The organism is Scopulibacillus cellulosilyticus (assembly GCF_042665295.1).
GTDB classification, from domain to species: domain Bacteria; phylum Bacillota; class Bacilli; order Bacillales; family Sporolactobacillaceae; genus Scopulibacillus_A; species Scopulibacillus_A cellulosilyticus.
Genome location: NZ_JBHTCO010000004.1, coordinates 115,343 through 173,013, shown reverse-complemented (window position 1 = coordinate 173,013; position 57,671 = coordinate 115,343). Strand labels below are relative to the sequence as shown.

Sequence of the window (57,671 nt, the reverse complement as noted above, 5' to 3'; positions counted from 1 at the left end):
CGAATCAGCTAAATTTTGGATGCCAAAAATCATAAAGTTATTTAGAGAAACATATTCAAATGTATCAATCAAAATAAAGGAATTAATAGAGTTTAAGCAAATTGAAGAAGCGCTTATTAGTTATGATATTCATTTTGGGATAACACCCAGAAGCGCTGAATCAAGTAAATTAAAATCAATACCGATTTACCAAGAAAACTTTGTGCTGATTGTTCCGCCTGATCATCCTTTAAAAAATTCCAATACCGTCTCTTTAATTAAAGTGAAAAGCGAAAACCTTATTCTTAGTCAGCAAGGCTATCAAACACGCCAAAATATTTTGGAAGCTTGCCGCAAAGCCGGTTTTGAACCAAAAGGGCTATATGAAATTGAACGTTTTGAGACAGCCCGAAGCTTGGTCGAGTCAGGTTTAGGTATTTCAATTCTTCCGGAAAACTATCTAAAATACGCCCCTTTAAGCGGGATCCATTTACTAAAAATTGTTAACCCGACACCAAAAAGAAATGTTTATCTTACCTATCATACTGAACGCTATTTACCGCCTGCCGTTTATCACTTTATGTCTCTTATCAAGTCATTTTTCGACTCAAAAAGTTAATGGTATATAAAAAACTCGCCGAAAACCCGCGAGTTTTTATTTACCTATTTTATTTAGTAATAAGTTCAATATTTCAAGTTCAGAATCCGAAATAGATTCTAATTGCTCGGACATATAATCAGTCTTCTTTTCATCCATCTTTTTAATAAGCTCTATCCCTTGCTCAGTAATCGTCAGTTCAACAATGCGGCGATCCTTAGATGAACGCTCCCGATTAATATAACCTTTTTGCAAAAGCTTATCCACTACCGCAGTCGCATAGCTTGCGGTGACTTTCATTTTTTTCGAAAGTGATGAAACCATTTGCGGCTTCCCATCACCTAAATGTTTTAGAAACAGAAACTCATGGAAAGTAATTTCATTTTTAAATATTTCACCAAGATCTCTTTGAAAGTTTTTAATTAAAAAACGGATATTATCTTCAAATTGGTGGATCATTTCTCTTCTTTCATCCAATTTTCCCAACCACCTTTTAAGGTAACTACACCATTGTCCTCCCCTTTCCAATAAAGACGCGGTGAGTTTTCAAAAATATCATCAATAAGTAAGTATAATTGCTTGCTGCAAAAATCTTTCTTAAAAGAAAGCGCAATCAACAAAGCTAAAAAATCAAGTATTAAGTTTCACTTTATTATATCAAATATTGCTCTCCCAAAATATTTCAAAAATGATTTTATAAAAAGCAAGGGAAGAAGCACTAAATTCCTTCTTCCCTATGATTCAGAAGTTTGATGATGTACCTTCTCTTCGGCCGCTTTCCGCTGTTCTTTCACATCTGGCGGAACCGCACGTTTTAGAAAGAGTGACAGGATCAACGCTAATACTGCAAAACCGGTAGCAACCATAAAGGCATCATTAATACCTTGGATTGTTGCGAGTTGAGCTACATTTCCTGACAGCAAGCTTTGAACCACGCTTTGTCCGGTACCTGGAGCCGCGGTTCCGCTTGCCTCGAGACCTTGGCCTAATGCAGTCACTTGATTGTCAAAGTTCGTATTGCTTGTCGTCATGTTATTAGCATAGTTTGCGGTATGGAATGTTGTTCTTGTCGACATCACAGTAACCAATAGGGCCGTACCCAATGATCCGGCCACTTGCCGTATTGTGTTAGCCATCGCTGTACCATGTGCATTTAGCCTGCGCGGCAGTGAATTTAAGCTTTCTGTCATAATAGGCATCATTAACATGGACATGCCGAACATACGCGCCATGTATATGAAGAGCATATCATGATAAGGCGTCCGGTCTGTTAATTGGGTAAATTGATAAGTTGTGATCGCTGTAATGAGCAAACCGATAATCGCAAGCGGCCGTGCTCCTATCTTATCGAATAACTTACCAGTAATCGGCGACATAATACCCATCAAAATCGCACCCGGAAGCATCATCAATCCGGATTGCAAAGGTGTAAAGCCGCGAATGTTTTGCATATAAACAGGTATAAGAACCATGGCAGCAAACATCGCCATTGTTACAACCGCATTTACAGTCTGCGCTAAGGAAAAGGTTCCGTACTTAAATACTCTAAAGTCAAGCATTGGTCTCTCAATGACTAACTCACGCCATACAAAGGCTATTAAACCAATAATGCCAATAATGAGAGTTACTACAACTATAGAATCTGACCAACTCTTGTTCCCGGCTTCACTAAATGCATACAGAATACCCGCAAAACCAATAGTGGAGAAAATAATCCCCCAAAGATCCAGCTTAGGATTTTTCAGCTTGAATACATTTTTCAAAAAGATAATCGCAAGGATGATATCTAAGACCGCAAAAGGTAAAACAATCCAGTATAATAAGCGCCATGTCCAATTTTCAACAATCCAGCCGGATAACGTCGGCCCTACAGCCGGGGCAAAAATCAAGGCAATACCCATCATACCCATGGCTGCACCGCGTTTTTCAGGCGGGAAGATCGTTAAGAACACGTTCGTCATCAGCGGCATAATAACTCCCGCACCCATGGCTTGGATAACCCTGCCGATTAACATGATACTGAAAGCCGGCGTAATCGCACAAATAAATGTACCGACAGCGAAAAACAGCATCGCACCAACAAATAATTGCCTTGTCGAAAACTTCTCCATCAGAAAGGCTGTAATTGGAATTAACACACCGTTAACGAGCATATAAATGGTTGTTAACCATTGAGCTGTACTGGTTGTTACATTAAAGTCATTCATAATCTTAGGTAAGGCAACATTCATTAATGTTTGGTTAAGAATAGCAACAAACGCCCCCATGATAAGAACAAAGATAATCGGCGCAGGCTTAATATCTATATCCTCATCAGCGTCTTTTTGCTTTGTTACCATTGGTAAATTTTTCGAACTGCCTTTTTGCAGAATATCGTTTATTTCCTCAGACTGGCCGCCTGTTACGAATTCTTCAGCATTTTTAGTGACAGCTTTTTGGTGCTGCATTTGTATTTGAGCCCTGGAAATGTCGGCATCATCTGCCATCTGTGGCTGGTTTTTTCGTCTTCGTATCAGGAGGTTCAACCCAATGATAACTAAAATGACGAAGATCACATATCCCACAATGAACACTGTCATCACTGATCCCTCCTTTCCGTTAAATTAGTACTAAATGTGTACTTTCACTGTTACGTTCATGCCTGGTTTTAAAGAAACGCCTTTGTAATTATCAATAGATATTTTGACTGGAACAACTTGAGTGACTTTTTGGAAATTGCCATTCGCATTAGACTGCGGCATCATAGAAAATGTGCTGGCAGTTGCTTTACCGATTTGCTGTACTCTCCCTGTGAATTTAGTATCAGGATAAGCATCAACATAGATATCTACTTTTTGATCTTTTTTCACATCATCGATATCAGTTTCATCAATATTTGCAGTAACATAAAGATCACTTAAATCGTAAGCAGTCGCAATTGGTGTTCCGGCACCAACAAATGAATTTTTAACGACTTTATTTTGAACAATTGTTGCATGTTCAGGCATTGTGATAGGCATTTTTTGCGTTCTGCCGTCGCTGCCTTGTGCTTCTACCTCACCGACTTTATCGTTTGCATCGAAAGTATTGCCAACTTGACCGTCCCACTTGGTAAGTTTACCAGCCGCTGGTGCAGCGATTGGAATGGACTGACCATCGATCATCGCGTTGTCAGTTTTAACATAGTTTGCTGATTGATCATAGTAGTAGTATCCGATGGCTCCGCCACCAATAAGTACGATAATAACAATAATATTAATTATAATCCCACGTGCTAAACTACTCATTAAAAGTTCCTCCTTTGACTTCTTAGAAAAACTTGACTAATCGCAAAATGCCTCATAGCGAAAGTCTCAGTTTTTCTTATTGTTTAATCTTTTAAAGATGATTTGTTTTCGACTTACAAGCCTAACTCCCGGGCTTTCACCTCCTAAAAGGACTATCGGACTATTAACCCCGCAAATAGTTAACCTTGTGAAGTAAAAAACAAACAAAAAAATAGCCTTGGCTTATTCACACAAATATTACACTTGAAAATGAATGTACAAGTGAATATTTATGTAAAAGAGCTTAGAAAGTAAATAAAATCCAAGGTTTTTTTGATTATCTATAAAAATAGTTAACAAGGTTAATAAATTGCTAACGAAATGTATATTACATCATACCAAAATAAAAAGCAAGAGGTTTAAATCATTTTTTAATAAAAACTTATGGCAGTTATTATCCCGCTAATTAAACTTGGTACAAAAGAAGCAACAATCCAGTTAATAGGTATTAAGGCCAAGGCAGTGCACGCGACGTTAAAGAAAACTTGACGATTGGCAAGCCTGAAAGGCGCAGACAAAGACATTTGCGCTTTAAGACCTAAAATTGTCCTCTACGTCGAATTGGCAACATTGCTGCCAATTTATACGCTTAATGTATAAAAAAACACCACTCAAGTGGTGTTTTACCGGTAATCTTCATTCAGTTCATTTAAAGAAACCTCTTGTTCATTCTCAGGTGCATCCAGAGGATAAATTCTTGCTGTTTCATTCTTTTCATCCACTTCCTGAATATAAATGGCCTTACCGTTATAAGATACATTAGCCATTACAGGTGAAGCAGCAATTTCTTTAGCACGTTGTTTATTCATTATTATGATCTCCTTTCTATACCAGAGGTCAGCATTTAGAAGAAAAAGTTTAAGAATGCTTAAACACAAATCTTCTGGAAACTAGTCTACTGGCAATCACAGTTATCATGTTAACCATAAAAGACTTTAAATATTCTTATATCTAATATTTAATTCTTAATGATAAAGCTCTTTTGAATGAAAAGCATATAATTTTCCATTTACCGCGAAAGACGCTTTGCCTGTTTCTTCAGAGACAACTAATATGATGGCATCACAAACCTCGGATAAGCCAACCGCCGCCCTATGCCTTGTCCCGAGCTTCCTCTCCCCGGTTTGTATTCGGGAAAGAGGCAATACATTTGCCGCTGAAATAATTGAATCCTCTTGAATTAACACTGCACCATCATGAAGCGGGCTGCCAGGGTAGAAAATTGACTCCAATAATGAATAAGTTAACGTTGCACCGACAGGAATCCCCGGGTGGATTAATCCATCGAGAGAATCTTCTCTTTGGATAACAATCAGCGCACCGTGATGCCTGTCCGATAAATGCTCTACAGCAGTTGTAATCGATGGATATCCATCCGTATACGGGGATAAGTAGGATTTTAAATAATATGAGGCTGCTTTTTTTTGCAAATCGCCAATCACTTCTTGTATATGTTCACACTGCTGTAAGATACAGTCTTCATTACAGTCAACCGATTCAAGCACTGATTGCATATCGTCCATAATTCTATGTATATTTTCTTTAAGGCAATGTCTCATCGTTGAATTTAGGCCGACCTGTTCTTGAGCCATAAAAATTACCCTCGATTCATAAAGAAAGTTTCTATCCGTTACTTTCTCCATTTTTGAGACTGGGTATTCAAACACGGGGGTACTAAGCCCCCCAGAATTTTCTTATAACCAATTCCTGTTGATCCTGTTTTATACGTGAAGTTAACAGACTAACTGCAATATAAGCAACTAAAGCGAGGACAACCGGCAAAACAACAGGGTTCATATCAAACGGGTTGGGCCAAAACTTTTGAATGATTGTATACGAAACAACACCTAAGATGATTGAAGCTAAAGCACCGTAGGTATTGCCTTTCTTCCAGTAAAGCCCGAGAACAATCGGCCAAATAAAAGCCGCTTCCAATCCGCCGAAAGCAAATAAATTTAACCAGATTAACAGATTTGGCGGATGAATTGACATGACCAAAACAATAATGCCAACAATAGCCGTTACCCACATGCTTAAACGTCTTACTTTTTGTTCTGATGCCTTTGGCTGTATATAGTTTAAATAAATGTCCTTTACAAGCGATGAACTGACTAGTAAAAGCAAAGCATTAACCGTTGACATAATTGCTGCCATTGGTGCGGCCAATACAACACCGGCAAGCCACGGAGGCAATACCTTCATAGCAAGCATCGGCATAACTTCATCACCGACTTTTATTCCAGGCATCACAGCCCGGGCGAAAACACCGGATAAATGCATCCCCAGCATAATGATACCGACAACAATTGTTCCGATTATTACAGCCCTGTGCATGGATTTAGAATTTTTATATGACATTGCACGAACTGTTACTTGCGGAAGACCAACGACTCCTACACCTACCAATAGCCAGAAAGATGTGATATAGGAGGCTGAATATTGATGATGCGGGCCATATGGTGTAATAAGTCCGGGATTAATCGACTTCAGCTCTGATATAATATGACCAACACCGCCTCCGGCAATAATTGTTCCAATAAGTATTGTCAAAGTCCCGACAAACATCACAATACCTTGGATGCTGTCGGTTATCGCAACGGCGCGAAAACCGCCGATTGTTACGTAGACAAGCACCGAAACGGCAAATATAAATAAAGAGGCAGTGTAGCTCAACCCTGTTAATGATTGAATGAGTCTGCCGCCGCCAACCCATTGAGAAGCCATTGACGAAAATAAAAATATAATGATAGTTAATGCAGATAAAATAACAACCCATTTGCTGTTGTAGCGTTCTTTTAGAAAGTCAATCAATGTGACGGACTTTGTTTTTCTGGCAATGATCGCGAATTTTTTTCCAAGAACCATCAAGACAAAATATCCCGTGACAACCTGGATCATGGCTAATAATACCCAACCGAGTCCAACACTATAAGCAACCCCCGGCCCGCCAATAAAACTGGATGCACTGCCGTAAGTGGTTACCATTGTCATCGCTAAAATAAAGCCGCCAAGCTGCCGGCTGCCTAGAAAATATTCTTGCAAAAAATTATCCGTGCTCTTGATATGTCTTGCCGCATAAGCACCTACAATAAAAATAACGACTAAAAATATAATCATCGGCAAGGTCACTGACCAATTCACTTGCCATCTCCCACCTTTTCATGATCATCGTCTATCGGTATATCTTTAAAAACAAATTTTACAACAATAATGACTAAGACCGTCATAACAATAAAACCTAAAATGCAGCTGTAAAAAAACCACGAAGGGAGCCCCCAGATATAATGATAATCAGCTACAGGTTTTGAACCGAGTCCATATGCAAAACCATACCACCAAATAAAATTTATAATTGCTAGAATAACCCCAATCAAGGCTTCACGGTGAGCTGTTTTGTATCTTGGATCCTCTTTATACGGTTTCCGATTAGATGGCTGCAAATAAATCACCCCCCCTTAGCCTTTTAATATTGACATATTTCGCCAACATTAACAACAGATCCTTTTATTTTTTATTCTTCTAACACAATATATACTGATCATAAAATTAAAGAAAAATAGGAAATTTTTTTATTGTTAGATGATTATTAATGGTTGTAAAATAAAATTGCGAAATATTTTGTTTGGCTTTGGGGAGGATGCCTTATGGATAACATAGGAGATACAATCGAAATAAGCGCTGAAAAATTCAAAAAAATATTAGACCATTCATCCGATGAAATTTTTGTAATCGATGACCAAAAGAAAATCATATATGTTAACAAACTTTGTGAAAAGCACTATGGGTTGAAACCCTCAGAAGTTATTGGCGAATATAACATGTCGCTTTTTGAGAAAGAGTACTGGAGACCTTCAATTGTTCCGCTTGTGTTTGAAAAAATGGAACCGATTACAATTAAACAAACGACCTATATTGGAACCGAATTAATAACAACAGCCATCCCAATAATAAATGAACAAAATAAAATTGAACTCGTTGTTATTACCGCACAAGAATTACAAAATCTAACATCGTTAAAAGAATACAATGAAAATAATGATTCAGATACAAACGCTTTTCCCCAACAAGCTCTTTTTACAAACAGCGAAAAGATGAAACATATTATCAAGTTTTGCAAAAAGATAGCAAAGGTTGATTCAACTGTTCTTATTCAAGGGGATTCCGGTACAGGAAAAGGTGTGCTGGCCAGTTACATCCATCAAATCAGTGATAGAAAAGACGGCCCGTTCTTAACGATTAACTGCGCAGCAATTCCCGAAAATTTATTGGAGTCTGAACTGTTCGGTTATGCAAAAGGATCTTTCACAGGGGCAAATGCAAACGGTAAACACGGATTAGTCGAGGAAGCAGAAGGCGGCACCCTATTCCTGGATGAAATCGGCGAGCTTTCTCTAAAAATTCAAGCAAAAATATTGCATCTTATTCAAGAACATGAATTTATTCCAATTGGAGGAAGAAAACCTAAAAAAGTAGATATAAGAATCATAGCCGCTACCAATCGTCACTTAATAGATATGGTAAAAAATAAAGAGTTTAGGGAAGATCTTTTTTACCGTCTTAATGTCATTGATATTAAGCTGCCGCCGTTAAAGGAAAGAACAGAAGATATTATTCCATTGACCTATTATTTTCTTAATAAGTTCAACAATAAATTTTCAGTTAATCGAACGATATCTCAAGAATGCTTAGATATTATCGCAAACTATTCGTGGCCCGGAAATATTCGTCAGCTTGAAAATGTTATTGAAAGATTAGTTATAACGAGTGATTCAGTTATTTACGCCGACGACCTGCCGGAAGTCATTTTTCAAAATACTAAAAATAAATCATTATATTTAACCCATTCTTCTCTGGATTCAGCCATCAAAGAAATCGAAAAAGAATTCATACGAAAATCATTCAAGAAATTAAAAAGCTCCAGAAAAGTTGCCAAGGAATTAAACATCAGCCAAACACGGGCCAACAATTTAATAAGGGAATATTGCGAAGACTTGAAAGAGAATTAAGAGAAGGCTTGGCATATGCCAGGCCTTTTAAATTTGCGCCGCAGCTTATTCGGAGATGTATGGCCGCTTCTCGTCGCAACTCGAAGCAGTTCGGGAAGTAACGCTCGTCAATACTTTCTTGGCTTCATTTCCTCTTGAAGCACATACCAGTTTTGTGTGAATGGGGACCCGAGAACCCAATAGCTGACGCCGCGCAGATTATATTGTAAGGCCAAATCATATTTTGCCTTAATACTTCGTGCATCCTCAAACCAAACTTCATGTTGTGTACCCTGTTCATCCGTATAACGATAAAACGGGGACGCGGCAGTCGTATCATATTGAATGGCCGCCCGGTACTTTGCTGCACGGCTGATCGCACCGTTAGGACTGATCGTTGAAGCAAAAGTCCCCTGAACAAACGGGAGCTTCCAATCTCTGCCGTAAAGAGAAATCCCCATCATTATTTTGTGACGCGGAATGACTGTGATCGCATAATCTATCACTTTTTTAATCTGATTAATTGGCGAAATAGCTTGGGGGCTGGCGCCTGCCCACCCCCACTCATAAGTCATTAATACAATAAAATCAACAATTTGTCCTTGAGAGGCATAGTCATGCGCCTCATATAACAATCCTTTTTGTTCGCTTGATGTCTTAGGTGCTAAAGCCGTTGACACATAATAACCATACGGGTGAAACTTAGCAACAGCCCGACGGAGAAATTGATTATATTTTTCACGGTCGCTTGGATAAACGTATTCAAAGTCAAAGTTAACGCCTCTGTAATTTTTGTTTCTCATCATGTTTAAAATATTATTTAGCAGCTTCTCCTGTAAATCAGCACTTGAAAAAATAGTAGTCATCAATTCTGAACTGAATTTACCATCCTCTGAATTTGTCAATACCATGATAGGGACTATTTTTTGCGAACGCGCAATTGACAACACAGCATTTTCCTGCAAATTTTCCAAAGTGGCATCACGTTTTACATTATAGCTAAAAGGCATAACATATGTTAAATATTCTCCAATTGTTCTAAGTTCCTTTTGACCTGATTCGCGAAAATTCGTCATATAGGCATTTACTTCTTTAACCGGCCTTATAAATGGGATTGATAAGCGGGTACCCGGGTCAATCCGGTTTGGATTAGAAATTGAATTTGCCCGGACAATGGCCTCAACAGTTGAATGAAATGTCACTGCAATCTGAGATAATGTTTCACCTGGCTGGACAATATGTACCGGAATAAATAATGTTTGGCCGGCATAAATTTGTGAGGAGTCAACGATGTTATTTCTATCGGCTATCATATTGGAGGTTGTGCCCCAACTCAAAGCAATGCGGGACAGAGTATCTCCAGGCTTCACCGTATAACTGGGAAATGGATCCGGAATAATAAGTGCTTGACCGACCACAAGAACATTTGGATTAGAAATACCATTAATTCTAACAAGCATAGGGATATCCATATGATAAATTCTTGCAATCTGCCAAAGCGTTTCACCCTGATGAACGACATGGATGTTCATAAAGTCACCTCCCTTAAGTAACCCTTGTGTAAATGTATTAGTTAAAGATACAATTTATGAACAGGGGAAAATAGTTAACTTACCATTGCAGTTGATGAAGTCATACGTAAAAAACCCGCCAATGGCGGGTTTCTATTCGAAAAAAGCTTTGTTCAATTGAATAAACCTCTGTTCCTCTTCCGGCACTTCATAATCAGCATATATCGCCTCAACAGGACAAACGGCTTCACAAGCGCCGCAATCAATACAAGAATCAGGATCAATATAGTACATATTATCTCCCTCATGGATGCAATCAACTGGGCATGTTTCAACACACTCTGCTGCTTTCTCATCTTTACATGGTGACGTTACGACAAAAGCCATAATGGTTCCTCCTCTTCTCTATCTATCATTTTTCACGCAAACAAACTCGTGCTGTGCTTTGGCTGCAGCTTTGCTTTAGGATCTATATATGATTTGGCATTGCTTATTGCAATTGGCGCTTCACCGAAACCGGTCGCAATTAATTTGACTTTTCCATCATAAGATACAATATCACCGCAAGCGTAAATACCCGGAATATTAGTCTCCATCCTTGAGTTCACTACAATTGAATTTTTCTCGATATTTAAGCCCCAGTCCTTAATCGGTCCAAGCGATGAAATAAATCCATAGTTAACAATTAAAGCATCGATATCAATCGATAATATTTCATCAGTATCTGTATGCTGAATCATAAATTGACTGATTTTATTCCCATCTCCGACTAGCCCCGCCGCTATATAAGACGTCAAAATATTAACACTTGAATCCTTTAATTGATTAACACTTTGCTCATGAGCACGAAATTTGTCCCGGCGGTGGACAAGACTGACACTTTTTGCAATTGGTTCAAGCATCAAAGCCCAATCAACGGCAGAATCTCCGCCTCCGCAAATCACAACGTTTTGACCGGTAAACTGATTCATGTCATTGACAAAGTAATGAAGGTTTTTCCCTTCATATATGGCAGCTTCGTCTATTTTTAACTGCCGCGGCTGGAAAGCCCCAACGCCCGCCGTAATCAAAACGGTTTTAGAAAAATGAACCTCTTCTTCGGTATAAATTTCAAACAAGCCGTTAGCTTTTTTTGTGACATTCTGAACAGTTTGATTCACAACAAAAACAGGATCAAACTGGCTCGCCTGCTCTGTTAACTGATCAACAAGCGTCTGGGCCCGCACCTTTGGAAACCCGGCAACATCATAAATGTACTTTTCCGGATATAAAGCTGCCAGCTGTCCGCCGAGCTGCGGCATACTTTCAATCACTTTAACCTTCATTTCGCGGATTCCGCCGTAAAAGGCGGAAAACAGTCCTGCCGGTCCCCCGCCAATAATGGTGACGTCAAAAACATTTTGTTCATTCATTTTCATCCACTCCACACAACGATATTTTCTTTCATATTCTTATTGACGAGCCAATTCACTTTCTAATATATTTACAAAAAAATCCCCTACGTCCCCAGTTAATGCATTGCCGCCCATGTCTGGCGTCAAGCATTCAGTTTCTTTTAACAATTTTTCTATTATTTTTATGAGACGCTTGCTATGTTCCTCAAATCCAAAGAAATCAAGCATTTGACTTGCTGACCATATGGAGGCCAGCGGGTTCGCTTTACCTTGTCCCGAAATATCAGGTGCTGATCCATGCACCGGTTCAAACATAGAAGGGTACTTTCTTTCCGGATTAATATTGGCGCCTGCCGCAAGCCCTAATCCGCCGGTAAGCGCGGCTCCTAAATCTGTTAAAATATCACCGAATAAATTTGATGTCACGACGATCTCGAACCTCTTCGGCTGCTGAACCATAAACATGCTTGCTGCATCAACTAAATAGGAATATGTCTCCACGTCGGGGTATTCCCGTCCAACTTCGGCAAAAATTTGATCCCAAAAAACCATTGAATAATTCAGTGCGTTTCCTTTACTGACACTTGTCAATGCTTTACCGGCCTTTCTTGCTGTTTCAAAGGCATATCTAATAATGCGTTCTGTTCCTTTGCGGGAAAATACACCTGTTTGTAAAACAACTTCCTCTTTTTTATCTTTAAAAAGCCAATCTCCGGCTCCGGCATATTCACCTTCGCTGTTTTCACGAATAATGAGCATATCTATATCTTCTTTTTTCACATGTTTTAATGGACATACATCTTCGGAAAGACATGTTATCGGACGTAAATTGACATATTGATCAAATGACTTTCTAATTTTCAAAAGCAAATCCCATAATGAAATATGGTCGGGTACACCCGGATAACCTACCGCACCTAAATATATGGCATCAAAATTTTTAAGCTGTTCAATCCCGTCATCATCCATCATTTTGCCGTGTTTCGAATAATACTCGCATCCCCACGGAAAATAAGCAAACTTAAACTCAAAACGGCCATCAAGCTCAGCGACCTTTTTTAAAACTTTTACACCTTCATTAATGACTTCGGGTCCTATCCCGTCTCCAGGTATGACAGCAATATGATAAGTTTTTTTCATTGGCAAAGTTATTCTCCTTATAAAGTGTGAGTGTTCAAAGGATTGATGGAAGTTTTTATCCCTTGCCAAAGCAAGGGATAAATCTCTATTCTACGTTAAGCTCACGGCGCACCAATTCATGAAAGTAATGAACACCATGTTCAGTCGGTGAAATAATTCCTCTTTCAAAAGCTTTTGATCTAAATCCAATTTGTTCAGCCTCAACCAAGGCTACATCTTCGACACGTACTTGTTCAGCGAAATCTATTAGAATTTGTTGTTCTTTAGTAGGTTTATCACCAATTAAATAAACAGTATAAATACCTAAAGTTGTTTCATGATCAATAGGAATCATTTGAATCATCGACAGATTTCCCGGCCCAGGATAAATGGCTGCCATAATGTTTGGCCATAACCAGTAAAAACGTCCTTCTTGAACATCCGCATTTTGCAGATCTAATTCAAGGGCACCCCGCTGTTGTTTATCTTTAATGGCTGTTCCTTGAATATTGCAATTATTCCCATTTATGATGTGGTATTTATTTAAATCCAATGTTGCCGCAAAGCCTGGATGGGCAATCGGACAATGATCGCACTCAAGATAATTGTCAATAAATGCTTTCCAGTTACATTTAATCGTACGTGTTTTAACGTAACTCTTCTTTAATTGCGGCAGGAAACTAAATTGCTCAATGTCATTAAAAAAGTCTTTGTAAATATTAGCTAATCCCGCGGCATTTTCATCTAAATTAACAAATATAAGTGAAGCTTCCGATTCTACTCTGACCGGACGCAGCCCCATTTCATCAGGATTAAATCCTGGAGCATTTTTGAAATTTGGTGCCTTATTAAGACTGCCGTCTAATTTAAAAGTCCATCCATGGTATGGGCATTGCAATATTTTTTTACAGCCGGCCTCTTCTTGTTCGATTTGCGTCCCCCGGTGCGGGCAAACATTATAAAAGCCCCGTAACTCGCCATCATTTCCTCTGACTAAGATGATTGGTTCTCCGGCAATATCACAAGTAAAAAAATCTCCAGGATTTGCAATTTGACTTTCGTGACAAACATATTGCCATGTTTTTGAGAATATTTTCTCCTTTTCAGCTTCTAAAACGGTGGGATCTGTGTACAAACGGTAAGGTATTGTTTTAGCACCAATCATATTTGGTTCAGGATATTGAATAGCCATTATAAAAACCCCTTTCACGTCATCTGAATTTTTTCTTTTGCCCTTAATTATGCAAGCATTGTGCCAACTGCAAATAAGTAAAACATCGCGGTTTATCAATATAATAACTAAAATAAATAGAGTAAGGATTAACTCAATTTGAGTTGATCCTTACTCAGTTAACAATCATCCATATTTTGACCCTGATTTACATCAATTCCTGCTATTCGTGAAATTTTTCATTTATTATGATAAAATTGACATGAGCGATAATTTTTATATCCCCCTCTTAAAATTATCTTTATTGTTAAAGGTGTCCGATCCCACTTTTCCTTTTTATCCATTTATTGTAAACATGCAATTTAATAATTGAGTTTCATTCAACTCACTGAGTTAAATGGAACTCAATTATTTTTTTTAAGCATGCTGAAAGTTAAGAAAATCAACTGTAAAGCACGTTTAAAAGTTGGTACAAGACTTGCATCTTAAAAAGTAAGAAGCGAACTTATTAATAGAAAGGAGTCGGCGCTTACTTTAATTCAAGATTCGTTTCGTATTCCTTTTAACGCATTGGAGGTGATCATTCTTAAAGCGGTATTTATATATAGGGGGCATCTATGATTGAAAGGGGAATTTGAATGAAGATAGAGAAACACAGCCTTGATTTTATTCCAGAGGAAGAAAGACACGGCAGTGTACGAAATCTTTTTTCGATTTGGTTCAGTGCCAACATGCAAATAACCGTCGTAATTACAGGTGCTTTAGCTATTACTTACGGGTTAAATATTTTTTGGAGCTTGGTTGCCGTCGTTTTAGGTAATCTTATTGGCGGTCTGTTTATGGCCACCCACTCCGCACAAGGTCCGAAACTCGGGATTCCGCAAATGATTCAAAGCCGCGCCCAATTTGGGGTCATCGGTGCTGTTCTCCCTCTCATTCTTGTCGTTATTATGTACGTCGGCAGTTTCTTTGCTACCGGTATTTTGGGTGCACAAGCCGTCCACAGCGTTTTTCCGGGCATATCGATCACTTGGGCTCTTATTATTCTTGGAGCGATAACTCTTATTATCACTGTTTTCGGATATGATCTGATTCATGCCATGGAAAAATATTTAGCAATTGTATTTGCCATTGTGTTCATTATCGTCACTATTTATGTTGTGCGCATGCCATTGCCGGCGCATAGCTGGTCCATTAAAGATTTCCATCTAAGTAAGTTCATTCTAGTACTGAGTGTAACGGCTACTTGGTTATTGACGTACGCACCATATGTCGCAGATTACTCCCGGTACTTGCCTAAAAACACATCATCGAAGGCAACTTTTGGTTACACCTACGCTGGCGGTGTTATCGGTACAATGTGGATGATGATACTTGGCGTTTTCTTAACAGCAGCCATTCCTCATTTCACCGATAACCCTAGTCAACATCTGGCAGGCTTGTTCGGGCCAACCTTTGCAACTATTCTTTATTTAGTCATTATCATCGGTGTCATAAGTATTAACGTTCTGAATCTTTATTGTGCTTTCATGGCGACGATTACGACAACCGAAGCCTTCAAAAAGTCTCAGGTAACACCGAAGAAACGATTCAATCTTATACTGATTATTGCCGCAATTGGTACTGTGCTTGCCATATTCGGACAATCCAACCTCATGTCGATATTCTCGGATTTTATGTTGTTCCTGCAATATTTTATGATCCCTTGGAGCGCCATTAACCTGGTCGATTTTTATTTCTTGCGCCACGGTGAGTACGATATTAAAGATATTTTTGATATTAATGGAAAGTACGGAAAGTTCAACTGGATCTCTATTATTGCCTATCTTGTGACGATTGTTCTTGAAATTCCATTTATGAACACGTCAGTTTATGAAGGTCCAATCTCTAAAGCATTGAATGGAGCAGATATTGCCTGGGCAGTTGGTCTTGTTATTCCTGCTATACTCTATTACTTCCCTATGCGTAAGAAATTTTTTAAGGAAAATTTGCAACCCCTTACACGAAAAGTGAAGAGTGAAGTAAAATCTTCTCCTGTACATCCTCACACGTTAAAAACAGGGAATGAAGAAAAACGAATATGATAGAAAAATCAACTATTAATGACTGTCTATAATGATGTTTATAGACAGTCTTTTATAATTTATGACAATTATGATCTTTTTTGTTAACTAATTGTTATGTGGCTGTTACCAAGGTAATTATAGTCTTCTATATGATTAGAATATAGATTGTTAAACAAGCCAAAACCTTTAAAGGACGTGATGACAATCCAGGCTAAAGGGTACAATGTTGTATCCATCATTTTGTTTATTGTTCCCCTGCTTCTTTTCTATTTTAGTAATTTTAATCCATCCGTCTCTTGGATCTTATTAACAACACCGGTTATAGGGATTATTTTATCTTACTTTGGAAAAAAAGGTCCGTCCCGTATTATAGCAATTTCCGGCAATGTGATAGCGATTATTATTTGTTCCAGCTCTGCTGCCGGTTCTATTTTTTTTTAAATGAAAATATCGATCTGTCTCGATCATTTTCATTCCTTTACTAATTAAAAATCCAATAAATGCAAACAATAGGCTAAGCCAAGGCGGAAGAGGTACCAACCAATATTTCGTTATGCTTATACTTTATCAAAAAACAATACCAATTAAGTACCTGAGCCGATTCAAATCATAATTATTATTGGTACATCCCGATTTTATTTATTTTGTTCGGCAATTCTTCGATTATCGTCACAATATGTTTTTGGACTGTTCTCAAACACCTCTTCCGCTGTTTTTACACCAGCCCGGACAATCAAAAGGTGATCAAGCAGTTCAAGTAATATCCCTTCATCTTACTTTTCAAATACATTCTTGTTTGAATACACACAGGCATGTTTTCCTCTAATATTTAATTTATCCATTAAAACAATCACTTGCTTAGCAATAGGTCAATTTGTATTCCCTTCCAGGGTTTGGACCATAATATTAAAATATGACAGCATTCAATAATTGAAGAAACAAGGAAGTGGCATATTTGATCGAAAAGGGGAAAATTTCTACATTCCAGATGGGGGTGATCATGTATTTTATGGTTGGTGGAACATCCACTCTATTAGTTCCATCAATTGCCGCTAAATATGCTGGACAAGATATGTGGCTCTCACCCGTCTGGAGCTCATTGATTGGGTGTCTTAATGTATTTATCGCTTGGCAATTATATAAAATTTATCCAAAAACAACAATGATTGAATCCAGTAAAATAATTCTTGGCCGGATTTTAGGATTTGTTTTTAATTTTTTCTTTTTGTTCCGTCTTATATATGACATGAGCATTATCGTCAGGGAATACGGAGAATTTATCCATGTTTTTTTATCTAAAACGCCGCTTTATATCTTGATGGGAAGTCTCATTTTAGTTTGTTCCTTTGCAGTTTTAGGAGGCATCGAAGTTATTGCCAGATGTACTCAATTTTTTCTTCCTATTGTCATTCTATTTTTCTTTTTAATGATTATCTTTATTATTCCAGATTTAAAACCGGAAAATATGCTGCCAGTCATGGAGAATGGTCTTAAGCCGTCTTTAAAAAGTGCACTATTTATAAATGAATGGTTTGTTGAGTTTATTTATATTGCTTTCCTGTTTCCGTTATTAAAAAATAAAAAAAGGGCGCTTAGCTGGGGCAGTATTTCTGTATTAACAGTCATGGTCACAATGGTTATGGCGAACTTTGTTTGTCTTTTTTTGTTAGGAGATATCACAGAAAAGTATAATTTTCCTGTGTACACAGTTGCCTCATACATAAGTGTTGCTGATTTTGTTGAGCATTTGGATGGTATTGTTATGGCTATCTGGATATTGGTAGGGTTTTGTCAATTAGCCATGTGGTTTTATGCACTTTCACTTGGCGTCAGTCAATGGCTGAATCTTTCTGAATATCGTCCCGTTGTATTGCCTCTTGGACTCTTGATTATTTTATTCAGTATTTGGATAGCACCTAATTTTGAATCACTGGTAGCTTCTCTTAACACAGCATTTGTCCCATATACTTATGTAATTATGTCTTTTTATCCAATCTTGTTATTATGTATCGCTTATGTGAGAAAATGGGCGACTCAAAATAAAATTATCTAAATACAAGATGTTATGTTTTTAGCTATTGAAAAGCAGAGACGCAAAACTTTAGCTCCCATTCTTAGAGAACGGGAGCTATTTTTACTCATTTATTTAAGACGTTAAAACCATACTTTTTAAATATTTTCTGTGCCTGTTCTGTTTGCAGATAATGATATAGTTTTTTTGCTGCTTGGGGATGCTTTGTATCTTTTATAATGCCTGCCGGATAAACAATTGGTGAATGGTCTGAATGGCTCGCGGTTGCAACAATTTTAACTTTTTTAGTTGTTAAGGCGTCAGTTTTATATACAATACCGGCATCGACATTCCCTGTCTCTGCATAAGACAACACTTGCCGAACATCCTTAGCCATCACTGTTTTCGGTTGAATGGTTTTCCACACATTTAAGTGCTGTAATGTTTCTTTAGCATACTCCCCTGCCGGAACTGTTTGCGGAATGCCAATGGCAACCTTATGTACATTGTTATTTTTTAAATCCCTGAAATTTTTTACCGTTGATTGACTGTTAGTGGGAGTCACAAGCACAAGGGTATTGCCTAATATATTTTTACCTTCTTTAATTAGCCCTTCCTTAGCTAATTGATCGTAATTTCCCCGTGATGCTGATATGAAAAGATCAGCGGGAGCCCCCTGTTCAATTTGCTTTTGCAAATCGCCTGACCCGCCAAAATTAAATTTTAATTTAATATTTGGATTAGCTTTTTCAAATGGTTTTTGAATATCATCTAAGGCATCTTTTAAACTTGCAGCTGCAGAGACAGTAAGAGTAACTTGTTGTTGATTATTTGTCTTAGCGTCAGCCTTTTTCTCTTGAGACTGGCCATTTGCTGAACATCCTGCTGCTGCAAATAAAAGTAATAATGCGAAAAGACATATCGCCGAAATTTTCTTCAAATTTTCCTACTCCCCTTTGCTAATTATAATAAGTTATAATTAAATATAACTAATTATAACTTATTATAATTAAAACCCAATACAAAAATATTAATTTTTTAAAAATTTGTCGAGTAAAGGCTCTAAATACATTTAAAAGGTATAAACTCCATACCACAATCCCGTTTTTATGACCAACAAAAAATAAAGTCTATAAATAAAACTTTTAAGACGATAAAATAAAGTGAAACTTCCATCAGTGGGTGTTTTGTTCATCCCCCACTGATGGTTAGTGAAGCTACTACTTGAATAAGCTTCTTGTGCTTTGCGACGAGAAGTTGGTAAAGCTTTTCTTTGAATACGCGACGGCGCAGGAGCACAACAAATCGGGGTGTTAGCGAAGCAACTACATGAATTGCCTCTGTGCAATTTGCGACGAGCTTTGTTTAGCTTCTTTGGAATTTCGTCGCGCAGGAGCACCTCCGTTAACTCCCGCCTAAACTGTAATGACTCACTTAAGTTTTGAGGCGGGAGTCTTACGGACGGTTGCACCGGGATAAAGTGAAGGAGGTAAGAAAATTGACCGATGACCGTTCATATACCACTGAAGAGGTTTCGAAAATCTTAAAAGTATCAAAACTTACCGTTTATGACCTTATAAAAAAAGGAAAATTACCCGCTTATCAGGTTGGGAGACAAAAACGTATTGAGGCAAAAGATCTGGAAGCATACATTAATCAAACAAAAAGCGGACTGCCGCAAATGAATGGTAAAGTAACACATCATAATATAGAGGATTCTTCTGCATCACTGAGATCAATTATTATAAGCGGCCAAGATATGGTTTTAGATATGCTTGGAAGTCTTATTGAAAAAAGTCATCCGGGGTATCGTTCTCTTCGTTCGTATGAAGGCAGCCTTAACAGTTTGATCTCAATGTACAAAGGTGAATGTGACATCGTCAGTATGCATTTATTCGATGGAGACACCGGTGAATATAACATACCCTACGTTAAAAAAATTCTTGTCAATGACCGCTATATTGTCCTTAACCTTCTTTCACGCCGGGCTGGTTTTTATGTCCAACAAGGGAACCCTAAACAGATAAAATCGTGGGAGGATTTGACCGATTCCAACGTTAAAATAGTAAACAGAGAAAAAGGGTCAGGGGCAAGAACACTTCTTGATGAACAATTGCGGATCCATCATATATCAACGTCCACTATCAACGGTTATGATCAAGAGGAAACAAATCATTTGGCAGTTGCAGCAGCCATTGCTCAGGGAAAAGCGGATGCAGGCGTCGGTATTGAAAAAGCCGCTAAAATTGTCGGAGTCGAATTTATCCCTCTTATTAAGGAACGTTACGACATTGTATTAATAAAGTCTGAGCAAAATTTGGAACTTATTGATATTATAAAAAGCCATTTACTCTCGGACAGCTTCAAGAAAGAAATTGAATCCATTGGCGGATACGATGTGTCAATGACCGGATCAATTATTTATGAAACTTGCTGAAACACGTCTTCATCCTTTGAATCGGATGAAGATGTCATTCAAGCAGGTCTTTTTATACTGTCATTTACTCAATGATTTTTCCCTCTTCTTAGCTGCAACACCTTTTTCAATAAGGAAATATCCATTTCATTATTTTTTATTTATGAAATTTTTATTGCATTTATATAAAAAACGAGTATACTTTAAGACGTAGTCAAGGCTTTCTCAATATCATTACGGTTACTTAACGTATTTTCCAGTTCATACTATCCGTAAGCGCATTCAAAAATTTAATAGGAGTGAAAGTTATGTATAAAGTCGCTGCTCTTCAAATCCATTCTCTTCCTAAAGAAACGGAAAAGAATACTGAACAAGCTGTAAAAATGACTCGTCAAGCGGCTGAGAAAGGTGCGGATCTCATTGTTTTGCCGGAGCTTTGGTCAAGCGGCTATTATTTAAGTTTCGAGGAATTCAAAGACCTCGGTGAAACGATAGAAGGAAAAATTGTCACGACCTTTCAGAAATTAGCACGTGAATTAAAGACTGTGTTGATCGTGCCTTTTCCAGAAAAAGAAGGCAACCATTTATATATTTCATCAGCCATCATTGAAAAAACAGGCGAGTTAATCGGAACATTTCGAAAGTCATTCCTTTGGGGGCGTGAACAGGAAATCTTCACTCCAGGGGACAGAGTGTATAACGTCTTCGATACATCACTTGGGAAAATCGGCGTCTTAATTTGTTACGATATCGAATTCCCTGAGCCAAGCCGTTTGCTTGCTTTACAAGGTGCGGAATTGATTATTGTTCCCTCCGTCTGGAGTATCCCTGCGGAAACAAGATGGGATATCCAGTTGCCCGCCCGTGCTCTTGATAATACGGTTTATGTATTGGGAGTTAATACGGTTGGAGAAGGAAGCTGCGGTAAAACTAAGCTTGCCGCTCCTGATGGTAAGATACTTTGCGAAGCCCCAAGGGACGAGCAGTTCATCTTGCTTCATGATATTGATCCTGAGGTGCTTTCTGAAGTTCGTTCTGCTATCCCCTATCTTTCAGAGTATGACAAAGTCTTATGGCCCGGCGGCAATCAATAAGTCATTTTATCAGGCTTAAACGCCCGAAAATCAGGTGGAGAATTTGCTCCACCTATCTATAGTCTTTTTTTATCGATCATGAAATATTTTTTTCAAATTCTATATAAAAATAAAATAAATATTTTAAAATGGAGGTCCTTTACCATGACTGCTTGTCATACATCTTTGATATCTGAGAAAACCGAAACATCTGCCAAATTATACGAAAAAGCCTGTGAAGTCATCCCCGGCGGTGTAACAGCCAACATTAAATATTTCGATCCTCATCCTCTGATTATGGAAAAAGGTAAAGGAAGCAAACTTTATGATGCGGATGGCAATGAATATATCGATTATTTGCTCTGTTACGGCGCGCTTATTCTCGGGCATGGGCATCCCGAAGTATTTCATGCTGTAGAAAAACAGCTGCGTGATGCCGGAACAACGATTTTCGGCACACCGCACCAGCTGGAAATGACAATGGCTCATAAACTTATTGACTTATACCCTGGAATTGACATGGTACGCTATACTAATTCCGGACTGGAGGCAACACTTCTCGCTGTTCGTACAGCCATGGCTTATACCGGGAAACCGAAATTAGCGAAATTTGAAGGCCACTATCACGGCGGCTATGATCAAGTCCTTCTCAGCGTTAATCCTGATATGGATCAAGCTGGAGATGCCAATCTGCCGAATACTGTACCTGAATCAAAAGGCATTCCGGATTATTACGTTGAAAATACTATCATTCTTCCTTTTAATGATTTAGATGCAACAGAACAAATTCTACGCGCTCATGCCCATGAATTGGCAGGCGTCATTCTTGAACCGATTCAAGGCGGATTTATTCCTGCAGACCGGGAGTTTATGAAAGGTCTCCGGAAAATAACGGAAGAATTAGGTATTATTCTTATTTTTGATGAAGTAAAAACCGGTTTTAGATTGTCTCTTGGCGGCGCTCAAAAAGTATATGATATTAAACCTGACTTAACAGCTTTGGGAAAAGTGCTTGGCGGAGGATTTCCGGTTGGAGCAATCGGCGGTAAAAAGGAGATCATGATGATCAGCGCCCCAAATGGCGGAAAAGATATTTTAACCGCGGGGGCGGATAACACCGATCAAGAACTTGGACTTTATCACAGCGGAACATATAACGGCCACCCCACCATTTTAGCAGCCGGGTTGGCAACCATCGAAAGGCTTGAACAACCGGGAACAATGGAACAATTATTTTCAAGTACCAAAACCTTAAGAAATCAGCTGGAAGAAGTCTATCATACTCATGGCATAGATATGCAAACAGTTGGCATGGGCAGTATTTTTAATATTATCATGACAAAAGAACCTATTAAAAATTATCGTGACATGGGCCATGCTGATATGAAACTGAGAAAAGCGATTGATTATGAATTGCTGAAACTCGGTATTTACACAAAACCTCTAAACCGTTATTCTATGTCTATCGTCCACAGCGAAGAAGATATTTCCCGGACTGTGGAAGCGCACGATCAAGCACTTAAGCTGGTAAGGAGGTAACATTCAAACGAATGCCGAATAACGTCTATCATTATATTGCTGAAAAAATGTCGCAAATGAGCAAATCTCAAATCAAAATTGCGAAATATATCTTAGAAAACCCTAATACGGTTCCGTTTTTCACTGTTGAAAAGCTGGCTAAAATGGCAGGTGTCAGCGATGCTACCGTTGTGCGTTTTGCTACGTTCCTTGGATATTCCGGTTATCCTGAACTTCAGCAATATATGCAAGATTCTGTTCAAAAGCAGCTGACAACAACAGAAAGATTACAAATGTCGAGGCAAGTCTATGATGAAAAAGGCATTAACGAAGTATTTGAAGATGACATCGCAAATATAAAGTCAACAATGGAAAAATTGGATTTTGATGTTTTTCAAAAGGCAGCAGACACTTTACTGCAAGCAAAGAGAATCTATATTGTTGCCAATCGAAGCGCTGTATCATTAGGTGTCTTTTTACAGTATTATCTCAACATCATGATGAACAATGCTGTATTGCTCCATTCCATGGATACAATGCCTGAACAACTGTCCGATTTGGATAAAAACGATGTTGTCATTGGTATCAGTTTCGCCCGCTATACGAGAAGTACGATTCAAATTCTTTCTTATGCAAAACAAAAAGGTACAACAACCATTGCAATTACCGATAATCTGTTGTCACCTTTAATGCCGCATGCGGATATGGCTTTGACTGCATCTAGCCAGATGCCCAGTTTCATTGATTCCTTTGTTGGCCCATTAAGCTTGATTAACGCCCTTATTACGTTTATCGGTAAAGAGAAAAAGAATGAATTTGATCAAAGGCTTGAATCATTAGAAGATATTTGGGACACTTTCGATACTTTTTATGAGAAATAAGAAATTAATCGCCTCCAAATATTAACAGCCCCCTGTTTAACTTTTACAGTAAAACAGGGGGTGATAAATAAAGATTATTTTCCTATATGTTTTTATTATACTGATAAGTAAAATGTTACAAATTTCAATATTCGTTTTATGAATGATTATTCAGCTTTTGCAGTGCTTTCTTAGGAATTTTACTTTCTTTTACCTTATACCAGCCTTTTCCTTCATTTCCTTTAGTATATATTTTCAAATAAATACCTTTTCTAAGTTTTTTATTAGTAACGACTGTAATCTTTTGACGTTTTCCATTTTTGTCATAACCGTCAAAACGATAACGATATTGATCGCCTCTCATTTTTTCACCCTGTCTGGTGACCGCGGCAAAGACATCTTTTGCTTTAACCTTAGCATTGATGTTATCTACTGTAGCTTCAAGCCCTTCGGATTTAGAATGAACATAGTAGCCGCCGCCTGCAAAAATAACAGTAAGAATGATTAAAACTTCAAATACACTTATCAAAAAATGCCGCATATTAACCTCCCCTTTGTAGGCATGCGTTTATTTCTTATATTGTCATTTCAAAGTTGATTGACTTATTAGCATTTTTCTACATTCAGTTTAGTTCAGAATATGCACCCGTTCCATTTATTTTCATTACAATTCCTGCGGTTCATCTTACAATTTTGTAAGAAAAAGAAAAGCACTTCATCGATAAATTGATAAAGTGCCTTGAGACATCATTACGGATTTTTATATAGTGATTTGATTCTTTTAATCCTTTACTAGTTCAAATAATTCGGCAACAAGCAGGGTTTTATCATTTAAATCGAAACCATTTTCTATGTAATCTGCCCATGCTTTTCTGTGCTCTTCTTGAAATTGCTGGATGTCAGTACCGTTTCCTTCTCCTATGACTAGCCGAAGATCGGGGTTTCCGAAGGTTGTTTCAAAAACATCGGTTATTTTAATATTACATCTCGCACGTTTGTCTTTGTCATAGACTGTAACTGTTTTACCGGCAGATTTATAAGTTTCTTTTAATTCAACTTTAGAATAGGATTCCTTTGGCGCGCATGTCGCTGTCTTTTTGCCGTTAAGAATACGTCTGATAAGATTTTCACCCGATCCATTGTCACCGTCCCATCCTAACACATATTTATACTTACTTTCTTTGAGTTTCGTAGACAATTTTAACATCCTCCTTACCAGCCTATTTTTTTCGGTCATTTAAGACCAGATACAAGCTCTAAATTACTTATTAGCCCGTTTCGTGTTAAAGATTAATGTTAAGTTGATGATTAAAAGAACAACTAAACACACTAATAATATAACTGCATATTTAATCGCATTTGAGTACCAATCATTGACATAAGACCAATATGGATTTTGAAAAACCCAACTTGGCAGCTTATAGGCAGATAGGCAAATAGCGGCGATTAACAGGACTGCAATAATTATATTTATAAGAGAAAGCTTATTATTTATATACAGTCTTTGCTTTTTATACATTTTCCTCATTACTGATGATAACCACCATAGTAACAGCAGAATCATAGGGAAGCAAAGAATGATCATAATAGAGCTGACATTATCAGCATAAACAAATTCATCTGTGTATTTCTCAAAACCATTCCCTCCATGCATAATCTTATCGATGCCCTTGGCGATCGCCCTCGTATATGGAGAATTTAAATTGGCTAAAACGGCTATTCCGTTTTTGTTCTTCGGTTCTAACAGGATATAGGCTGAATTGTTTTGTAAATTCCCGCTATGATAAATGATTGATTCATCCGGATCAAACATCCAACCCGCATAGTAATGAAACTTGTTATCTTTTGACAGATTTATTGGATTAAATCCCAGTACCTTATCTATTCCTAAATTAATAGCCATCCATTTTTCAATATCGTTGCTGTCTAATATAATATTTGCAGCCGGTGCTATTGTGCGGTCTGCAGGCTCAAAGAATTCCCTCGGAGCGAAGAAACTGACTTTATACCCCTTTGTCATGTCTTTAGGACTCGGCTCAGTTCTTACGGATGCATGTTTTAGACCTAGAGGATCAAAAATCGCCCGCTGCATGACCTCTTCGTATTTTTTACCGGTTACTTTTTCAATAATGAGGCCTAGTATATTATAATTAATGTTTGAATAAATAAACTTATCTCCCGGCCGAGCACTTAAATTAATCCCAGCAACATGTTTCACACCCTGTTCAAGCGCATCACTTGCTTGGGAAACCGGAATTCTTAAAATGTCATCAGAAGGGATGCCGCTGCATTGTTCCAATAGCTGTTTAACTGTTATATCTGCAGGCTTTCCTTTATATTTAACGTGAAACCAAGGGATATATTTAGTCACACTGTCATTTAAATTTATGAAACCAAGATTTGCAAGCTGCGTTATTTCATGACCCGTAAATGCCTTTGTCAGAGATGCTAATTGAAATTTTGTATGACTAGAAACACGTTTTTTAGATTTTATATCGGCATACCCGTAGCCCTTTTTATATATCATTCTGCCATCTTTTATGATTGCAACAGCTAACCCTGGTATTTTCCCTTTCCTCATGTCTTGCTTGACTAACTGATCAATTTTTTGCTCTTTATTTATTTGCCCTGCCGCTATTCCTTTACCTGAAACACTAATAATTATGATAGATATAGCCAAGAAAAAACATATTATCTTTTTCTTCATATTGGTCTCCTCTGCATATCAAAGCTGTGATTAGAAAGTAAATGATATCAAGATTCCTTTTTATCATATAAACCATTTCGACCTATTTAATACATTATCCTTTATAATATCTAATGCATAAAAAAAATGAGCGCAGACATTAGCACCCATTTTTCACTCCTATTTAATTTTATGTATTTTAATACCGGATCTTTACGATGACATATCATGAGTAAATCCAACAGCATCATCATCGATTTCTTCCTCATCCGTCATATCAGTTAAAGTTTCCCCTAGAATAAGATAATCAAGCTTTTCTTTAGGGATCTTATTAAGTTCTTTTCTTTTAAACAGGTAAAAGGCCGCCCCCAACAGTGACCAAACAACTAATATGATCCATGAAGGCAAGCCAAGACACGCCGGGGAACCTGGCACAACCAGTAAGCCTATGAAAAATACTGAACTTATCGTTCCTAATAAGCACAATAACTTTTTTAAAGGGGAACAAACGATTTTTACTCCATTTCTTTCCTCTGAGCGTTCTGTTCTTTTATTAGACCATCTGAAGAATTTATATGCTGCAAGACATGTATAGAAATAGGCAACAGCTACACCAAGTGAGGACATATCTACTATCCATTGAAGCACACCTCGTCCAAACCAAGGGGCTGCCAGACATAAAAGCGTTGTAACCATAATCCCTGCATATGGTGTACCATACTTGGGATGGAGTTTTGAAAAAAAGTCAGGTAAAATTTTTGCTCGGCTCATGGCGAACATCAATCGGCTTGATGAAACAAAAAAACCAATTAAACCAGTGAAAATTCCCATAATAACAGCAATGCAGAGTACAATTAATCCCAGATGGCCGAAATCTCCTTGTACAACATCTCCTGTCCCCCATAAAGAATGCTTGGCAACTAACTTTTTCCACGGCATTGCAATCCCTGTTGAATAAATCATGACCGCATAAGTTAAAGCCGCACAAATGATCGACATCACAATTAAAGAAAACGCTTTCTTCGCTGGGAAATCAAATTCCTCTGCCGCCTGCGGGATATTATCAAAGCCAACAAAAGCCCAGGGAGCTACCGCAACAATGGCAAAAACCGCTGACCATACAGACACACCAGGTTTAAATAAAGGTTGAAGATTGCTTATTGATGAGGAGGGATGAAATGTCATGCCCGCCGTTACTAAAATTACCGCCGCAATTAAACAAATACAAAAAATAAACTGTGTACCCCCGGATACACCCGATCCCCGTATGTTAAGGTAACCAAAAATAAGTAAAGCCAGACTTGCAATAACAACTTCTGTAAAACTGACACCCCAACCGGCAACGTGATACATGGTACCCCAATTCCCGAAGCTTGGCAGCACAAATTTTGCTAATAGCGCCAGTGCCGATGCATTCAGAGCGACAATGGAAATATAACCTAGTGTTAAAAACCATCCGCAAATAAATGCATGATGACGGCCAAACCCCAGATAGGCATAAGTAAATTCTCCTCCTGAAACAGGGAAATTCTGTATTAAAATACCATAACTTACACCAATTAAGACCATTAACAGGGCCCCGATACCTAACCCGATAATTACCCCTAATGGTCCGGCTTGTGAAATCCAGTCTGTCGGCAGAACAAAACATCCCCATCCAACTGCAGAACCAAAAGCAATTGCCCATACCCAATGAGGTTTCAACGTTTTTTCAAGCTGGGCTCTTTCTTCCATGAGAAATTACCTCCTGATTGCGGATCTAAGCAGATTCGCCTTCTTATGCTCCGGCCAAATACATGATTAGATTAAACAGATAGGCTTGCCGTAAGACAAGCCTATCCTCTGAAGTCCATTATTTATCCCAATTTTCAACATCTAAGTGAGCATACTTAGGCAATAAGCGGTGAGGCATTTTCAGAGCGTCTTTTCTAAATGGCGGTGCTAATTGCGTACCGTCCACTTTAATATTCAGAACAGTCGGTTTATCAGATTTTATCGCCTCTTCAATCGCTCCCTTAATATCCTCAGGACGATCAATCGTTACACCGTTTGCCCCCATTGCTTTGGCCACTTCCGCAAAGTTTGGCCCTTCAATATCAGCGCCGACAAAGCGGTTATTGTAGAAATCCACTTGGTTTTTCTTCTCTGCACACCATGCGCCATTGTTAAATACGCAGGCTACAACCGGCAACTTTTGTTCAACAGCTGTGCTGACCTCGTGCAAACTCATGCCCCAGGCGCCATCACCGACAATCGCGATGACTGGAGAATCAGGGTCTGCAATTTTTGCGCCAATCGCCGCAGGATAAGCAAAACCACAGTTGCCGAATGTTAATGCGGCAATATGCTTGCGGCTTTGAGTAAAGTCGAAATAAGCGTTAGCGGTTGATGACGTATTTCCGATGTCACTGGTCACAACCGTATTCTCCGGAATCGCTCTTGAAATTTCCAGTAAAGCACGGCGCGGGTTGATTGGTGTCCCTTCGATCATCGCTAATTCAACACGTTCTTCTTCCCACTTTCTTTTTTCTTCGGCAACTTTGGCCATACGTTCTTTATCGACTTGAACATTCGGCTTCTTCTCTTTTAACCGTTTACAAATTTCAACGCTTGCCGCTTTAGCGTCGCCGACGATACCTACTTCAACATGGTGAGGACGGGCGATATGTTTCGGATTAATGTCGATTTGAATGATTTTTGCCTGCTCAGGGAAATAATCAATGTCATAACAAGGCAGTGTGCCGAAGACTGACAGTCTCGTGCCGATAGCAAGCAGGACATCGGCATCCTTAATCGTGTTCATCGCTGCTTTTGAACCCATATAACCGATCGGACCAACCGCTAATGGATGATCAGCCGGGAAAGCATCATTATGCATATAAGACGTTGCCACCGGCGCCGTTAAGTGTTCAGCTATTTCCTTAACAACATCAATGCCGTCGGCGTCAACCGTGCCTCTTCCTGAAATAATGACAGGATTTTTCGCTTCAGCCAGAAGTTCAGCCGCCTTTTCAATCGATTCAAGCGAACCCGAGCCGCGGGATTCAGCGCGATATTGATGAGGCTCAAGAATGTAATCTTCAATTTCCCCGTAAAAATAGTCACGCGGAATATCATAAAGCACCGGACCGCGCTCCGCATATGCGATACGGAAGGCTGTTCTCAGGCAGTCAGCCACTCTGGACGGATGCGGGACACGAACGGTTTCTTTCGTAATCGCTTCAAAAACGGAAACTTGATCACATTCTTGGAAGCCGTCCCAGCCGATGGATGATGTGCCGGCAGATGGTGAAATCACTACCATCGGCGTATGCGCCATATTAGCCGCCGCAACAGAAGTCACCATATTTGTGATGCCGGGGCCGTTCTGGCCGACAACAACGCCCGCTTTACCGGTAATACGAGTATAAGCATCTTCCATATGCGCCGCGCTTTGTTCATGGCGGACCGGAATAAATTTGATGCCTGCAGTTGGCAGCAAATCAAGCATGTCCATAAAAGCTGATCCCAGAATCCCTGAGATATGATCAATACCTTCTGCTACTAAAGTTTCTACGATTGCCTCACTCGGTGTCATTTTTAGTTTTGTTTTTGTTTTGGTTGCAACATTTGCCATTATAAATTCCTCCCAAATATATTGTCATTTATTTTAGAAAACATTTTTATTATAAAATATTCAATTATATTAATCTATTAAATTATTGTACAGAATAAAATACTTCTTTAATAGTGTCCACAACAAAATGAAGATCTTCTTCTGTTGAAGATAACGGCGGAGCAATAATTAATACATTGCTGTAGCCTGGAATCGTATCACCGTTTCGGCCGATAATTAAGCCTTTATCTTTACAAGCTGCAATAATGCTATTAATATACTCTTCGGGTGCCGGTGTTTTTGATTCTTTATCTTCAACCAATTCAATGCCGTATAAGAATCCGACTCCGCGCACTTCCCCTACTTTATCTATAGCAGTCAATTCCCGAAGTTCACTAAGAATCGAATCACTTAAGCGTGCTACCCGGTCTACAATACCTTCCCTTTCAATAATTTCAATATTTTTCAACGCAACAGCACATGAAGCCGGGTGACCGCCGTAAGTAGAAACGTGGCTGAAGTGTTTTTTACCATCATTTCCTTGGAATTTCGAATATATTTTTTCACTTACGGCTGTTGCGCCTAATGGGGCGTAACCGCTTGTTAAGCCTTTTGCCATTGTGATGATATCAGGTTGAACATTATCCGAATGCATGTATCCAAACATTTCACCAGTTCTGCCAAATCCCGAAACAACTTCATCAATGATTAAAAGGACATCGTGCTTTTTACAAATTTCAGCAACACGGGTCAAGTATTCTTTTGATGGAACGATCACACCGCCGCCAGAGATAAACGGCTCCATAATAACGCCTGCAACAGTTTCAGAGCCTTCCCAGTTAATCACTTCATCAATATAATCAGCCGCCATGAGATCACTGTTCGGTTGGTCGCCAAAAGAACTTCTATAGCTGTACGGCGGCGGAACATGAAGAAAGCCCGGTACTGTTGGATCGTATTTTGCACGCCGGTTCGCTTGAGCGGTCGCGCTTAACGCGCCTAGTGTTGAACCGTGATAGGCCCTATATCTTGATATAAATTTATATTTACCCGGATTGCCATTTTGCGCATGATACTGGCGGGCAATCTTGAAGGCGGTTTCATTTGCTTCAGATCCGCTGTTTGAGAAAAATGTTGTATAAGGCGCTTTCAAAAGCTCGCTTATCTTAGCCGATAATTCAATCGCAGGAACATGGCTTAAAGTCAGCGGGAAGTAAGATACATTTACCATTTGATCGTAAGCTGCCTGAGCAATTTCTTTTCTGCCGTGTCCAAGATTCAAACACCATAACCCGGAAACGCCATCCAAATATTTATTCCCGTCCGCATCCGTAAACCAAGCACCCTCACCTTGAGCAGCGATCACCGGATGAGCACTTTTATTTTGATGCATTGCATGCCATAAATACTCTTTGTCCTTTTCAACTAGCCCTTTTACATCAACTTCAGTTGGCATTAAATTACCCCCATTCCTAATTTTGAAATGAAAATATATTAAAGTACGTGTTCAAAAAGGAGGACAAAAAGAGCCGAGAAGTTCAAGAAAGCGCCGCCTCCGAGCACCGGAGCGACGAGCATATCTTCTCGAAACGACTGCGAGTTGCGACGAGAAGTTGGTGATACATCTGTGAATAAACTACGGCGCAGGAGCACAGATGCATCTTAGAATTTGCTCGATACGTGAGGAGCGGAGGAGCCAGCTGACGCAGAAATTCGACAGCTATTTTTCCCGGACTTTTTGAACATCTTCTTAAACAGAAGCAACCTCTTCAAATAAAACAGACTCAAGTGGATGATATTCATAACCATGCGCATCAGCAACAGCTTTGAAAGTGACTTTACCATCAACCACGTTGATTCCTTTAGCAATCTCCTTATTATTCGCAGCTGCCAGCTTGTAACCATGGTCAGCAATTTGTACGCCATAAGGAATCGTTACGTTATTCAAGGAAATCGTTGATGTTCTGGCAACAGCCCCCGGCATATTAGCAACCGCATAGTGGACAACGCCGTATTTTTCATATGTAGGATGATCATGTGTTGTAATTCGATCAACAGTTTCTATAGAACCGCCTTGGTCAATGGCAACATCGACAATAACTGATCCAGGCTTCATAGTCTTAACCATGGCTTCGGTAACCAGACGCGGGGCCCGCGCTCCCGGAATTAATACAGCACCGACAAGTAAATCAGCTTTTTTAACAGCTTCTGCGATATTATAGCTGTTTGACATCACCGTATTTAAACGCCCTTGGAACAAATCATCCAATTGGCGGAGACGATTTGGATTAATATCCAGTAAAGTTACATTAGCGCCAAGACCAAGAGCCATTTTGGCTGCATTGGTACCAACAATGCCGCCGCCGACAATGACAACTTCACCAGGAGTGACGCCAGGAACGCCGCTAAGCAGAATACCTTTACCGCCCTTTGGTTTTTCTAAAAATTGCGCGCCAATCTGAATGGACATGCGGCCGGCAACTTCGCTCATTGGCGTAAGCAATGGAAGTGCGCCGTTTTCTAACTGAATCGTTTCGTAGGCAATGGCTGTAACTTTATTATCAATAAGCGCTTGTGTTAATTCCGGCTCTGGAGCTAAATGAAGATACGTATATAAAATTAATCCTTTACGGAAAAAACCGTATTCTTCAGGAAGCGGTTCCTTTACTTTGACAACCATATCAGCTGCCCATGCTTCTTTAGCCGAGGAAACAATAACAGCACCGGCAGACATATAATCTTGATCAGTAAATCCGCTGCCTAACCCGGCACATGTTTCAACTAAAACTTCATGACCATTATTTTTAAATGCGGTTACACCCGCGGGCGTCATACCCACACGATTTTCATTATTTTTGATTTCTTTTGGAACACCAATAATCAAAATAACCAACCCCCTAACATAACTATTTACTTACCCGGTTTGAAATTGCTTTAACAAATGTTTTAATCTTAAACTATCCGATCTTCAGAATTATTTATCACCCCCAAGGAGAGCTAGAATGTCGACTTCCATATTGGAGGAAGTAGCCAGCATTGTTCTAATGTCATGACATTATGACTTATGAAATTAAAAATAACCACCTTCCTTCCAAACAGCAATCATATTTACCAGCCTCAAAGGATTATTCTATAGCTGTTTATGAGGCAGAGCGTAACATATTTAAATAATTAACACATTGCTAATTTTCTAACTATAATGTTTATAATACTAATTTAAAGTATTATTGTTAAAATGTAAAGACATTTTATACAATTTTTATTATTTATTTTTTTCGACAACTCATACATAAAGACAGTAAGTTTAACTTACCGTCTTTATGTTAACCATTACTTTTTAGCGGATATATCCGTTAGATTTACATGGGTTTTTATCAAAATTGGTATGGTTGCATTTTTCAACAGGGCATATAGCATTACCTTGATCATCTGTACACCAGGATTGAGACTGAAATGCTAAGAAAATACCAACCCATTTGTCAGTCTCCTCAAAATAGATTAGCGCCCCGCCATCTTGCCATGTACCATTATCTTGTGTCCAATTCCCTGCATTGCCTTGGTTCATGTGTATGTCATGAATGCCATTGCCGGGCAAAAAGTTGAAATATTGATCCGGCTGACCGACTTCCGGACCCCACCTGTCGCCAAATGCGTAGACGACGGCTTTTTTATCAATAGCTTCTTTAAAATATTGATTAATCTTATCATTTAAATCGTTATTTGGCCCCGGAGCACTTGCCGGAAGTGGAATCATTTTTTTCGGATCAAACAATTTCCCCCGTATATAATCTAATGCAATATCCGGATTGTTATGATTAATCTCTGTAAAGCCGGACGCCAGTTTCGGCAATTTTGTAATGTCATCAGAGTTAAAATCTTCACTGACAAAATATAAAACTTCAGAAGGAGACGCTTGCGATTTAATGTTAATGGCAATTCGATATTTTGTACTTTGATCATCTTCAATCAGCACCTGATAATGCGGACTGCTGTCGCTGCCCTGCTTGGAATCAACTGCTTTTCCTTTTAGTACGCCATACTTTTTTAAAGGCATAGATTGTACCCTCCTTAAAGGATTAACTCCACCATATTAAAGGCGTAACGAGTTTCAAATGTTAAAAACTCACGTGATAAGATAAATAGAAAAGACGTATTCTTAGAAGCCGACTCCTGTTTTAATTAATATGGCACCTAAGCTTTATTTAGTAATTCTTTATATTTACTTGAAATTCCTTTGGCTAAATTTATCTAGATCATTAGTCACGCAAAAAACGCGGAATAATCTCTCCGCGTTTTTATAATAATTAGAAATTGTTTAAACACCTTTTCTATAAAGGCTTTCTGTTATTTTAACTTAAATACAGAACTAAAAAATGAATATAAGGCGCCTCCCGCAATTAACCCTGCAGCAGTTGTAAACATAGCCGGTTCGGCCTTTTTACCGTATATTTTAAGAATAATGACGCGGATAAGAATACCGGCGATAACTGACCAGCCTGCAATCGGATCCATTAATAGCAATCCGGTCGCAAACAGTACACCCATTTGCCGTTTCGACCCGCCAATTAATTGTAAAATTGCACCCGGAATTGCCCACAACAGTAACTCTAATGCAATATGGCTGGATACCCCGGCTTTAATGGTAGATACATAAACTTTATCAACCGGCGGCACTAACCCCTGTGCAAAATAAATATGAAAGGTAAAAGCTACAACAGCTATCGCAACAGCAAAACCAAGTAATCCCGCTTTAAATTGTTGTTTTCTGCCTTCTAATTCTGCTTTTATATCTTTACCGCTCCCACGAAGCAGATAGCCGGTTTTAAAATCATAGGCCATGTCGGTAAAAGCAGGTCCTGTTGCGGCACTGAAGCCGACCAGCAGCGCCAACGCAACCGGCGGAAATCCAATAAGCATCCCTATAATCAAAGTAATTAATGCAACCGCAAACGCTGGAAACCAGCCAGAATGCATAGCGGCAATTCCGACGATAATCTCGTGGCAAAATGCCGCAAATGCTGCGAACAACAAGAACACAATTAACATACCGATTGACATATGCGAGATAAGACCGCCCATCAATGCAATAATTAGAGCTACAATCAAATAAGCAACAAATCCTAACCCGAATGCACGCGTGGTATCCTTTTCCGAACGTGTGTGCTTTGCAGGACTTTGAACAACTTCTGCAGCAGCGGCAGTCTCTGAATCTTTTGAACTTTGAGCCAAAGCTTTTTTACTTTTAATAATCATAGTAACCATTTGACCTAAAGCGACCAAGCCCGCACCAATCATCACACCCTGCGGCAGATATATGGCATTAATATCAAGCCCGAACAACGAGGATGAATAGCCGCTGAACAATAATCCAATGCCAAACATGGTTAAAGCGATAATATTTCCTATAAAAGCAACGCCGAAGGCTGACATCGGGATGCCCAGCCATTGGCCAATAATGCCGCCGGCAATACCAATACCTAAAAACTTAGCTTTCTTCCCGCCTTGATCTCCGGCTTTAATTGCCTCTGATGTCGCGATGCCCGGTGCCCATGTCCCTTCAGCCGGAAAAATTTTCGAGTCAAACACGCGATATAAAATCACCGCATCAACGATAAGCGCACACGATGCCCCAATTAACATCGGCATGATCAGATCGGTTCTTCCAAAAATAAATGGAATTCCAATAGGAATCATTAAACTGTTTCCCGCTCCAAAGGTTGCTGAGGAAATAGAAGTCTGAACGAGGTTTTGCGTATGGATCGATTTATATCGATAGAAAAGTTTAATCGGTATTCTGGCTAAAATCATTGCCAGCAACGCGCCGATAATCGAGGTGTTGGCTGAAATCCCTAAAGATGTAATTAATTGAACACCAATAATCGCACCTAATGCTGACACGATAATAACAATAAACAAAATGGCTGGTGTAAAAACGGATGGGTTTTCAAATGCCTTTTGATGATCTTTCACTTTTTACCCTCCTTAGGAGGAAACAACAGCTAAATATCACCCCGGTCAATCAGCGGTAAATGTTGTTCCCCCTTTTTATCATCCTTCTATAATGTTATTAAATTTTTAGTATATGACATTAAGTTTAAACAGCCGTCCTCTGTAACAATAAGATCATCCTCGATCCGTACACCGCCTTTATCGGGAAGATAAATGCCCGGCTCAACAGTGAAGGCCATTCCTGGTTGTAAAACTGCTTCATTATTTTGCATAATATACGGTTCTTCATGTGCATTAAGACCAAGTCCATGTCCTGTACGATGGGTAAAGTAATCTCCATAACCATGATCCCGAATAATGGCTCTTGCGGCTTCATCAACCTCGTGAGCCGTTATACCCGGTTTAATTATTTCAACCGACTTTTGCTGTGCCGCTTTTACAACTTGATAAATTTCTTTCAGCTCATTTGAAATTTCGCCAACAGCTACTGTACGCGTGATATCTGCCACATACCCATTGAAAATTGCCCCGAAATCTATAACAACAAGCTCACCATTATTAATCTGTTTATTCGAGGCACGTCCATGCGGCAACGCGCCTCTATAACCCGAAGCAACCGTTGTCCCAAATGGCGTCCCCTCTGATCCTCTCTTTCGCATCTCATATTCAAGATGTGCAGCAATTTCCAATTCCTGAACACCTTCTTTAATATAAGGAAGGGTTGCGTCCAAACTGTTTTCAACAATTTGAACGGCTTTTTTCATGTTCTCGACTTCTTTACTATCTTTACAATTTTTGAAATTATTAACGATAATACTAATATCGATTGTTGCTTCGGTGTTGAGCGATTCAAGAGCCTTAAGCTCCTTTACGTTCATATGCTCATACTCAATGCCAATCTTCTCCATTTGAATGACAGCAGATGCCTTTTTCAGCACCTCATTTGGTCCTTGTTCATCAGTGTAAAAAAACTTTTTAGCTTCAGCTATTGATTCAGCTTTGTCGTATTCCACTTGAGGAAAGACCAAAACAAGTTCACCTTTTTTAGTGATGATTGCAAACGTTAATCGTTCTGAATGGTTTAGCTTCAAGCCGGTAAAATAATACATACCAGCACCCGGAACAAGAACTGCAGCGTCCAAATGCTTTGATCTTAATGCTTGTACTAATTTGCTTCGTCTTTCCTCAAACATGAAAATCCTCCTATTTCTTTTGTAAATAACCCTACTTATATTAAAAACAATTAATAGTTCTTTCTTTTTGAAGTTACACTTTTTGCTTCAAAAGTTTCAGAATCTACGATGACGCCGAATATTTCTTTGGCTTGATTAATAGTAATATAACCATTTTTGACATCAGAGGCTACCTTATCCGCAGGACGTTTACAAGGATCTCCATAACCGCCTCCTGTAGCCGTTACAAGTTCAACGACATCGCCTTTATTCAGCGGGAATCTGGCCGTAATGCCAAATGGCCCGGCTTTTTCTCCATTAGCCTTTCGAATATAAACATCATTTGGAGACCCTTCCTCACCCCCATTAACTCCCCACGGTGCAAACTTGTGACGACCGAACATTGTTGTCACCTTCTGATTATCCGTTAAGGCGCGGTAAGAACGAATAACACCGGAACCGCCGATATATTCGCCGGCACCTTTGCCGTCGCATCGTAAACTATATTGATCAACGAGTACGCCATATCTCGTTTCGGCTACTTCAATAGGGACATTGTATGTCTCTCCATCACCAAGACAAAACTGTCCCCGTGCCCCGTCTTGCCCGGCTCCAGCTCCCCAACCGCCGGCTGACGGTTCAACAATTAGAAATGGTTCCTCAGTATCAGGATGATTGCCGGTTAAAGTCACCGAGCAAACAGATAACAAGTGACCGGCCGTTAATCTATGAGGCAATACAGGTGCCAGTGCCTTCCAAATTAAATCTGCTCCGCCAAGGCGTGCCTCCCAGTTAATCGACACTGGCGCCGGACGTTTTGCAGAGAAAATGGCGCCTTCATCTGTAATAACCTTTAAAGGACGAAAGACACCGTCGTTGACATTCTGGGACGGATTTGTAACCGCTAAGAAGACAACGCGGACTCCGGAAACTAACGCGGAATAAGAACAATTGACCGGTCCGATCACCTGCGGATGGCTTCCGCGGAAGTCACAAATAAATTCATCATCTGTAATTGTTACTTTAACTTTAATTTTAAAGGGGCCGGCACCAGTCCCGTCATCATCAATATAATTTTCCGCTGTATAAGTACCCTTTGGCAGCTTGGCTAATTCTTTTCTCGCTAACTGTTCGCCATGATCTAATAGATGGCCAATTGAAGCTAATACCATGTCTTTGCCGTGCTGATCACATAATTCACCAAATCGTTTTGCACCCGTACGCAAGGCGGCAACCTGAGCCCACATATCACCGATAGATAAATCAGGAAAACGAACATTGGATTCAATCATATCGACTAAGGCTTGGTTAACTTTACCTTTATTAAATAACTTCACTCCCGGAAATTGCAGACCTTCTTGAAAAATTTCTGTTGAATCACTTGTAAATGACCCGGCATCCTTTCCGCCCACTTCTGTCCAATGGGCTTTATTAACCGAAAAAGCAACGAGTTCACCATCGTAAAAAATCGGCATAGCCAATCCGACGTCGGAGAGATGAGATCCTCCTCCGCCGTATGGATCATTAATGATGATAATGTCACCCGGCTCCAGTCCTTTACCGTCTTCATATTTTTTCAATATTTGCTGAACCATTGAGCTTAACATCCCGATAAAACCCGTAACACCATTCCCTTGAGTTAACAGCTGGCCTTTTGCATCGGTCAAGCCGCTGGCATAATCGAGGACTTCATAAATAATCGGGCTCATCGATGTACGCGCAAGGGCGTAAAACATTTCTTCCCCAATAGCGAGCAACGAGTCTTTAATTATCTCCACACTGAATGGATCTACCTTAGTCACTGTCATAACTGCAATCTACCTCCATCCAAATTAATAAAAATCCTTGAGTATTATTTGCGCCATTTAAGAACTGGCTTATTTAACGCCAGTATGAATAATAAGGTTGCCGTAATCATCAACTGTAAAAGACTGCCCTGGATACACTACGGTTGAAGCAGAAGTTTCTTCAATAATAGCAGGACCGCTTGCCTTCATATTCGGTGACAATTGACTCCGGTTATAAACAGCAGTTTCCAGCCAGCCTTCATGTTCATAGTAAACGCTGCGTTTTTCTTTTAAAGCTAATTCAATCCGTTTCTCTGTTACCGTTAATTTTTTCAATTCAGGTTTTTCAACTTTTCCGAAAGCTGTTAAATGCAAATTAACAATTTCCATCGGTGAATCTTCCAATTTAAATGTATAATTTTTCTCATGGAGCCGATGAAATCTTTCATTAATTTCGGAAATTGTTTCTTGTGTCCAATCACCATTTGGCACCGGCACTTTAACCGTATGTTCCTGACCGGCATATCTCATATCCGCAAAACGGCTGAACATCACACAAGCAGCGTCAATGCCTTCTTCACTAAATTGTGAAATCGCCTCCGATTCAAAGTGGCGCCACTCTTGATTTAATTCATTCAAGTCAACATCGTTCAAACGTTTTATATGTGTCTGAATATAATCATGGCGCAAATCCGTCATTAACATGCCCCAAGCAGAGAATACTGAGGAAGCAACAGGCACGATGACTTTTTTCACACCAAGATCCTTGGCTAGTGCAGGGGCATGCATGGATCCGCCGCCGCCGAAAGCGACAAGCGTAAAGTCTCCCGGATTGTGTCCTTTTCTAATTGAAATCAGTTTAAGCGCATTTAACATATTGGAATTGGCGATACGAATTATTCCAAGCGCTGCCTCTTCAACAGAGATATCATAATGTTTGGCTACCTTTTCTTGAATGGCTTTCTTAACCTTTTCTAAATCCACATGATAGTCAAAGTTTTCTTTTGAAAGCCTTCCTGTAATAAGGTTAGCATCTGTTGTTGTCGGTTCCGTTCCGCCTTGCCCGTAAGCAACCGGACCCGGCACAGACCCTGCAGATTGCGGACCAACCATTAACGAACCGGCATCATCAATCCAGGCGATTGAGCCTCCGCCGTTGCCGATCTCCACAATATCGATCACCGGAACTTTAATCGGATAGCCTGCGGTGCGTTCATTTTTTTCAATATAGTAATCTGTTGTTACCTTAATCTCGCCCTTGTTAATTAAGGAGCATTTAGCGGTTGTTCCGCCAATATCAAAGGCAATGATATTTTCTTCTCCCAACAATTCCCCCAGGACAGCGGCACCGTAAATCCCGGCAACCGGACCGGACTCAACTAAATTAATCGGTGTTTCTTTCGCTTGATTAAAAGTTGTCGTTCCGCCGTTGGACTGCATAATATAGTTAAAACCATCAGCTTTATTTTCCTTTAATTTGGAATAAAGCTTGTCCACATATGTTGCAGCAATCGGTTTGACATAAGAATTAAGAACGGCTGTATTTGTTCTTTCGTATTCCCGCCATTCTTTTGTCACCTCGTGAGAAGCAGTTACTGCAACCTCCGGCCATATTTCCTTAATTAATGCTGCGGTTTGCTGTTCATGTACCGGATTGACATAAGCATGTAAAAGCGATATTGCAACTGCTTCCACATTTTCTTTTTGAAAATAGGCGATAATTTCCTTAATTTGTTCTTTATTTAAAGGCGTAAGCACTTCCCCTTTATAATTCAACCGCTCTTCCACTTCTTGCCGCAAATAACGTTCTACAAATGGTTCAGGCTTTTGATAGCGGACATTAAACAAGTCAGGACGATTACCTCGGGCAATTTCTAATACATCCCTGAACCCTTTCGTCGTAATTAATCCCGTTTTTACACCCTTTTTCTCAGTCAACGCGTTAATGATAACAGTTGTGCCATGAATAAAAGTATCAATAGAACGGGGGTCAATCTTACTTTTTTCTATAACGTCAATAACCCCTTTTTCAAAGTTAGGCGGTGTTGTATGACTCTTTGCTACACCGATGGCTCCTTCATCATTAACATAGACTAAGTCCGTAAATGTTCCTCCAATATCTGTTGCGACTCTCATAAGAATCCCCCTTGTAAATTAAAATATCACTGGTGTTAAGATGGAAAGTAAAATAGTTTCCTCATCTAACGGATTTTCTGAGCAATGCGGCTCATTAGAAGGAAAATGAATTGTGTCACCTTCCCGGATAAAATATTCTTTATCGTTCACATAGAACAATGCGGCCCCTTTTAACACATAATAAAATTCCTCACCGGGATGCCTCAGGATTTGTGAACGTTCCTGCTTAGGGGCCATCTTGACAAGCATCGGTTCAAGAGACCTGCCGGTAAATTCACCGTTTAAACGGGCATAAGTCGGTTTTGAGCCTTCAATATTAAACTCGCTCCGGTTACCTGATTTGACAACGTAATTATGATTAGATTGATAGTTTTCAAAAAAATAAGCGATGTTAACTTCCAGTGCATCAGAAATCTTTTTTAAAGATGTAACCGCTAATGAAGAAGTTCCCCTTTCAACCTGGGAAAGAAAACTGATAGATAAACCGGTTTTTTCGCTTAAATCTTTAAGCGTTAAGCCTTTTTGTTGACGAATGTTTTTGATCTTTTTATTAATGTCATCCATAATGAATGCCCTTTCAATTTACAGTATAATGAAATTTTTTAGTATTTACTTTAATTATTTTTAGTTTATCATAATTTTTATAAAATGCAAATTTCATTATTTTCCATCAAATATTCAATAAGACAAAAAACCACAAGAAAACAATTTTCTTGTGGTTATGTATACTTATTTATTTTTTAATCTTTTTATATGATTGCGCTTTCACAAAACTTCAATATATCCCAATTCTTTAGAAATTGATTGAGCAGTCTTTATGACACTTTGAATCATGATTTGTTTTTCTCTGCCTTGCATGTAAGAAGGGGGGCCAACCATATTGAAAGCAGCAATGATTTTCCCTGAATAAGATCGAATAGGGGCTGCGATACCATAGTCCCCCAATTCATTTTCATTATTACATATCGAATATCCTTTTTCTCGTACATTATTAAGCTCTTCTTTCAGTCTGTCATGTCTTGTAATTGTATTAGGTCCCCACTTTATCAGTCCATTGGCAATAGTAGGTTGGACTAATGACGGGTTAAATGCGAGTAATATTTTTCCCGTACTGTAACAATACGTCGGTTTTCTTAAACCAATATACGTGTGCACCTCATCGGCATGCTTTGATGATGACTTCATAACAAAAATAAATTGTCCCTTTTCATCCAACATGCCAATATGTACGACGCTATTAAAACTATTAATCAATTCTTGGACTAAGGGATTGGCCTTATTATATATTTCTTGTTGATACATGACTTGGTTGCCTAACCCAAACAATGTCCATCCAAGTCTATATTTATTCCTGCTGTCTTTAATTAAAAATCCTTCTTCAAGAAGCGAGCGAAGCAAGTGATGGACCGTACTGGGGTTCATACCAAGTTTTGTAGCAATTTCTAAATTACCCAACGCCGGTTCATCCGGTGTAAAGCAATTTAATATTTTAGCAATTTTGTGGACCGTCGAAATCACTTTCCTTTTCCCCTGCCTTTTTCAAGAGTATTCAGCGCAAACTGGAATAATCATCAAAAATTAAAGTGATTACGAATTCTTTAATGAACAGCCTGTTAATCAGTTGACACTTAAAATTCTTTAACACTATGTATTTTTATTATAATACTAAAATTTCCTATTTTCTAACACTAAGTCCTTATTCTCTTTTTAATTAATAAACGGAGAGCTTAGCTTAATATAAAAAGTGCGGGACATCATGATCTTAATCTTAGTCCCGCATCTCTAAAAACTATAATATTTATTTTTCAGTCTAATGTTATATAAAGCGCTTACGGATTTTCATAAAAGTCATTTATCATTAATCCTGAGTGCCAACGGGCTCTTTCTGCGCTTTAAGCGCTCCGTTCAGTGCATCATCAACCAATTTAAATGAATGCTGCCGCTTAAAATTGCTATAAAACATGCCAAGTTTTCTTACCGGATCTCCAGAATAATACCGCTCATATTGCACTAATCTTTGACCAAAACCTTCACCGCATAAATCCCATGCCAGTTTAAACAAACGGATCCGATCATATGCAGATACACCGGAACGTCCGCCATAATAGCGATCCATATCATCACGCAATTCTTCATTCTCGAAATCGTCGCCGGATGGCATCATAAGCAAACCGCCCGCTCCGATTGTTTGGATGATTTCTATGGCCCGTGGATACATCTTTGGCAGCATGCCGCGAATTGTTTCAAGGGGAATGCCTGCAGGAATAACTTCTCCGTGCGGCGTTGTTACATATTCGTATTCTGAAACACGTAATAAAGCCCTTATCACTTCAACAGACTGTACTAATTCACCAAGCTGAGTTTGTACATTAAGATAGCCGTCGACGCCAATCGCATCAGCTAATCTGGCTGCAATTTCCATCGCAAATGATAGTTTTGTAAGCCCTCTGACACCATTTTGATGTGTCGATTGCATCAAACCTGTTTGTGAATATAATTGGTTTGCTGCTTCAACATTACTGTGCATAAAGACGCGATCCCATGGAACAAGCACATCGTGAAAGACTAATATGGCGTCCATTTCCTCAAATCTTGATGCCAAAGGATGATCGAATAGTGAGCGTGTGCCGTCTTGCATCGGTTCCCGGCACAGAAGCCTTAATCCCGGTGTGTCTATAGGAATTGCAAACGATAATGCGTAACGTTCGTCTCTCGGTTTAAAACCTGGAAATGAATACACAATAACTTCATCTGTTATAGGTGCCAGTGTCGCAAGCATTTTTGCTCCTCTAACAATAATGCCTTCAGGCGTTTCTTTCACAAGCCCTAAGTGGGTAAAAGTCTCCTTTTGCTCATGAGACGCCTTGCTCCGGTCGTTTTGAGGATTTACAATGGCGTGTGTTAAGAACAAGTCATTATCCCGAATATATTTATAGTAGTTTTGAATATTTTTTGCCCAATCCGGGTTATACTTTTCAAAGAATGCTGCATTGCTTGCCATTGAGCTGACTGTTACATTCAAAAAGTCAGGCGTTCTTCCCATTAGTCCAAAGTTTTCTTTCGCCCAAGTTTCAAATAATGCTCTTCGTGCCTGTAAATCTTCGAAACTCTTTGGAATTAAAAACGCATTGGACACCCTTTCACCGGTTTCCTCACAAATATGCGTGATTTTGTCGCTATACTCCGGATCGTGCTGCATATCATATAATCTGGCAATCTCGCGAATCGGCTGTTGAAATACGGGTTCGTTAACTAAATCTGTAACCTTTCTGCCCGACATCCAAACTTCCGGCTGGCGGGATTTTAACCCATTAATATACTGTGCACCTGTTCGTATACCCATATTTGCTCCCCCTATACCTGTTCTTTTACCCTATTTTCAATTTCTTTTGTTTGCAAGAACTTACCTTGGAAAAACAACAAACCTTCTCCGTTATTGTAAGAAAAGTCTTGAACACGTCCAATATAGAGGGCATGGTCTCCGCCGTCATATTCTTCCCAAGGCTCGCATTCTATCGTTGCTAAAGCATCTTTTAACTTAGGGCCAATAGATGAATCCTCCCATTCAACAGTAAGACCTTGCTGCTCTCGTCCTGCAAATTGCCAAGCCAAAACTTCCTGATCTTTTGACAAAATGTTAATAACAAACGAACGCCCCTTCAAGGAATTATAAGAATTAGCTTTGCGGTCGATAGAAATAAGTACAAGCGGAGGATCTAATGATACAGAAGTAAACGAATTGACAGTAATGCCATATCGTTGTCCATTATCCCCAAACCAAGTAACAACCGTAACACCTGTCGCAAACCGCCCAAAACAATTTCTTAATTCTCGTACATTATTCATCTATTACGGTCACCTCCAAAATAACTAAAGTCCAAATTCTATTTTCTCTACAATTAAAACTATATAGAATAAACCGAATCCATTTATCTGATTATTTCATAATATGAAACCCATATAACTTTTTATAAAATTCATTAAAAAAACCGCAAGAACATTTGTCTTTGCGGTTTAAAAATCTATTTTTAATTTAGTATTGCTTTTAAAAAAATGTCAGCGCTTTCATATTGCTTCAATATATCCCAATTCCCTTGAAATAGATTGCGCAGTATTTATGACACTCTTAATCATCACTTGCCTCTCGCTTCCTTGCATATAAGAGGCTGGGCCTACCATATTAAGTGCGGCAATGGTTTTTCCTGTATAGGATCGAATAGGGGCTGCGATGCCGTATACGCCAAATTCATTTTCATTATCGCTTACCGAATACCCCTTATTCCGTACATCGCTAAGCTCAGTCTCTAACTTGTCTATGGTCGTAATCGTATTAGGTCCACGCGGCAATAATCCCTTATTAATTGTAGGCTCTACTAATGATGGATTAAATGATAGCAATATTTTTCCCGTACTGAAGCAATAAGTCGGTTTCCTGGCACCGATGTATGTAGGCACCTGAATTGCATGCTTTGATGAAGACTTCATAACAAAAATAAATTGCCCCTTTTCATCCAACATGCCAATATGAACAATGCTGTTGAAACTCTTGATTAATTCTTGAACCATAGGTATGGCTTCATTATAAATATCCTGCTGGTACATCACTTGATTGCCCAGCTCTAAAAGTTTCCATCCAAGTCTGTATTTATTCTTGCGGTCTTTAATCAATAAACCTTCCTCAAGAAGCGAGCGAAGTAAATGATGGACCGTACTCGGATTCATACCCAGTTTTGAGGCAATCTCTAAGTTTCCTAATGCTGGTTCATCAGGCGTAAAGCAATTTAATATGTTTGCGATTTTATGAACTGTCGAAATCACTTTTGCTTTTCCCCTTCCTTTGTTCTAAGAGTATTCAGCACAAATTCAAACCGTTATCCCAATCTGAAGTGATTACGATATACTTCATTTATACGATAAATTTATCATTAATAATTTAAAATCACTCACCTCCAAATTTGTTTTGACACTATATTCATTATAATGCTTTGTCTATGTATTTTCTATGAATTTATCAATCCATTTGGATTATTTCCAATTATCTATCCAAAGTTTATTTTTATAAACTTTACTAGTCTACAAGATTAAAAGAGGCGGGGTTTTCTTTGTCCCGCCCCAATTAATCTATCTTTCGTTACCGGCTGACCCTTCCTCTGCCTTTGTTACCCCACCGGTCGCCCAATGTTCTCTTGCTGTCTCATGCAACAGCACCCGTATCGACTCCGGCTTGGCATCAAGGCTCCGGCTAATAGCGGATGTCACTTCACAAATCAATTGTTTCTTCTGTTCTTGACTGCGTCCTTGTAAAATATGAATATGTGCTATCGGCATAGCTAGATTCTCCCCAAGTTAAGCCTTGACACTAAATTTAAGTGATCCAAGCTGGTCATATTGAACCTCGATCCGGTCACCTTCAGAGACACTCACCGCATCTGTGACAGCCCCGGCTAAAATAACATTGCCAGGCTGAATGGTTAGGCCGCTGCGGCTAAGCATTTTGGCAAGTTCTACTACAGATCGAACCGGATGACCGAGGATGGCTGCCCCTGCGCCTGTCTGAACAACCTCACCATTCTTATACATCGACACGCCCACTTCATCCCAAGCGGTATGGTATGGTGAAAACCCTTGATCGCCGACGATGAATTTCGAGGATGAAGCGTTATCAGCGACGACGTCTATATGTGTAAATGAGAAATTTTTATAGCGGCTGTCAATCACTTCGACCGCCGGCAAAATACATTCGGTGGCTAACCAGACATCACGGGGCGTGATGTTATCTCCGCCTAATTCTTTTTTTATAACGAAAGCAAGCTCAGGCTCAACGCGGGGATGGATTAGTCCTTCCAGACGTAAAACAGGTTCAGTCAGCTCCATTGATTGGGTGAGTCTGCCGTAAATCGGTTCTTCTACGCCCATTGTGACCTGTTTAGGTTTACTCGTTAGCCCCATTTTCCAGCCGATTAACCGGTCACCACGTTCAATAGCCAGGTCGACACACCGTTTTTGAATATCATAAGCTTCCTCTACACTCAGATTTGGATGGCTAAGCGTGATTTTCTCCATTTCCCTGCCTGAACTTTGATGTGCATCGATCTCTTCCGCAATTTTTTGTAAATCCATCATTACTTTCCTCCTTAAACTGGCGCTGACTGTTTCTTGGCTATTTCAGCTGCGACATCTACGATCATGTCTTCTTGTCCGCCTACGACTTTTCGTTTTCCGAGCTCTATTAAAATATCACGTGAATCGACCTCGAATTGTTTGGCCGCTTTTTGTGCATGAAGCAAGAAGCTTGAATAAACACCTGCATATCCTAAGACAAGGCTGTCTTTAGTAATTTCCTGAGGTTTAGGTAAAATTGGCGCTACAATATCTTCTGCCAGATCCATCATTTTATAAATATCAATCCCGGTTTCAATCCCTAAGCGGTCAAGCACTGAAACTAACACTTCCGTCTGAGTATTCCCGGCACCTGCTCCTAAACAACGAACGCTGCCGTCAATTCTTGTTGCCCCTTCCTCGATAGCGGCTAAGGTATTAGCCATGGCGAGAGAAAGGTTATTGTGTCCATGAAAACCAATATTAACCTGAATATTCTCTTTTAACGCCTTGATCCGCTCTTTGACTTGATGAGGTAACAGCGCCCCGGCTGAATCGACGACATAGACCGTATCTGCACCGTAGCTTTCCATAAGCTTTGCCTGTTCAACTAACTTACGAGCGGGTGCCATATGCGCCATCATCAAGAAGCCAACTGTCTCCATGCCTAATTCCTTGGCTATCGAAATGTGCTGTCTGGATACATCGGCTTCGGTGACATGGGTTGCGATCCGGGCCATCTTTGCTCCGATATTTGCCGCTTGCTTCAACTCTTCTACCGTGCCGATTCCCGGCAGAAGCAGCACAGCTATCTTGGCATTTTGACAAACGGACACAGCTGCCTCAATCAGCGCCATTTCATCAGTTTTCGACAGCCCGTATTGCAGGGATGACCCTGCAAGACCGTCCCCATGAGTCACTTCTATATATGGAACATTAGCTTCGTCTAACGCCTTTGCAATTTGCAGCACTTGATCAACCGTATACTGATGTCTGATCGCATGGCTGCCGTCACGAAGCGCTACTTCTGTAATAAGGACATCTTGTTTTGCCATTTTTATTCTCCTTTCCGCAACTTGTTCATTAAGCCTTTTGCACTAATTGATGTTTGGCAAGTTCTTCAGCCACTTTAACAGCTGAAGAGGTCATAATATCTAAATTACCGGAGTATTTAGGGAGGTAGTCCCCCGCTCCTTCTACTTCAACAAATACAGTCACTTTATTGCCCTCAAAAATAGGCAGCGTACGCAAACGATATCCCGGTACATATGCCTGGACAGTTTGCACCATATTTTGAATAGACTGTTCGATGACCGCCTTGTTCAGCGTGCCTTCTTTTACGAGACAGTACACGGTATCACGCATCAGAATCGGCGGTTCGGCTGGGTTAAGGATTATAATCGCTTTTCCTTTCTTTGCCCCGCCGATTTCTTCGATCCCTTTTGATGTTGTCTCCGTAAACTCGTCAATATTTGCCCGGGTTCCGGGACCTGCACTTTTACTTGAGATGGTTGCTACAATCTCCGCATATTCGACAGGGCTTATCTTGTTAATGGCATGAACGATCGGAATCGTTGCTTGTCCGCCGCAAGTGATCATATTAATATTTGGTTCATCCATATGCTCTCCGAGATTCACAGAGGGCACCACAAACGGTCCGACCGCAGCCGGTGTCAAATCCAAAACTTTTTTCCCAGCTTCTTTTAAAACCTTTGCATGGTACAGATGGGCTTTCGCCGAAGTCGCATCGAAAAGAATATCCGCCAGTTCCGGATGCGCCATAAATCCGTCTATCCCGTTATCAAAAGTCTCATAGCCCAATTCTTTTGCGCGTCTTAAACCATCTGACTCAGAGTCAATGCCAATCATTGTTGTCAATTCCAGTCCATCGGAACGGCGCAATTTAATCATTAAGTCCGTGCCGATATTGCCGGAACCAATGATGCCAACTTTCAATTTTGCCATTTATGATCATTCCCCTCAATTAACGTGTAAATCGTACACTGACTTCTCCTAAATGAGCGAGCTTTGCCCGAAAACTGTCTCCCGGTTCGGCTACGACCGCTGCTGATAAGGCACCCGACAGGATCACTTCCCCCGCTCTTAAACTAATATCAAATTCACTCATCTTATTGGCAAGCCAAGCGACACAATTGGCTGGATGCCCCAAAGCCGCGGCGCCTGCCCCAGTGTTTACGATCTCATCATTTTTGTACAGAATCATACCTAACTGCGCTAGATCAACTTTATCTGTCGGTATCGGCCTATCACCAAGAACAAAAAAGCTGCTGGACGCATTGTCGGCAACCGTGTCCGGCAATTTAATCTTCCAATTGTCAACCCGGCTGTCGACAATTTCTAAGACAGGCAGGACAAAGTCCGTCGCCTTTAGTACATCAAGGGTTGTGACATTTGGTCCTTGAAGATCCTTTTTTAATACAAAGGCAATCTCTCCCTCAACTTTTGGCTGCATCACCCGGCCGAAGGGAATTTCCCCGCCGTTTTCCACAACCATACCGTCCAGTAAGTGACCATAATCCGGTTCGTTAACGCCTAACAATTGCTGCATCGGTAAAGATGTCAGGCCTATTTTCTTCCCTACGATTCGTTGACCGGCATCTATCTTTTTTTGAATGTTAACGAGCTGAATTTGATAGGCCTCTCCGGTACTTAAATCGGGATATCTATCAGTTAACGGCTCAATCCCTTGTCCCGTTTCTTCTGCATGTACCAGGAAACTTGCAAGTTCTTCTATTTTTGTACTCAAACCTAGTCCCTCCCTGTTCAATCCATCAAACGATATGTATTGCTTCATACAATTTAATCGTCTTAGAAATTCACTATAAAGCTAATCTTCCATTAGTGGGGGTTTTTCTTGGTACCCCACTGATGGAAGTCTTAATTTATTAAAGTTTCATTGTGACTGTTTTTGCTTCTGTATAGAATTCAAAGCTGTGGCGGCCGCCTTCACGTCCGATACCGCTTGCTTTTGCCCCGCCAAACGGTGTTCTTAAATCACGAATGTACCAGCAATTAACCCAAAGCAGTCCGGAGTTTACTTCTGAAGTCACCCGTTGTGCACGTCTTAAGTCATTTGTCCAAACAACACCAGCTAAGCCATAGATGGAGTCATTAGCAATCCGGATCGCATCTTCTTCCTCCTTAAAAGGAATAATGACAGGAACAGGACCAAAGATCTCTTCTTGAGCGACCCTCATCTTGTTATCAACATCATAGAGAACAGTTGGCTCGTAAAAGTTGCCATTTTTAAGCCCCTCTACTCTCTTTCCGCCAAGAGCAAGCTTAGCTCCTTCCTCTAACCCGATTTGCACATATTGATCAACTGATTCAAGATGACTCTTTGATACAAGGGCACCCATATCCGTTTTCTCATCGGTCGGGTCGCCGACTTTTATCTTCTTAACGGCTGCTGTAAACTTATCTAAGAATTGATCATAAATGCTTTCCTGCACAAGTATCCGTGACCCTGCCAGACAAATTTGTCCTTGGTTGCGATAGATGGCGTCAAGTGAACCTTTCACCGCTTCATCTAAGTCGGCGTCTTCAAATATAATGTTTGCTGATTTACCGCCTAATTCTAATGAAACAGGGATTAAATTCTCCGATGCATTTTTCATCACCATTTTTCCGGTATTGCTTTCGCCAACAAATGAAATACGGCGGACAAATGGATGCGTTGCCATTGCTGTACCGACCGTACTGCCTGGACCCGTTAAAATATTTAAAACACCCGGCGGCAATCCCGCTTCGTTGGCAATTTCTCCAAGCATGACCGCACTTAGCGGGGTGTAGGATGCCGGTTTAACAACAACTGTATTGCCTGAAGCCAAAGCAGCAGAAGCTTTCCATGTCAATTGCATAAATGGCAAGTTCCATGGAATAATTAAGCTTGTCACGCCTGCCGGTGCATATTTGGCATATGACATCACATGATGCTGGTCATAGTGTTCATGAACCACGTATTTGGCCATTTCTGCAAAAAAGCGGAAGTTTTGTGCTGCGCGCGGGATGTCAAAGCCGCGGCTTTCTTTAATTGGCTTGCCTACATCAAGGGTTTCGACTAAGGCCAGTTCATCAACCCTTTCCAAGATTAAGTCAGACATTTTACAAAGAATGTTCGATCTTTCTTCAACAGGCATTTTGCTCCATACGCCGCTTTCGAATGTCCGCTGCGCTGTCTCAATCGCACGTTTCGCATCTGCATCACTGCCGTTGGCTACTGAAGCAAGTTTTTCATTTGTTGCAGGATTAAGCGTATCGAAGGTTTCTCCTGAAATGGCATCAACATAGTCTCCATCAATGAAAAGTTTGGCATCTTTTACTTTTGCTTTTCCGATTAGTGTTTCTTTATTCACAATGCACACCTTCCTTAATCTTCGACTTCAACAATCATTTCTATTTCAATCGCCGTATTATTTGGCAGTTGGGCCATGCCGACAGCGGATCTGCCGTGTTTACCTTTTTCTCCGAAAACCTCAACTAACAGGTCGGACGCACCGTTCATAACCTTTGGCTGGTCGGTAAAGTCTTCGGTGCTGTTAACGAATCCCAATATTTTAACAACCCGTTTCACTTTGCTCAGTTCTCCCAATTCAGATTTAAGGACTTTAAGCAAGTTGATCATGGATTGACGGCTGGCCTTATAACCTTCCTCAACTGTTAAATCACGGCCAAGTTTCCCATGAAACTCATCGACGCCTTGACCGGATGTGAAAATTAAATTTCCTGTTCGGACATGACTGACATAATTCCCCACAGCAGGCCGGACGTGTGATAAATCAATTCCCAGACTTTGCAGTTTCTCTTCGGGTGTCGCGAGCGTTTCCTTCATTTTTATTCTTTTTCCCCTTTACATTTAAAAATCTCAGAGCATTTTCACCTAAAATGAGTTTCTTTTGTTCTTCAGAAAGGTCCAATGCATCATCAATGACTTTACCCGGCGGTATTTCCCTTAATAGGAAAGGATAATCAGAACCTTGCATAATGCGGTCATGGCCAAACCGATCAATTAAGTATTTAATGTTTAAAGGATCATAGTTAAGCGAGTCAAAATAGAAGTTCCTCGCATAGTGGCTTGGCGGATGTGTCGTTAATCTCAAATGTGGCCAAACCTCCCAGCCTTTATCTAAGCGGGGCAGGATATAAGGGAACGATCCGCCGCCATGGGCAAAGCTGACTTTAAGTTTTGGAAATTTCTCCATGATACCGCTCCAAATGAGACTTGCGGCTGCAAGAGCTGTTTCGCTTGGCATGCCGATTGTGTACATGAAATTGTGGCGCGGTGTCCGATCCCTTGCCATTGTTTCCCAAGGATGAATAAATAAAGGGACTTCCCATTTTTCCGCCATCTCAAAGAATTCAATCAATTCCGGAGAATCCAGATTATTGCCATTAACATTTGTACCGATCTCAATGCCGTGTAAGTTCAACTCGTGTACACAGCGATCCATTTCCTTAATTGCGGTTTGAGCGTCTTGCAAAGGTACTGTTCCTAAGCCGATAAACCGGGTTGGATTCCCCTTGACTGTTTCTGAAATAAAATCGTTTTGAATCCGTGACATAGCTAAAGCAGCATCTGCAGGGGCCCAGTATGAAAAAGTGACTGGAATCGGAGAAATCACTTGAATGTCAACACCTTCGCGGTCCATATCATAGATCCTTTTTTCCGGACTCCAAACTTGGTCAGTCACCTCCCGGAATACCTTTCCACCAACCATTATGTTAGCGCCGCATGCGCATGTCCGATGCATTAACGGCCAGCGGTCTTGTCCGTATTTTTGGGTGAAATCGGGTAAATCCTCAGGAATGATATGAGTATGAAAATCTACCCTCATTTCCACTCCCTCACTTCTTCAGGCATTTGATGACCGCATTTGTCACATGTTCTGAGTCCTTCATCACCATTAAATTGTTCAATAACAGCTTTCAATTGGGTTTCGATATTCGATATTTGCAATGTTTTACGGAACATTTCTTGATTGCATTTGTCGCAATACCAGACAACGCTTTCAAGTTCATCTTTGCCTCTTTTAATTTCTGTAACAATACCGTAAGAATTAGCTGTACGATGAGGGGAATGCGGAACGTTTGCCGGAAGCATGAACATATCCCCTTCACCGACGGTTACTACTTCACGTTCACCATTGTCGTTAATACATTCCACATAGCAGTTCCCTTTAATTTGATAGAAAAATTCATCTGTCGGATTGACATGAAAATCACGCCGTTTATTCGGCCCGCCAACCAGCATGACAATAAATTGCGAATCTTCCCAAAGCACTTTATTATTGACAGGCGGTTTCAACAAGTCCTTATTGTCCTCAATCGTTTTCATCAAGTTTAGCACCCTAGAATTTAATTGAACTTCCCCAGATTTCAAAGCCATTTGTTATCCTCCTTAAAAAATACATTTTATTAAGCGCTTACAACCATTGCCTATTAAAATTGCTATTAAGATTTAAAGGAACGATACTGCTTTACATTTAGTACTTCGAATTCGTCATTTTATTAAGATATTACCTACATATGAAACTATATTAAATAAGAAAATCTTATTCAATATGGTTATTTCATAATATGAAATTCTTAAAATTTTTTGTTAAAAGTCTTTTAGTAAATGTTTCTTAAAGAAAAAAGTTAACATATTAAACTGCTTTGTTTTTTAAAATCGACCATTCATTAAGATTTTTAATCATAAACTGTAAAATTATCTTATCATCCCCTCAATTATTAATCATTAATATATTCTGAAATTAATTATAATTTAACAGAAATATGACATGGTGTCAATATTATTTTTAATGAATCTATAAATAAAAATAGGCGTAACTATCATTTTACAAGTTACGCCTAAAAAGAAAGCCGATTATATATCATTTTTATTTACCGTAAGCCCATAGGATGGTAATAAGGATATGTATTAATCCTTTTTTCTTTTTCAATTAAGGAAAGCTCATATCCAATGGATGATCCCGCTAAGGGTTTTCCACTAACTGCAGGATCGTTTTCTCTCCTCGATAATATATCAATTAACCTATTTCTCCACTTTTCTAATATATTAAGTTCTTTTGAGGCAAGATTGCGGGTTTCATTTGGATCGTCTAGAATATTGAAAAGTAACTCGAAGCCATCTTCCTCATACCAAATATACTTCCACTCACTGTTTGTTAACATCAACGAACGTCTTCCTGTATTTCCATACTCACCAAGAATAGTATCCCGAACACGATCTGTTGGATCTTTTACAAGCGGTAACAAACTTTTTCCATTAACATGGTCTGGTATTTCAGCGCCGGCAATATCACACAAGGTTGGCAATATATCTTGTAAGCCAACGACAGAGTTGTTAACTTTTCCAGGCACCCAATTCGGTCCCAATAGTTCATCCAACTGATCCCCCTCTGCTCGCAATGGCGGCGTAATAATTAATGGAATGTGGCATGAACCATTCAAAAAATTCGATTTTTGCCAGAGATGATGGTCTCCAAGATTGTCCCCATGATCAGAAGTAAAGACAAACCATGTATTCTCAAGCATTCCCTCTTCACGGAGGGTTCCAATAATTCTGTTTATTTGTCTGTCTACTTGAGTTACTAGTGCGAAATAAGCGCGGTAAGCTAAATCGATTTGTTTATCGGTCATTTGTTCATCAAATGATAATTCCAATTGATGAAAAGCCGGATGTTTATCTGCCCAATCGCCAATGACCGGACTTGGCATGTCATCCCTGTCATAAAGATAAAGATCTTTCATTAACGGTACTAAAGGCGGGTGCGGAGCTGTGAACGATGCCCACATATATAATGGCCTTGTCCAATCACGCCGTTTGATCTCCTTGCATGCTTGATACCCAATCCATTCAGTTGGATGTAAGTAATCCGGAAGATTCCATGGCGTCATACTATATTCATTAATAGACATACCATGAGTAAAAGCCATACCAGGATAGCCCTGCTCAGCCAGCCACTGTTCATAGTCACCATATCCCTTATTCATGCCATAGGGCTTGCCAATTTGACGGCCTTCTTCCCAAAGTATCATATTATCAAACCCATAATGACATCGTTCAGGATACACATGCATTTTCCCAACAGCTAATGTCTGATACCCTGCATCATGTAACTGTTGCGGTAAAGTTTCTTTTACTGGAAAACCCTCATGGTAGGTTGTTAATCCCAAATCATGACCCTCCAACCCGGTCATAATCATCCCGCGAGCTGGAACGCATATCGGTGTCGTTGAATAGGCTTGGGTAAAACGAATCCCTTTTCTAGCTAACCGGTCAATATGAGGCGTTTGAATCAACTCGTGACCACTACAGCCCATAAAATCGGCTCTTAAATGATCACAAGATATCATGATTATGTTAGGCTGATTTAACGCCATTTTAAATTCCTCCTTGTCAATAATATGAAAAGTATAAAGCGATAATCGCTTTTATAGAAAGCATTCCGTATTTTACCAAGTAAAAAGTCATTACATATTCTCTTCCCTGTATTGAAGTTCAGGCTCCTTACTTGGATTTTTAGCTGCAGGGGCTATTTTAACAATACTAAATCCGGTAAATCCATAAATAATATTTATCAACGGCACTAGAATAACAAAATAGCTGAATGGGATATAATCTATCGGATTTACTTTAAGCATCGCTAATCCGAAAAAGGCATTTACACTCCATGGAACGAGATTAATACCGACTGCCCCTCCTGCTGCAACACAACGCGATAAATTTTTCGTGTCTAAACCGCGCTCTTTATAGGTTTTAGTGAATCCTTGTCCAGAAAGAATGATCGAAAGATGTTGAGAACCGCTGGCAAATCCAACAATTAGTGTTGAAACAACTGTTAAAAAAATGAGCGAACCTGTACGGCGTGCTTTCTGAACGATTGGCTGAATAATGGCCTTAAATATTCCTATGCCATCCATGATTCCCCCCAATGCTGTAGACAAGATGATCAGCATAATGACATCTAACATGGATAAAAGTCCGCCGCGATTAAGTAGGGAATCAACATCATTTAACCCTGTATGGGACGAAAATCCATTTGTAACAGTTAAAATAACTTGGGTCAGTGAATTGCCTTGAACCACCATGGCTACAATGCCGCCAATGACACTAATAAATATAAGGGTCGGAAGAATTGGAAAACGTTTTATAATTAAAACAATTGTTAACACTGGCAATAAAAGTAAATACGAGCTAAGATTGAACGAATGTTCTAATACGTTCATAATATTTTTGATGTGATGCAGATTTGCAGTAGTCGTTGAATAATGTAATCCTACAAAATAGTAAATAACAATTGAAATAAATAAGGCTGGAATAGTATCCCATAACATATGCTTAACATGACTTATGAGATCAGTATCACATACTACAGGCTCCAAGTTTGTTGTCTCTGATAAAGGTGACAATTTATCCCCAAAATAGGAGCCGGAAATAACAGCACCCGCAACTAAAGCAGGGGGAAAGCCCATGCCTTGCCCAACTACCATGAAGGCGACCCCGATTGTCGCAATGGTTGTAAACGAACTCCCTATCGAAACACTTAAAATAGCTGTCGTTAACCCCACTATAGGAATAAAAATGTGCGGATCAATTAGTTTTAATGAATAATAGATTAAAGAAGGAATAACGCCGCTTTGCATCCATGTTGCAATGATGGCCCCTATAATAAAAAGTAGTAAACAAGGGAATATGCCTTTGTAAATTCCTTCAATGATAAATTTTTCTAGATCAGACCATTTATGTTTAAGGAAAATTCCCAAAATAGCAGCAGCTATAATTCCTACCACTAAAGGGATATCCATTCCTGCTTTCCATTTAAGTCCTGACATCAACGCTGTAAAAAGAAGAATAATCATCGGCAGTAATGCTTGCCAAAACTTAGGTAGCTTTACTGTTGCCATCCACATAACCTCTTTCTTTATAACCACATTTGTTGAAGGTCATGATAGCGAATCTTTATGATTATAGATCTTTTATTGTTTCTTCAAAAGAGAAAAGCGAAACACTTCAAAAGTTCTTATTATAATTCTTCTTAGTTGACTTTTTCAATTGTTGATTTGTCCTTTTTCTTTGTTTCTTTTTTCAACTGTTGATTTGTCCTTTTCCATATGAAATAGGCAATAGTAATAAAACATAGCCAAGGAATTCCAAGAGTCAATGTACTTTTAAAGTCTTGTGAGAATACGGTTGATAAGACAACACTTGCTAACAA

The 57,671-nt window shown here is 39.6% G+C and carries 51 protein-coding genes (2 of these 51 running past the window's edge); 9 read left to right on the top strand and 42 right to left on the bottom strand.

The genetic code is table 11. The features are described from left to right. Positions 1–598 carry the 3' portion of a LysR family transcriptional regulator gene (locus ACFQRG_RS04045; RefSeq protein WP_380963906.1) on the top strand. Its footprint begins 293 nt before the window's first position, so only the last 598 of its 891 coding nucleotides appear in the window; the start codon falls outside the window, past its left edge; the stop codon is at positions 596–598. 36 nt (positions 599–634) lie between these two features. Here ACFQRG_RS04045 and ACFQRG_RS04040 read toward each other — a convergent pair whose 3' ends face one another. From ACFQRG_RS04040 to ACFQRG_RS04010, 7 genes are all read right to left on the bottom strand, one after another. Beyond that, entirely contained in the window at positions 635–1,054 is a 420-nt protein-coding gene (locus ACFQRG_RS04040) for a MarR family winged helix-turn-helix transcriptional regulator (RefSeq protein WP_380963903.1), read from the bottom strand. A 257-nt stretch (positions 1,055–1,311) separates the two neighbouring features. Then, positions 1,312–3,156, bottom strand: a complete 1,845-nt coding sequence (locus ACFQRG_RS04035; protein ID WP_380963900.1) for a DHA2 family efflux MFS transporter permease subunit — start codon at positions 3,154–3,156, stop codon at positions 1,312–1,314. Positions 3,157–3,186: 30 nt separating this feature from the next. Further along, positions 3,187–3,843, bottom strand: coding sequence for an HlyD family efflux transporter periplasmic adaptor subunit (locus ACFQRG_RS04030; RefSeq protein ID WP_380963898.1), 657 nt, complete (start codon positions 3,841–3,843; stop codon positions 3,187–3,189). Positions 3,844–4,505: 662 nt separating this feature from the next. After that, positions 4,506–4,691, bottom strand: coding sequence for a small acid-soluble spore protein H (locus tag ACFQRG_RS04025; RefSeq protein WP_380963895.1), 186 nt, complete (start codon positions 4,689–4,691; stop codon positions 4,506–4,508). A gap of 156 nt (positions 4,692–4,847) precedes the next feature. Then, positions 4,848–5,474, bottom strand: a complete 627-nt coding sequence (gene cdaS, locus ACFQRG_RS04020) for a sporulation-specific diadenylate cyclase CdaS (protein ID WP_380963892.1) — start codon at positions 5,472–5,474, stop codon at positions 4,848–4,850. Between the two features lie 82 nt (positions 5,475–5,556). Then, on the bottom strand, positions 5,557–7,023 hold the full coding sequence (gene panF / locus ACFQRG_RS04015; protein WP_380963889.1) for a sodium/pantothenate symporter: 1,467 nt from the start codon (positions 7,021–7,023) through the stop codon (positions 5,557–5,559). Then, complete coding sequence (locus tag ACFQRG_RS04010) at positions 7,020–7,322, bottom strand: YhdT family protein (RefSeq protein WP_380963886.1); 303 nt, start codon at positions 7,320–7,322, stop codon at positions 7,020–7,022. The genes panF and ACFQRG_RS04010 overlap by 4 nt, the downstream gene beginning before the upstream one ends. Positions 7,323–7,526: 204 nt before the next feature. On the opposite strand from ACFQRG_RS04010, the gene ACFQRG_RS04005 reads away from it, so the two are divergent. Then, on the top strand, positions 7,527–8,888 hold the full coding sequence (locus ACFQRG_RS04005; RefSeq protein WP_380963883.1) for a sigma-54 interaction domain-containing protein: 1,362 nt from the start codon (positions 7,527–7,529) through the stop codon (positions 8,886–8,888). 107 nt (positions 8,889–8,995) lie between these two features. On the opposite strand, the gene ACFQRG_RS04000 is transcribed toward ACFQRG_RS04005, so the two are convergent. From ACFQRG_RS04000 to ACFQRG_RS03980, 5 genes are all read right to left on the bottom strand, one after another. Next, positions 8,996–10,399: a LysM peptidoglycan-binding domain-containing protein gene (locus ACFQRG_RS04000; RefSeq protein ID WP_380963880.1), complete on the bottom strand. Its 1,404-nt coding sequence runs from the start codon at positions 10,397–10,399 to the stop codon at positions 8,996–8,998. Positions 10,400–10,531: 132 nt separating this feature from the next. Further along, on the bottom strand, positions 10,532–10,765 hold the full coding sequence (locus ACFQRG_RS03995; RefSeq protein WP_380963878.1) for an indolepyruvate ferredoxin oxidoreductase subunit alpha: 234 nt from the start codon (positions 10,763–10,765) through the stop codon (positions 10,532–10,534). 32 nt (positions 10,766–10,797) lie between these two features. After that, positions 10,798–11,796, bottom strand: a complete 999-nt coding sequence (locus ACFQRG_RS03990; protein ID WP_380963875.1) for an NAD(P)/FAD-dependent oxidoreductase — start codon at positions 11,794–11,796, stop codon at positions 10,798–10,800. Positions 11,797–11,829: 33 nt separating this feature from the next. Then, on the bottom strand, positions 11,830–12,912 hold the full coding sequence (locus tag ACFQRG_RS03985; protein ID WP_380963872.1) for a tartrate dehydrogenase: 1,083 nt from the start codon (positions 12,910–12,912) through the stop codon (positions 11,830–11,832). An 85-nt stretch (positions 12,913–12,997) separates the two neighbouring features. Continuing rightward, positions 12,998–14,083: an aromatic ring-hydroxylating oxygenase subunit alpha gene (locus ACFQRG_RS03980; protein WP_380963870.1), complete on the bottom strand. Its 1,086-nt coding sequence runs from the start codon at positions 14,081–14,083 to the stop codon at positions 12,998–13,000. A gap of 617 nt (positions 14,084–14,700) precedes the next feature. Between ACFQRG_RS03980 and ACFQRG_RS03975 the strand changes: the two genes are divergently transcribed. From ACFQRG_RS03975 to ACFQRG_RS03965, 3 genes are all read left to right on the top strand, one after another. Further along, positions 14,701–16,146, top strand: a complete 1,446-nt coding sequence (locus ACFQRG_RS03975; RefSeq protein WP_380963867.1) for a purine-cytosine permease family protein — start codon at positions 14,701–14,703, stop codon at positions 16,144–16,146. A gap of 180 nt (positions 16,147–16,326) precedes the next feature. Continuing rightward, the gene (locus ACFQRG_RS03970; RefSeq protein ID WP_380963865.1) at positions 16,327–16,569 is read left to right on the top strand and encodes a hypothetical protein; all 243 of its coding nucleotides are present in this window, start codon (positions 16,327–16,329) and stop codon (positions 16,567–16,569) included. A gap of 505 nt (positions 16,570–17,074) precedes the next feature. Continuing rightward, a complete protein-coding gene (locus tag ACFQRG_RS03965; protein ID WP_380963862.1) occupies positions 17,075–18,181 on the top strand; it encodes a GerAB/ArcD/ProY family transporter in 1,107 nt (368 codons plus the stop codon). 85 nt (positions 18,182–18,266) lie between these two features. Here ACFQRG_RS03965 and modA read toward each other — a convergent pair whose 3' ends face one another. Beyond that, positions 18,267–19,079: a molybdate ABC transporter substrate-binding protein gene (gene modA / locus ACFQRG_RS03960; protein ID WP_380963860.1), complete on the bottom strand. Its 813-nt coding sequence runs from the start codon at positions 19,077–19,079 to the stop codon at positions 18,267–18,269. Between the two features lie 558 nt (positions 19,080–19,637). On the opposite strand from modA, the gene ACFQRG_RS03955 reads away from it, so the two are divergent. From ACFQRG_RS03955 to ACFQRG_RS03940, 4 genes are all read left to right on the top strand, one after another. Continuing rightward, positions 19,638–20,576, top strand: a complete 939-nt coding sequence (locus ACFQRG_RS03955; protein ID WP_380963858.1) for a substrate-binding domain-containing protein — start codon at positions 19,638–19,640, stop codon at positions 20,574–20,576. Between the two features lie 287 nt (positions 20,577–20,863). After that, positions 20,864–21,649: a nitrilase-related carbon-nitrogen hydrolase gene (locus ACFQRG_RS03950; protein ID WP_380963855.1), complete on the top strand. Its 786-nt coding sequence runs from the start codon at positions 20,864–20,866 to the stop codon at positions 21,647–21,649. Between the two features lie 144 nt (positions 21,650–21,793). Then, positions 21,794–23,167, top strand: a complete 1,374-nt coding sequence (locus ACFQRG_RS03945) for an aspartate aminotransferase family protein (protein WP_380963852.1) — start codon at positions 21,794–21,796, stop codon at positions 23,165–23,167. 11 nt (positions 23,168–23,178) lie between these two features. Then, positions 23,179–24,027: a MurR/RpiR family transcriptional regulator gene (locus ACFQRG_RS03940; protein WP_380963850.1), complete on the top strand. Its 849-nt coding sequence runs from the start codon at positions 23,179–23,181 to the stop codon at positions 24,025–24,027. Positions 24,028–24,163: 136 nt separating this feature from the next. Here ACFQRG_RS03940 and ACFQRG_RS03935 read toward each other — a convergent pair whose 3' ends face one another. From ACFQRG_RS03935 to ACFQRG_RS03795, 29 genes are all read right to left on the bottom strand, one after another. Continuing rightward, positions 24,164–24,547 carry a YxeA family protein gene (locus ACFQRG_RS03935; protein ID WP_380963847.1) on the bottom strand — a complete coding sequence of 128 codons (384 nt, stop codon included), beginning with the start codon at positions 24,545–24,547 and terminating at the stop codon, positions 24,164–24,166. A 240-nt stretch (positions 24,548–24,787) separates the two neighbouring features. Next, positions 24,788–25,204: an ASCH domain-containing protein gene (locus ACFQRG_RS03930; protein WP_380963844.1), complete on the bottom strand. Its 417-nt coding sequence runs from the start codon at positions 25,202–25,204 to the stop codon at positions 24,788–24,790. A 63-nt stretch (positions 25,205–25,267) separates the two neighbouring features. After that, entirely contained in the window at positions 25,268–26,713 is a 1,446-nt protein-coding gene (locus ACFQRG_RS03925; protein ID WP_380963842.1) for a serine hydrolase domain-containing protein, read from the bottom strand. A gap of 192 nt (positions 26,714–26,905) precedes the next feature. Beyond that, positions 26,906–28,426, bottom strand: a complete 1,521-nt coding sequence (locus ACFQRG_RS03920) for an APC family permease (protein WP_380963839.1) — start codon at positions 28,424–28,426, stop codon at positions 26,906–26,908. Between the two features lie 118 nt (positions 28,427–28,544). Continuing rightward, on the bottom strand, positions 28,545–30,308 hold the full coding sequence (xsc, locus tag ACFQRG_RS03915; RefSeq protein ID WP_380963836.1) for a sulfoacetaldehyde acetyltransferase: 1,764 nt from the start codon (positions 30,306–30,308) through the stop codon (positions 28,545–28,547). 82 nt (positions 30,309–30,390) lie between these two features. Continuing rightward, on the bottom strand, positions 30,391–31,743 hold the full coding sequence (locus ACFQRG_RS03910) for an aminotransferase (RefSeq protein ID WP_380963833.1): 1,353 nt from the start codon (positions 31,741–31,743) through the stop codon (positions 30,391–30,393). Between the two features lie 294 nt (positions 31,744–32,037). Beyond that, positions 32,038–33,171: an alanine dehydrogenase gene (ald, locus tag ACFQRG_RS03905; protein ID WP_380963831.1), complete on the bottom strand. Its 1,134-nt coding sequence runs from the start codon at positions 33,169–33,171 to the stop codon at positions 32,038–32,040. 453 nt (positions 33,172–33,624) lie between these two features. Next, positions 33,625–34,341, bottom strand: a complete 717-nt coding sequence (locus tag ACFQRG_RS03900) for a DUF2278 family protein (RefSeq protein ID WP_380963828.1) — start codon at positions 34,339–34,341, stop codon at positions 33,625–33,627. A 290-nt stretch (positions 34,342–34,631) separates the two neighbouring features. Then, a complete protein-coding gene (locus ACFQRG_RS03895; protein WP_380963825.1) occupies positions 34,632–36,257 on the bottom strand; it encodes an OPT/YSL family transporter in 1,626 nt (541 codons plus the stop codon). Positions 36,258–36,343: 86 nt separating this feature from the next. After that, on the bottom strand, positions 36,344–37,429 hold the full coding sequence (locus ACFQRG_RS03890; protein WP_380963823.1) for a M24 family metallopeptidase: 1,086 nt from the start codon (positions 37,427–37,429) through the stop codon (positions 36,344–36,346). 50 nt (positions 37,430–37,479) lie between these two features. Continuing rightward, entirely contained in the window at positions 37,480–39,216 is a 1,737-nt protein-coding gene (locus tag ACFQRG_RS03885) for a hydantoinase B/oxoprolinase family protein (protein WP_380963821.1), read from the bottom strand. A gap of 69 nt (positions 39,217–39,285) precedes the next feature. Further along, on the bottom strand, positions 39,286–41,331 hold the full coding sequence (locus tag ACFQRG_RS03880; RefSeq protein ID WP_380963818.1) for a hydantoinase/oxoprolinase family protein: 2,046 nt from the start codon (positions 41,329–41,331) through the stop codon (positions 39,286–39,288). 18 nt (positions 41,332–41,349) lie between these two features. Beyond that, complete coding sequence (locus tag ACFQRG_RS03875; protein ID WP_380963815.1) at positions 41,350–41,895, bottom strand: helix-turn-helix domain-containing protein; 546 nt, start codon at positions 41,893–41,895, stop codon at positions 41,350–41,352. Between the two features lie 201 nt (positions 41,896–42,096). Continuing rightward, a complete protein-coding gene (locus tag ACFQRG_RS03870; RefSeq protein ID WP_380963811.1) occupies positions 42,097–42,849 on the bottom strand; it encodes an IclR family transcriptional regulator in 753 nt (250 codons plus the stop codon). A gap of 340 nt (positions 42,850–43,189) precedes the next feature. Then, on the bottom strand, positions 43,190–44,674 hold the full coding sequence (locus ACFQRG_RS03865) for a 4-hydroxyphenylacetate 3-hydroxylase family protein (RefSeq protein WP_380963808.1): 1,485 nt from the start codon (positions 44,672–44,674) through the stop codon (positions 43,190–43,192). Positions 44,675–44,685: 11 nt separating this feature from the next. Continuing rightward, positions 44,686–45,177: a flavin reductase family protein gene (locus ACFQRG_RS03860; RefSeq protein ID WP_380963805.1), complete on the bottom strand. Its 492-nt coding sequence runs from the start codon at positions 45,175–45,177 to the stop codon at positions 44,686–44,688. A 219-nt stretch (positions 45,178–45,396) separates the two neighbouring features. After that, a complete protein-coding gene (locus ACFQRG_RS03855; protein ID WP_380963803.1) occupies positions 45,397–46,149 on the bottom strand; it encodes an IclR family transcriptional regulator in 753 nt (250 codons plus the stop codon). A 303-nt stretch (positions 46,150–46,452) separates the two neighbouring features. Then, positions 46,453–46,659, bottom strand: coding sequence for a 2-hydroxymuconate tautomerase (locus ACFQRG_RS03850; RefSeq protein WP_380963800.1), 207 nt, complete (start codon positions 46,657–46,659; stop codon positions 46,453–46,455). A gap of 18 nt (positions 46,660–46,677) precedes the next feature. Further along, positions 46,678–47,454, bottom strand: coding sequence for a 2-keto-4-pentenoate hydratase (locus ACFQRG_RS03845; RefSeq protein ID WP_380963797.1), 777 nt, complete (start codon positions 47,452–47,454; stop codon positions 46,678–46,680). An 11-nt stretch (positions 47,455–47,465) separates the two neighbouring features. Further along, entirely contained in the window at positions 47,466–48,485 is a 1,020-nt protein-coding gene (gene dmpG / locus ACFQRG_RS03840; protein WP_380963795.1) for a 4-hydroxy-2-oxovalerate aldolase, read from the bottom strand. A gap of 28 nt (positions 48,486–48,513) precedes the next feature. Then, positions 48,514–49,395, bottom strand: a complete 882-nt coding sequence (locus tag ACFQRG_RS03835) for an acetaldehyde dehydrogenase (acetylating) (RefSeq protein ID WP_380963792.1) — start codon at positions 49,393–49,395, stop codon at positions 48,514–48,516. Positions 49,396–49,414: 19 nt separating this feature from the next. Further along, a complete protein-coding gene (locus ACFQRG_RS03830) occupies positions 49,415–50,197 on the bottom strand; it encodes a 2-keto-4-pentenoate hydratase (RefSeq protein WP_380963789.1) in 783 nt (260 codons plus the stop codon). A 139-nt stretch (positions 50,198–50,336) separates the two neighbouring features. Continuing rightward, a complete protein-coding gene (locus tag ACFQRG_RS03825) occupies positions 50,337–51,806 on the bottom strand; it encodes an aldehyde dehydrogenase (RefSeq protein WP_380963786.1) in 1,470 nt (489 codons plus the stop codon). A gap of 14 nt (positions 51,807–51,820) precedes the next feature. Next, on the bottom strand, positions 51,821–52,282 hold the full coding sequence (locus ACFQRG_RS03820) for a RidA family protein (protein ID WP_380963784.1): 462 nt from the start codon (positions 52,280–52,282) through the stop codon (positions 51,821–51,823). Continuing rightward, complete coding sequence (locus ACFQRG_RS03815; protein WP_380963781.1) at positions 52,230–53,285, bottom strand: amidohydrolase family protein; 1,056 nt, start codon at positions 53,283–53,285, stop codon at positions 52,230–52,232. Before ACFQRG_RS03815 ends, ACFQRG_RS03820 begins: the two co-directional genes overlap by 53 nt. After that, complete coding sequence (locus tag ACFQRG_RS03810; RefSeq protein ID WP_380963779.1) at positions 53,282–53,836, bottom strand: 3-hydroxyanthranilate 3,4-dioxygenase; 555 nt, start codon at positions 53,834–53,836, stop codon at positions 53,282–53,284. Before ACFQRG_RS03810 ends, ACFQRG_RS03815 begins: the two co-directional genes overlap by 4 nt. Positions 53,837–54,333: 497 nt before the next feature. Next, on the bottom strand, positions 54,334–55,836 hold the full coding sequence (locus tag ACFQRG_RS03805; protein ID WP_380963777.1) for a sulfatase-like hydrolase/transferase: 1,503 nt from the start codon (positions 55,834–55,836) through the stop codon (positions 54,334–54,336). Positions 55,837–55,926: 90 nt separating this feature from the next. Next, entirely contained in the window at positions 55,927–57,360 is a 1,434-nt protein-coding gene (gene nhaC, locus ACFQRG_RS03800; protein WP_380963774.1) for a Na+/H+ antiporter NhaC, read from the bottom strand. Between the two features lie 131 nt (positions 57,361–57,491). Continuing rightward, positions 57,492–57,671: the final stretch of an amino acid permease gene (locus tag ACFQRG_RS03795; RefSeq protein WP_380963772.1), read on the bottom strand. 1,257 nt of this gene lie beyond the right edge of the window; 180 of the gene's 1,437 nt are visible here — the last part of the coding sequence; the start codon falls outside the window, past its right edge; the stop codon is at positions 57,492–57,494.

Coding starts and splice junctions, on each gene's coding strand:
- ACFQRG_RS04035 (WP_380963900.1), bottom strand. CDS start 3,156: ATGACAGTGTTCATTGTGGGATATGTGATCTTCGTCATTTTAGTTATC.
- ACFQRG_RS04030 (WP_380963898.1), bottom strand. CDS start 3,843: ATGAGTAGTTTAGCACGTGGGATTATAATTAATATTATTGTTATTATC.
- ACFQRG_RS04025 (WP_380963895.1), bottom strand. CDS start 4,691: ATGAATAAACAACGTGCTAAAGAAATTGCTGCTTCACCTGTAATGGCT.
- cdaS (WP_380963892.1), bottom strand. CDS start 5,474: ATGGCTCAAGAACAGGTCGGCCTAAATTCAACGATGAGACATTGCCTT.
- ACFQRG_RS04005 (WP_380963883.1), top strand. CDS start 7,527: ATGGATAACATAGGAGATACAATCGAAATAAGCGCTGAAAAATTCAAA.
- ACFQRG_RS04000 (WP_380963880.1), bottom strand. CDS start 10,399: ATGAACATCCATGTCGTTCATCAGGGTGAAACGCTTTGGCAGATTGCA.
- ACFQRG_RS03995 (WP_380963878.1), bottom strand. CDS start 10,765: ATGGCTTTTGTCGTAACGTCACCATGTAAAGATGAGAAAGCAGCAGAG.
- ACFQRG_RS03990 (WP_380963875.1), bottom strand. CDS start 11,796: ATGAAAATGAATGAACAAAATGTTTTTGACGTCACCATTATTGGCGGG.
- ACFQRG_RS03985 (WP_380963872.1), bottom strand. CDS start 12,912: ATGAAAAAAACTTATCATATTGCTGTCATACCTGGAGACGGGATAGGA.
- ACFQRG_RS03980 (WP_380963870.1), bottom strand. CDS start 14,083: ATGGCTATTCAATATCCTGAACCAAATATGATTGGTGCTAAAACAATA.
- ACFQRG_RS03975 (WP_380963867.1), top strand. CDS start 14,701: ATGAAGATAGAGAAACACAGCCTTGATTTTATTCCAGAGGAAGAAAGA.
- ACFQRG_RS03970 (WP_380963865.1), top strand. CDS start 16,327: ATGACAATCCAGGCTAAAGGGTACAATGTTGTATCCATCATTTTGTTT.
- ACFQRG_RS03950 (WP_380963855.1), top strand. CDS start 20,864: ATGTATAAAGTCGCTGCTCTTCAAATCCATTCTCTTCCTAAAGAAACG.
- ACFQRG_RS03945 (WP_380963852.1), top strand. CDS start 21,794: ATGACTGCTTGTCATACATCTTTGATATCTGAGAAAACCGAAACATCT.
- ACFQRG_RS03940 (WP_380963850.1), top strand. CDS start 23,179: ATGCCGAATAACGTCTATCATTATATTGCTGAAAAAATGTCGCAAATG.
- ACFQRG_RS03935 (WP_380963847.1), bottom strand. CDS start 24,547: ATGCGGCATTTTTTGATAAGTGTATTTGAAGTTTTAATCATTCTTACT.
- ACFQRG_RS03925 (WP_380963842.1), bottom strand. CDS start 26,713: ATGAAGAAAAAGATAATATGTTTTTTCTTGGCTATATCTATCATAATT.
- ACFQRG_RS03920 (WP_380963839.1), bottom strand. CDS start 28,426: ATGGAAGAAAGAGCCCAGCTTGAAAAAACGTTGAAACCTCATTGGGTA.
- xsc (WP_380963836.1), bottom strand. CDS start 30,308: ATGGCAAATGTTGCAACCAAAACAAAAACAAAACTAAAAATGACACCG.
- ACFQRG_RS03910 (WP_380963833.1), bottom strand. CDS start 31,743: ATGCCAACTGAAGTTGATGTAAAAGGGCTAGTTGAAAAGGACAAAGAG.
- ACFQRG_RS03900 (WP_380963828.1), bottom strand. CDS start 34,341: ATGCCTTTAAAAAAGTATGGCGTACTAAAAGGAAAAGCAGTTGATTCC.
- ACFQRG_RS03890 (WP_380963823.1), bottom strand. CDS start 37,429: ATGTTTGAGGAAAGACGAAGCAAATTAGTACAAGCATTAAGATCAAAG.
- ACFQRG_RS03885 (WP_380963821.1), bottom strand. CDS start 39,216: ATGACAGTGACTAAGGTAGATCCATTCAGTGTGGAGATAATTAAAGAC.
- ACFQRG_RS03880 (WP_380963818.1), bottom strand. CDS start 41,331: ATGAGAGTCGCAACAGATATTGGAGGAACATTTACGGACTTAGTCTAT.
- ACFQRG_RS03875 (WP_380963815.1), bottom strand. CDS start 41,895: ATGGATGACATTAATAAAAAGATCAAAAACATTCGTCAACAAAAAGGC.
- ACFQRG_RS03865 (WP_380963808.1), bottom strand. CDS start 44,674: ATGGGTATACGAACAGGTGCACAGTATATTAATGGGTTAAAATCCCGC.
- ACFQRG_RS03860 (WP_380963805.1), bottom strand. CDS start 45,177: ATGAATAATGTACGAGAATTAAGAAATTGTTTTGGGCGGTTTGCGACA.
- ACFQRG_RS03850 (WP_380963800.1), bottom strand. CDS start 46,659: ATGCCGATAGCACATATTCATATTTTACAAGGACGCAGTCAAGAACAG.
- ACFQRG_RS03845 (WP_380963797.1), bottom strand. CDS start 47,454: ATGATGGATTTACAAAAAATTGCGGAAGAGATCGATGCACATCAAAGT.
- dmpG (WP_380963795.1), bottom strand. CDS start 48,485: ATGGCAAAACAAGATGTCCTTATTACAGAAGTAGCGCTTCGTGACGGC.
- ACFQRG_RS03835 (WP_380963792.1), bottom strand. CDS start 49,395: ATGGCAAAATTGAAAGTTGGCATCATTGGTTCCGGCAATATCGGCACG.
- ACFQRG_RS03820 (WP_380963784.1), bottom strand. CDS start 52,282: ATGAAGGAAACGCTCGCGACACCCGAAGAGAAACTGCAAAGTCTGGGA.
- ACFQRG_RS03815 (WP_380963781.1), bottom strand. CDS start 53,285: ATGAGGGTAGATTTTCATACTCATATCATTCCTGAGGATTTACCCGAT.
- ACFQRG_RS03810 (WP_380963779.1), bottom strand. CDS start 53,836: ATGGCTTTGAAATCTGGGGAAGTTCAATTAAATTCTAGGGTGCTAAAC.
- ACFQRG_RS03805 (WP_380963777.1), bottom strand. CDS start 55,836: ATGGCGTTAAATCAGCCTAACATAATCATGATATCTTGTGATCATTTA.
- nhaC (WP_380963774.1), bottom strand. CDS start 57,360: ATGGCAACAGTAAAGCTACCTAAGTTTTGGCAAGCATTACTGCCGATG.